A 57671-nucleotide genomic window follows, 5' to 3' on the forward strand; every position below is an offset into this window, starting at 1 on the left:
GTTCATCCTTGGAAGTTCTTGCGACTAACTCAAGGCTAGTCGCCCCTAGATCCACTGGTTTTCGTAGATGGTCCTTCGGAAGACACGGGCAGCAAAGAACGCCATGTGCTCGAGCTCATGCTCCATTTCTTCAGCCTTCTCGATCAAACTCCCGTCACTCCAGGGGGCGTCCACATGTACCCAGCGATTTCAATATTTCCGCAATGTATGGACACAGTTGAAGTGCAGGTAAGACCCAGCTATCGACCCGATCAGATGCTCGGCCGGCATCACCTTGTAAAGCAACTGGCCGACAGCCGGCTGCCGCAGCAGGCCGGCATGCGGCTCGATCACGCCCTCCGGGGCGGGTACAGGCGCTGGCGCCATCGCCTTTATCCATATCATCAGTGTACGCCGACCGTCGACCGCCTGCCCGGTCCCGTGGCGCCGTGCGTCGATGCCGACCGCCTGAGCAGCTTCACGCGTTTGGGCGACCAGCTTTTCGGGCTTGATGCCAAGCGCCTGGGCGAACGAAGATAGCGCGCAGTAAGGCTGGCGACGGAGGGGTGCCGGCTGGCCGCAAAGGTCCGGTCGATGTCCGCCTCAAAGACGAGGTCTTTTTGATTGCGGCGGGACGTGGCCCACGAGCTGCAAAGAACCAACACAAATGCAGCAATGACGGCTTTATCATGCGGATAGTCATTCACGAGTGAATGACAGTCGGCGGGATGTCACTGATGCAGGAAACCGCAGTCCAACTGCTCGATGCCGCCACCGTCAGCAACCCGCAACCACATTGCTGACGCCCATTAGCCGGCCGATGACCCGCCAATTATTGTCGGCTGAGAAGCGTCCGGGCAGCAACCTCCCCCGATGTGTCTCGCGGGCCGCATTCAGAGAATGCGGAGGTTGCGAATTTTCCCGATTCGGGGCGAACGCTTTAGGATCAGCTCGGTGATGTACTCAGGCAAGAGCGCCCGCGGCACATTGGCCGGAATGTCTTCCACGAGTTGCGAGGGAGCGCGAACGATGAATTCCACCGGCGCACTTTTCAGGCTGTGCTCATAGCTGACGCGGTAATCCATGAACGTCGCGCTTCTAGACGGCGAACTTGCCGTGCCGGATTCTATCAGCGCGCACGGTCGGGCTGCACATGGGTATTCGACCTCGGCTGCGGCAGACGCGCAACGCCGTGAGACCCGGCGAGGCATGCACGATTCGCCTCAGCCCCATGCCCGTCCACCGCGAAACACCGGGGGATTCCCGCGATAACAAGCGAATTATCGCGGCTAACGCCGTCGCAAAAAAACCGGCTAACCGAGTTTTGATCCATGTTCGGCCCCAGCAGCAGCCGAGATCCGCGCCGAAAGGCCTGGTAAAGGCATGTCACAAATACCTGGAGGGAATCTGCCGCCCAGTAGTCGACCAGTCGCCTGACACCGCCATACGGATTTTGCGGTTCATTGCAAATGGGCAGCCCTTTCGGCTAAGAATCAGCGGGAGATCAGGAATTAGGCCGCGGTGCCATGTGCGGTCGAGCGTCGCGCCCAGTCCGTAGCTGCCCCGTTATGTCCTCTCTGCATGCTTCCGGACGGCGTCCCGCGTTGAAAGGGGAAGCGCGAGAAACTCGGTCTCCCTCAGTTCTGTCCACTCCTGCGTGAAAGGCAGATAGAGCTGGATGATCCACGACCGACCATCGGCTCGCTCATCCCGCCGCGCGGCGTACGGATGCACGATCTCACCATCGGCGCGCACACGGTCGAACCGCAATAATCGCTTACGCGGGTACGGATCGCTATCCAGCTTCTCGTCCATCATTCGCGTCATTGCTTCGTAGGGAAAGCCAGGATGTGCAGACGTATCCGCCTCATCCATGGACGCATGAATATAGTCGCTTTCTGTCCGATGGCAATCTTCTAGTTCTGCTTCGTCGAGCACCACTTCCTCGATCATGTACTGTGGGCCTTCATACCAGGCTGGGTCGTCTTCGACGAGCCGGATCGCCGTTACGGTCCTCGTGCCTGTGTCCGTACAGTGCTACCAGAATGGACCACACATGAATTCAAGGCCTAAGTGGAAATCAGACGGCTTCATGGGCTATCTCGACCCGCAAGAAATCCGGTTTCAAATCAATGAAGTGAAGTTAAACTCTTTGATGCACATCGGCGTAGCCCGAAAGGTCGGCCTTCTCGGCCTTCGCCAGAAAACTGTCCCCACCTTTTACATAAACTTGTTCCTCGGGGACGACGAAAGTATCAACCAGTATGCTTTCGTTGAGGGCATTTGACACGCCTCGCGACGCCGTGTACAGCCAGCGCAAATAGCAGACCTATCGTGCTGCCCACCGCTACGTTGATCAAACGCTCGCTCGCGAAGGTCCATGACTGCCCGGCAACCACGAACGCCATCGCAGCGCAGCCGCAGCGCGTGCCGAATGCAACGACGTAGGGCCGAATGCAGACGAGCGTCAGCAACGCAGCAAGGACAATCAGGTCCCGCGAGAAGGCGTCATGGGGCACCAGCAAGCCGGCGAAGATACCGGCCGGCACGCCTACAATGGTGCCAGCGATGCGATCACGAAACTTGAGCCGGGCACTCGCCGCACTTCCCGTCACCACGCTCGCCGCAGACCAGATCATCCATTGTCCATGCTCGATATGCCTCCACTCCACGAACGCTGCAGCGACGCCGACGGCGAGCGCTACGGCAATCATTGGCTCGATGTATGGAACACGATCGGCAATATCGGAACGCTTGAACCATTTCGCGAAGTGCGTCAAATGCGAAACTTCCGGACGGCGTTCGCGATAGTGGTCTATTGAAGAAATCAGCAGGACCGGCAAGAAGGCGGTCCAGATGAACGGAAGCGTTTCGAATCCCTGATGAATGAGTGCTGACCGCCTGACTCCTTCGGCGCTCTCGCAGGCGAGGTAAAGCACGGGAATGAACGTAAAGCTTCCGAGCCAACGCAGCGCGCTTCCCCGTGCAGTCACCAGCATCGACCCCATTGCCAGCAGGGTGGTGACTCCGACAAACAGCGGTGGATAGGCGAGCGAGGCCATCAATACCACGAAGCCTGCTCCAATGGCTATTCCCTGAGCGACTACCCCGAGTGGGGCGAGATCCGAGCGATCCACGGCGATCGAGGCCGACATGGTTACTAACGAAACCATCAACCATTCGGTCTTGCCTGAAACCAACGCGAGCACGCTCAATGGGAAGAGAGCGGTCAACGCACGAACCAGTGCCTTGCCATCGATTGCGGCCACAATGCGCGACACGGCCACCACCATCAGTCCGCGAGTGCCCCAATCACGTCCTCGAACTGCCGCACCAGGCCAAGCCTCGGGAAAACGTAATTCATCGACGCCTGGTGATGCTCGGACGCTTCGCAGCTCATCGCATCCTCAACGAGCACGAGTGTGTAGCCGAGTTCATAGCCGGCTCGCGCTGTTGATTCGACGCCGATATTCGTCGAAATTCCACCGAGCACGACGGTCTTGATGCCCCGACGACGCAATTGCAGATCAAGTTCCGTGCCGTGAAATGCGTTCCACTGCCGCTTCGTGATCTTGAGATCTTCTTCGCTTACTTCAAGCACTTCGGGAAAGTCCCACCAAGTCGAGGGTAGTCCGCCAGCAGGCAGCGTTACGGGCTGATCGACGGGCTGCTTCAGGGCATCGTCGAAATCTAGGCTCCAGCCTACGCGCACCAGCACGACTGGCGCGCCGATCTCCCGGAAGCGCTTCGCGAGCTTCGCCGAGGCCGTCAGTACGGACTCGGCGGGTCGGGGGGCCTTTGCGAAGCCGAGGATGCCCTGCTGGAGGTCGATCAGAACGAGTGCGGTGGTCTGGGGGTCGAGTCTTTGCAACATGCTTACCTTCCGTTCAACTTAACGAGTCGATAGTGCGTCGGGAACGGAGTCAGCCTCGCTGGCCCGCCTCAATGGACTATACGTTCTTAACATACCTCTTAACCTGATCACGCACGACCGCGGAACTTCCGGAAGTCTGGCTTCCGCTTTTCCAGAAAAGCAGAAATGCCTTCCATATTCTCCGTATTTCCATATATTGACGCGAGCAATTCCGATGTCGGGAAATACGATCCATAGAATTCTTGATCCGAGCCTGCGTTTAGCGCCAACTTCGCGATACGGAGACTTTGCGGGCTCTTGTCCAAGATCTCCTGGCACAAGGTTTCCACCGCAGCGTCTAGCTCTTCACCTTTCACTACGTCATTGATCAGACCCATATCAAGCGCCTGTTGGGCGGTGTACAACCGACACGTGTAAAGCATTTCGCGTGCCTTACGCTCTCCAACGTAGCGTGCCAGTAGTTGGCATGCTCCCCAGATTGGGACGCTGCCGACGCGTGGCCCGGTTTGCCCAAACTTTGCGTCCTCGCTGGCGATCGTCATATCGCAGAATAGATTGATCTCGTTCCCTCCTCCGACACAAAATCCGCGCACTTTCGCGATCACCGGTTTGTCCATCATCCGCATGACGGATGAAAGTGCGAACAACCTGCGCATATGTTTCCGACCGACTTCTGGAACTCGTTCCTGTTGGTCTCGGATATCGCCACCCGAGCAGAAGGCTTTATCACCAGCACCGGTTAATACGACAACACCCACAGACGGGTCATCCGCTGCGACGTGCATCGCAGCAGTCAGCTCTTCGTAGGTCCGGGGACGCACCGCGTTGCGCACCTCTGGTCGATTGATTGTGACCGTTGCGATCCCTGATTCTGCGGTGTAGAGAATGTCTTGAAATTCCATGGTAATTGGAGTCCAAATAAGTTGAATTAATACGTCCGCCATTCGATGGGATATAGCGTGCTAGTTCCGGAATATCCGCGGACTCAAGGTGTTTTCGTGACGCGCTCGGCGCCTCTTTCCGCATGGCTATCATTGCCTGCAGCCCAAGTCAGGTGCACGCTCGAGGGGTGACCTATCAGCGTACCGAGACGCGCCGGGGTTTTTGACAGACGCATTGGTGAGCCGAAAACCTCCCAGCCTCTGCCTGCGTCATCGTAGCCAACCACGATTAGCTCTCGCGCGATGGTTTGGCGATGCGTGCAAACTTCCGCAATAGTCGCCGCTTGACAGGTATATGCCCGAGGTTCGACCGCCTGATTCCACAAACCTTGAGTCATCCATGCCCCCACGTCCTGCATGGAAATGTCGATTACGCTCCCGCGACCCGTCTTATCGCGGCGTGCCAATCCAGCGATGATTGCGAGCAGTCCGGTTTGCCCTCCTGCTATATCCGCAGCCGAGATGCCGGCTTTAATTGGCCGCCCCTCGACACGAGTGGCATCCATCATCCCTGACATGGCCTGAATTACTGTATCTACAGCAGGGCGTCCGTCGTACACCGAGTGCGCCCCAAAACCAGAGATGCTGCAGTAGATGAGCTTGGAATTAATCTCAAGAAGCCTGCTCGGGCTGAATCCCAATCGGGCGAGCGCACCTGGCTTCATATTTTCGACGAGCACATCTGCCTCAGTGAGCAAGTCAATCAGATAGTCACAGTCCTGCTTCTTACGAAGGTCGAGTTCCACACTGCGTTTCTGTCCATTGCTCGCAACAAAAAAGTGGCTGACACCGTCGCGCATCGGAGACCACGAGCGCGCATTCTCGCCTCCCGGCGCCTCCACTTTGATCACGTCCGCTCCCAAACTCGCAAGATGACGCGCGGTGAGTGGCGCAGTGGTCAACTGTCCGATCTCAATCACACGCAGTCCAGCGAACGGTGCATTGATGGAGTTCTCGCTAGACTTGAACGGTATGGGAGGATTCGCATCGACGAAATGCAGGAAGTCATGCTCTGGGCGACCGAGACGCGCGCTATCAGGAGGGGGAACCATCGCCGTGGGTACCTCCCCCCAGTCATGGCGGATCAACGGCCCGGCCACCCTCACTCGTCTACCACTAACCGGATCATCCACTTCCCTCACTGTGCCGCGCCATGCGAGATTGGGCTCTCTCTCAAGCTGGCTGATCGTAAGAATGCCCCCACAAGGGATTCCCTGTTGTCCAAGCATGTCAGCAAGATCCGACAACGGAAGGCGATTCGTCCACGCTGCGATGGCTGCGTCAATTTCCCCGCGATGCGCTAAGCGTCCTGTGAGCGTGACAAACCGCGCGTCATCAGTCAGATTGGGACCGATCAGTTGAGCAACGCGTTTCCACTGAGTGTCATTGGTCGTACAGATCAAGATCCACCCGTCAGCGGCTGGATACGCGTTCCAGGGTACTGCCATCCCGTGTCCATTACCGAGGCGCTGCGGTTTGAGACCTGCGTAATGCGCCGGCATGAACGTCGTCAAGGAATTTACGCCAACGTCAAACAGTGCCACTTCAACGTTTTGCCCGAAGCCATCCCGCGCAAGGACATGAACGGCCACACCGATCCCACTTGCGGCATAAAGCGCGGCCGACATCTCCAGTACCGGCACTCCGACAGCCACAGCCGGCCGTTCAGTCAAGCCTGTAGTTCCAAGCACACCCGTGAGGGCCTGCAATTCGATTTCGTCCGCATATCTGCCAGCCAGCGGCCCACTCGCCCCAAACGCCGTGATGTCGCAAATAATCGGCCGCTCAGGTATCCTAATCGTCCAAGACGAAGGAAATGCATCATCTGCATCGGAACTGAGGATAACAATATCCGACGCGTCGATAATCGCATTGACAGCCTCAATATCCGCTGGTACATCGGGGTCGACTAGGATGCTGTGCTTCCCAGCGACCGCGCTCACCCGGTCGCGCCATTTTCCCGGACGATCTTTCCGCGGCGAGCGCGGCTCGACGACATATACTTCTGCGCCAAGGTCAGCAATTAGGCGACCGCATGCTCCAACAGCGGTGCGCGAACCCATTTCTACCACACGCAATCCTGAATATGGCATCTCAGACATAGAGGCACCTTGAATTAATAATTTCGTCCCGACTGGACGATATAGCGTCTCGCGACGGCGCATATCGTCCGCTGTCGTAATGTCGCAGGTCACAAGCCGCATAGTTAGCGCCTTCGCCCCTTGAACCTTACTCCGCCGAGGGTTGATGGAAACAGTTCGCCAGCCTAACCATGCTGAGTCGAACGCGTCTGTGGCAATGCCGAGTACTTTCCAGAATCAGCAAGCGCGTCGACCCGAGCTATAGCTCGCGGGTGGAAAGGGGCATCGATCAGCCTTGTCGCATGCTAGTCAGGCTCCCTTGAAGTTCGCCTGGCGCTTTTCAAGAAACGCCGCAATACCTTCTGCCTTGTCCTCGGTGCCATAGACCGTTGTGACGAGCATCGTTTCAAATTCGATCGCAGAGGCAAGATCCATCTGCATCCCCCGATGCACCGCACGCTTCACAAAAGCAAGCGCTATTGGTGCGCGCGTGGCATAGTGATCCGCGAGTTTCAACGCTTCGGTCAAAGCGCTCCCATTTGCGGTGCGTCGATTGATCAACCCGATTCGCAACGCCTCCGCGGAGTCGATCGGTTCAGCCGCGAAAAGCAAATCGAGTGCATTGGCCATGCCCACAACCCTGGGAAGTCGTTGGGTACCACCCGCTCCGGCCACAGTGCCGATACGGGAACTGGTAATAGCGAACGTAGCATTTTCACTTGCGACTCTGAGGTCTGCAGCGAGCGCCAGCTCCAGACCACCGGTCATGCAAAACCCCTCAATTGCGGCAATGACCGGTTTCGGTGACTGCTCGAGAGCATCGTTCAAACGATGCCAGTGCCCAAAGTAGCGACGCCCCTGCAGCGCAGTGCTAACTTGGAATGCTTCGGTTAGGTCAGCACCCGCGGAGAAGTACTCGCTTCCACCAGTCAAGACAATGGCGGAAACGTCTTTATTTTCGGCGGCCTCGCCGCATGCGCCCACGATGTCATCCATCATCTGCTCGCTCACCGCATTGCGACGAGTGGGCCTATTAAGTTGAATTACAAATGCTGACCGCTGAATCTGCGTAGTGATGGTTTCAAAAGACATTGTCGTCTCCCTTAAGATGGAATTGAATCAAGCAACGATTGACAATGTCGCTTGCTTCGTATGGCAGCCAGTGACCAGCGCCCGTGACCGTTTCGATGTGGATTCCGGGAAGCGCTTCTGAAAGCCTGGCCCGGCGCTCGTCGAAGGACGGAAAGATGAGGGGATCGCTAGCGCCCAGCATGACCTGGACAGGTACGCCGACAGATCGGATGTCACCGATGACGGTGTCGAGATGACTGATTCGTCGGCTGTCGTAGCGGGCGTTTGCGACGTTCCACAAGTGAATATCGACCGCCGTTGCGTCGGGAGATGGCGTCTTGTTCAACATCCAACGACCCAAGTTTCGTGCGGTGGCAGCACGAACTTCCTCCTGCGTCGTATCCGGTCCCTTAAATACCTTCTCGAGCTCGATGTCACGGCCCGTCGGCCGGCCAAAGCCGGCCGGACTAACGAGTGTCAGTCGTTGCAAGTTATATCCTCGTCGCCACAAGGCGGCCGCCGTAGCGGCCGCGACGGCCCCGCCAAAGCTGAATCCGGCGATATGAAACGCTGAGTCAGTTTCCAGGACGAGACCAACTGAGTCTGCGACCCAGTCAAGATACTCACTAGTTTCGATTTTTACCGGCGGAGATCCAGACTCGCCAAACCCAGGCAGGTCAATCGTGACCACCAGGAAATGCCTGGATAGTGCCTCGACATTGCGCAACCAATGATTCCGCGAGCCAGAGCCGCCATGAATTAAAAAGAGGACGGGACCGCTGCCGACGCTTCGATAGGCGAGACCGGCGACATAGTCGCGAGCGCCGAAACGGTCAGGTAGCGTTTCCACGGGTCCCAAATCCGGGAAAACGTCTTCAGCGTATGCTTTCGACACGAGGTCTCCTCCAAAACGCGCGTTTGTTTGACTACGATCCATGTAGATACACCAATTGCCCGGAAAGCTACTTTTGACTTGATCGCATACGAAGACTTTCTAAAGCTGGGCAAGGTGCAACTGACGAACGTCGGTCAGTTCATCAATGCTCCACAACCTCGACATCAGGGAACGCGCGCCCCCTTCCCCGATGACGGGCTCCGCCAACTCCATAAACTTGTCATTGATCTGAGCGTCGCTTAGGGGCTCCTCCGGATCACCGGTCCTGTAAGGCTGGTATCGTTCGAGAAGTTCGCCGCTCCTCAGCCTGATTTCCACCTTGGCAGCACGCCTGCCGGGAAATTGCCTGGTGAGCCCTTCGTCGGTCAGCAACGTTATTCTGGACATTAGCTCACGGACCTCGGGATCCCACATTCGCTCTTCATCAAACGCTGACAGGCGTACGGAACCAAACTTTGCGGCATGAGATATCACATACGGTATGCTGAACTTGCACTCAAAGGCCGACTTTGGGTTACGAATCCCCGCAACCTCGATCGCAGCTTGATAGGTCCTTACCGTTAAACCCTCAATATCACTAATGGAAATGTTGTGCTCGGAACACAGACGCAAGAGCGCGTCTATCGCAGCAAATGTATGTCCACAGCAGCCGTGATTCTTGACCGTAACCTTCTCAATGTTGAAGTCCACGCCCAGTCCATCCGTGGCTATCGACCAGTCGGGGTTTTTCGCCATTGCAGCACCGAATCCTGCAGCCCCTTCAAGAATGTCGGGCACGCCCGTCATACCATTTGCGGCGCCCCGTGCAGCGACCACTCCGACCCATGCAGCGTGTCCGGCATGTAGCGCCTTCGTCATCGCGTCGGAACGGAATGCCTGCTGCAAGCCTGATGCGAACGTTGCCGCAGTTGCCATCGCGTGAGCCGTAGTGCCAGCTGCCTCTGAAGCGAGAATCGCCGAGGCAGCTGCCGCTCCGAAGCACCCGACCGTGCCGGTTGTGTGAAAAAACTCGTAATGGGACGGCTGAACAGCCGCGCCGATGCGTGTAGATACCTCGTACCCGATGGTAATGGCTTCGAGCAGACGCTTGCCGGATGCCTGTGTATGCTCCGCGACTGCGAGCGCTGCGGCGATTGTCGGACAGCCGGGATGGTAAACAGCGTCGCGATATATGTCGTCGAACTCCACCGCGTGCGAAACGCTGCCATTTATCCACGCTGCCGTTCCGGGGAAGGAGGTCGTCCGCAAACCCGGAAGGCTCGAATAGCCGAGACCTAGTTCATCAGCGTGTGACTTCATCAAAGTCAACGCGGGCTGCACGCGGGTGCCAGGAAGGAGCGCAGCAAACCAGTCAACCAAGGCTCTTTTCGCAGCGTGGTTTACCGATGATGTCAAGCCCGCCTTGGTTTGTTCGGTTGCGTACCGGGCGAGTTCGTCGATGATCATAAGTTACCGTTTTGAAGAAGCGATTTTCCGTGCTTCACAGAACACTTTGTCCCGTGATCTTGCGCCTTGCTATCAACGTGAGATTCCCTCTCTCGCATCATTTACCAAATCGTATTGGACAACTGACATTGCACTTCCACCCAGATTTTGCGAAGCTGTTGCGCTCGCAAGTCAAAATTCGGCCGAAGCAGAAAGCGCTGGGAGCATGGCGAGCTTTGAAAGCGGCTCCGTCGGCGGATGTCTTTCCATCGACGGCTACAAGCCTCCTCTAGAAAAGTGCATTGCCTCGGCCTCCATCTCGCGTTGTTCGGGTTAAAGATCGAAGTCCATCGTGAGTTACAACATCGTAAAACCGCCGTTGACACTGACCACCTGACCGGTAATCCACGCGGCACCATCACTGAGCAGGAAGGTCACAGTAGGCGCAACGTCGCTCGGCTCCCCAATGCGACGCAGTGGATAGGCCCTTTGGACCGCCTGCTCGCGGCGTGCATATTTTTCTTCCCCCATCTGCTCGCGGAGGGACGCTTCTCTGTCCATCCGCATGGGCGTATTGGTCGCCCCGGGTGACACGATATTTGCGGTAATCCCATCCGGACCTACCTCCTGCGCAATCGATTTAACTAGCGCCGTGACGCCTGCCTTTGCTGCGGCGTAGTAAGAGAGCCTTGCCTGTCCAATCCTTGCCGAATCAGATGAGAAACATACAATGCGACCAAATTTCTGCTTCTTCATTACGGGCAAAACGTCATGCAGACAATACATCGGACCGAGTAAGCAAACATCAAACATACGCTGCCAATCGCGTGGCGAAGACTCTTCAAAAGTCTTATCGTCGAGAATGGCCGCGCAGTTCACGAAGTAGTCGATAGCGCCAAACTCTGCAATCGTCACACCAACGAGGTCGCGCACCGAGTCCTGGTTGGTCAGATCCGTCAATGCAAATTTGGCTGGAGTGGAAGCCGAAAGCTCTTTCGACGCAGCCTCTCCTGCTGCGGCATTCACGTCTGCCAACACGAGATTTACGCCAGCACTTGCCAGCTTACGCGCGACCTCTAGACCGATGCCCTGTACCCCTCCAGTGATAATGGCGGTCCTGCCTTTCATACTCAGATCCACGGTCTTTTCCTTATGAATATCTGCTGACAACCCCGACTACGGGATAAAGTGCAACCCTTCCTGGCGTTCAGAGAGTCAACCGCCTTTGAGCGGCGGTTGTGAGAAGCTCTTCCCGAACACGCTTTTAGCGATACGATTCTTGAGCGTCTCGATTGACGCCACCTGCAATTCACTTAGAGATTTTCGATGTCGGCTATGGGAACGTACACCGTACCATCCATGATTTTCCGTGCGGTACGCGCAAATCCGAGTTTCTCAAATTGCACACCCTCTGGATTGCAGGAAGGCGCGACGGCAACCTGAACATCCATGATCCCGTTCGGATGACCGATGCGCAACGTCTCAGATTTTCGCGATTCTTGAGTTAGTACACCGTGTACCACCGAACCCTCAATCCGCGAGGCCGACGCGATGCACATCGAACCTGTTCCCGCCATGGCTTCGTGCATCCGGTTCATGAAGATCAGCCTCGCGAGAAAGTCGAATTGATCCGCGCTTTTCTGGGCACCCGAATATGTCACGTAGTCAGAAGGTGGTGCTACGAAAACTACGAAGGGAAGGAATGGGCTCTCATCATCGACCGTTCTCCACTCATTTATGAAGCCCAGTCGCACTGCCGCCTTACCGCGAATTTCCCGCGTCAGTTGTACTCGCGATGCGTTCGTGTTGAAGTCGTCCGGCAGCTCGTCACCACGTAATCCCAAGTCGTGTGCTCGTACAAAAACGCATGTGTTGGCGACATCAACGATGGATACCTGAATTGTGCGACCGTCCTCAAGATTCATGGTCTCCGTGCGGAGGCCGGTCGGCAACACCTTACCGGTTTTTGCGCCGACACTATTACTGTAGTCCATGAAGATTTCCGCGCCGGTCCCGGGCACACCGGCAATCGAGAATTCTCCAGCGACCCGGGCTCGGCCGTTTTTGACGGAGACATCCGCGACCACTACCTTGCCGGTGTTAGTGTTGTGAATCCGGACTTTGGTGGTGGGCTCGACGGGAGGTACCAAGCCGGCATCGATTGCAAAAGGTGCAACACCCGCGGAAATATTCCCGCAGTTTCCGCTGTAGTCGATCACATCCCGGTCGATCTCAGCTTGAGCAAAGGTGTAGTCCACGTCAGCATCGTCGCGGGAACTCCGGCCGACAATTGCGATCTTGGACGTGATCAGATGCGTGCCGCCAAGGCCATCGATTTGCATCACGTCGGGCGTGCCCATGGCCCGCTTGAGGATCGCATCGCGCAGCGCGCCGGCGCGGGGCAAGTCGTTTTCGAGGAAATACAGCCCTTTGCTTGAACCGCCGCGCAAGATGGAGACGCGAATCCCCAGTTGTTCGTCGGCAAAATCTAGATTCTTCACGTCGGCTCCTCCATTAAAGTGGCGTTTTGCCCTTGGAAGCCTGACTTTCTCACCCTCTCCCCAACGAATCAATTGCTCATTTAGCAAGCCCCCTTTCTCAAGGATGGGCACCAAAAAGCGCGGCGATACAGTGAGCTTCTTGACAGGCTTGCCTACATCAGGACCACGAGGCGCGATTCCCTCCGCGGCACGAGGAGCATTCCTCACAGCACCGGATAGGTTTGCGCAAGTCACCCACACATTAGCATCGGTTTTACAAAAATAAGGGTTGCTGTAGATTAACCTTGAACGTCATGACAAACGAATCGAGGAGATGGGCCACCGCTGAACCGTCCTATCCGTGTCTACGCGGACCGCGGTTACGACCGGAACCAGCTTTAGTTCAAAAAAGGTTCTGTCAAAGATATCGATCATTCAAAGGGGCAGCCACGGATCAGCCCCTCTAAGAAAAAATCTTCAACCAACAAATCGCACCTGAAGTTGGACTAGGTCAGTTCCAGACCGCAATTGGATTGGGCGGCCGTCACGGTGAAGCGGGAAAGTCTGACTAACGAGTCAGTTTCGTGTCAGCGTGCTGTTCCGGCCACCTTTCTAGACTTTTGCCAGGCATCGAAACAGCGACGCCGCCCGCCCCAATCGCCTAAAAGGATGATGTCATGCAAAAATATTATCTCGTCGCAGCAATCGCTTTCGTCGCCAGCACTTCCGCAGCAATGGCCGCAGACCCTCAGCGCAGTTCCGAAACCCGTAACACGTTCGATCAAGACGCCGTGGTTTCGGTGCCCGCGTCGCCAGCAGTCGATCCCGAAAACGGCAAGACACGTCAGCAAGTCGTGCAGGAACTCGTGGAGGCCCGTCGCGACGGGCAATTGGAGCATCTCGACAGGACGCTGTATTTCGGCAAATAATTCCCGCATCGACGGAAGCGGTGCTTCGTCAGTTGCGAGGGTCACGATTGCCACGTCGTTATCAAGGTACACGGTTTTTCGTCGTATCTTCGACTCCAACCGTTTTCGCAAGAGCCGCATCGTTTCCCGTCATCGCACAATCGATCTCAGCTCTTTCCTTGCGTTTCCTATGCGGCTATGAAAATTCTGATCGTCGAGGATGAACCTAAAGCCATCGAGTATCTGAAAACCGGCTTGACCGAGCAGGGCTGGACGGTCGACGTCGCACCTGACGGCGAAGAAGGTGCGTTCATGGTCCGCGAGTTCACCTACGATGTCATCGTGCTCGACGTAATGCTGCCGAAGATGGACGGCTTCGAACTACTGCGTGTGATTCGCTCGCGCTCGCACACGCCCATCATCATGCTGACGGCTCGCGATCAGGTCGATGACCGCGTGCGTGGATTGCGTGAGGGCGCAGACGATTATCTGACCAAGCCCTTCTCGTTTATCGAGCTTGTCGAGCGCCTGATCGCCTTGACTCGTCGAAGTCGCGCCCAGGAATCGACGATGTTACGAATCGCCGATCTTTCCGTCGATCTCGTTAGCCTTCGCGCGTCGCGCGGCAGCACGCGCCTCGAACTTACCGCCAAGGAGTTCCAACTGCTTAGCCTGCTCGCGCGCAGGAAAGGTCAACTCCTCTCCAAAACCGTCATCGCAGAAATGGTGTGGGACGTGAATTTTGACAGCAGCACAAACGTCATCGAAGCAGTGATCAAGCGTCTGCGCAGCAAGCTCGACGGCCCGTTCGACGTGAAACTCCTGCACACAGTACGCGGCATGGGCTACGTGCTCGAAGCCCGCAACAGCGGAGCGGACATGTGATGCACTCGATTTCACGACGCCTCGCCGTCCGTTTCTCCGCCGCGGCGATTATCGTCTTCACCCTTGTGGGGTTAGGTCTCACTGTTTTTCTGCGCGGGCAACTTGATGCTGGACTACAGGACTCTCTCGAAGCTCGGGCGGGCATAGCTCGCCTGTTAATCTCGCATACTTCGACGGCTACCGAGTGGCCCAGTGTCAAAAAGAAGATTGATAACATCATTCCCGCGGAGCGGAACATTGGCTTCTATGTTCTTACGCCGGATCCGGTATTCAGCTATCAAACGATGCCCGAGCATCCAATTCCCAACGACATGGACCGGTATGAACGGGTCCGCGAAGGCGGACAATCGTTTCTCGCGCGAAAATACCTTCTCCCGGGCGTGGGTGCGCGCCCCGATCTCGTGCTCGTCGGCTATGTCAACTGCCGCCCCGTCGACCGCACCACCTATGCGTTCGTGCTTGCGCTGGCGATCACTTTCCTGATCGCGAGTGTTGTGATCTCCGCATCGGGATATACAGTCTCCCGCATCGGTCTCATGCCGCTCAAACGCTTGTCCGACGAAGCAGCTGTTCTGCAACCCAACCGTCGCGATCAACGCTTGCAGGCAAGCAATCTGCCCGTTGAACTCCTTCTCCTCAAGTCCAGCTTTAACGGCGCGCTGGAACGTATCGACGGAGCCCAGGCCCGGCTCGAGAGATTCAATGCGGACGTTGCGCATGAATTGCGCACGCCCATCGCGAACATCATCGGTCAGGCCCAGGTCGCGCTAACGCGTGACCGAAGTCGCGAAGCACTTCTCAATGTGATCCAGTCTGCTCTCGAAGAGGGTGAGCGCATGCGTATCATGGTCAACGATATGCTCTTCCTCGCGCGCGCGGATCAGGGTGAGCAAGCAACCGAGCTCACTCCGATATCGATCGCGGTGGAAGTTGCGCATACCCTCGAATTCCTCGACGTGCCTTTCGAAGAAGCCGGCGTCCGGGCGACGGTATCGGGCGACGCGCACACCTTGGCCAACAAGTCGCTTCTACGAAGGGCGCTCTTCAATCTGCTGGTCAACGCGTCTCAACACGCGAGTCCCGGTACGCAGGTCAAGGTCATGATCACGCAGAATGCGTCGGCGATCGAGGTGTCGGTTGCCAACGAGGGCATCCCGATTTCCCTAGCCGTACTGGAAAGACTATTTGACCGCTTCTATCGTGGCGTGGCCTCGCGCACGACCATTCACGGAAACCATGGTCTTGGGCTGTCGATCGTAAAGGCAATCGCGGAAATGCACCGGGGCACTGCATTCGCCCGATGCGCGCACGGCTGGAACGAGTTCGGTTTCACGCTTCCCTCCTCATCCTTCTATGAGCAGTAGTTTGTCAAGGTCATCCTCTGCGTCCATGCGAACAGGCATGGACACGTCAAGGGCAGCCGAAGCCTGGCGTCAGCTGACCCTTGACGCGGCGCAGGACGATATGCTGGCACAGGGTGTGCGAGTGCACGTTATTACACCCGCCACCCTGCGGTCGCGTTTCGGCCGATCAGCAGCCGAGCCCGACCAACAATTTGCGCATGCGGCCGCGGTGTCGCAGCATGTCCTTCTGCAGTTCCCAACGATCGCGCATCAGCTCCCGCGACGCTTCGTTTTGCGGTGACGGCACGCGAACCACGTGCATTCAGTCACGCTCGCCACGCACGCACGCGCGCAGGTTGATGACCAGCCTGATCACATCGAACCGGTCCGTCTTCGCGCGCCGCTTGTGGCACTCGACCGGAATACTCGCCGGATCGACGATGTGGAACTCGACGTGTCGGGCCTGTAGCGCGCGGCAGACCTAGCGTGTCCTAACCAGCCTCGTAACTCACCACGACCCGAGTATTCGCCAGCAGCGACCACTTCAGCTTCTGCTGTTCGATCACGTCCAACACGGCCTGCAGGCGGGCAGCGGCGTGCGACCGTGTGCACGGCCGGCTTCTCGCGCCGGCCGTCGCGCAGCGCGACCTTCCATTTGACCGCTCTTAGTTCGAGCGACACCGCCAACACCGGCTCCTCGGTACCCGTGTATGCCTGATCTCTGCGCATGATGCCCTCCTGTGAGCCAAGCTCCGCACGCTGATTTTAGGCGTTGGCCTCTCGGCGGCCTGGGTCTTCATAGGATCTGATCTCGCCAACCTTGCTGACACAGATATCAGCTTTCCGTCAGCGAGGTATCCATCACGCTTCGCTAAGCTTTGCGCACATTGGCAAGTAGTGAGACGGTGATACGCAATGGATCAACTACAAGCGATGCGAGTGTTTGTTCGCGTGGCGGACGCTGGCGGCTTTCGGCTTGCCGCCGACCAGCTTGGTGTGTCGCCCACGCAGGTGACGCGGGCTATCATCACGCTGGAAAAGCGGCTCGAGATGCGTCTGTTAAACCGAACGACGCGCAGCATGTCCGTCACCGACGAAGGAGTCGATTACCTCGACAGTTGCCGCGAAATCATCGCCAAAGTCGACGAGATCGAGTCTCGTATGGGCGAAATGACTCGACAGCCGTACGGCATGCTGCGAGTGGCGTGCGCGGGCTCATTCGCCGGCGCGGAGTTCGCCAGACTGATCGCCGGTTATCGGCTTCGGCAACCTCGGGTCGAACTCGACGTTACGGCCTTCGACTTATGTGTCGATATGGCTGCGGAAAGCTTTGACGTCTGCTTCGTCGACAGCAGAGGGCCAGCACCCTCGACGATGGTGCGCCGGCCGCTAACCCATTTCGGCGAAATCCTGGTTGCATCGGAGCGGTATCTCTCTCAACACGGCGAACCGCACGCGCCTACTGATCTGACAAGGCACCGGCTGCTTACGTTCGCGGGGCGAGACCACCCCACATGGGAAATCTCGGATGCCGCCGCCACTCATCGCATCGCCACCAATGGTGTGTTCCGCACGACGAGCGAAGCGATGCTTCGGGCCGCCGCTTTAAACCATATGGGAATCATCTTGGTATCCCAATCGATGGTCGATGACGACATCGATTCAGGAAGCCTCAAGCGAGTGCTGCCCGATTGCACAATCGACGGGGGATCCTACGAAATCGCGATTCTCTATGCAGGTAGAAGCCATCTTCCTGCGAGAACGCGCAGCTTCGTCGATTTTGTCGTGCAGCATTATCGACCAGCCGACGCGATACCACTCTCACGTTTCCCCGCGTGACCCGTTTTGCTACTCGTTCGCATTGCCTGTCAATGGGATCAATCATTGGCTTAGTTGAGACCGATTGTGTCGTCAACTTCATATACCACTTCCTTACGCCGTACTGATTGGAGCCCTTCCGATGTTAAGAATTGTCCGGCTAGCCTTGGTCAGACCGTACACGTTTATCGTGCTCGCTCTGCTCATATTGGGCTTTGGGTCACTTGCTGCACTTCGCACGCCGACCGACATCTTTCCCGATATTCGCATTCCGGTTGTCAGCGTCGTATGGAGCTACACTGGGCTGGAACCGGACGACATGGCGGGTCGGATCGTCACTTATTACGAGCGCGTTTTGGGCACGACAGTGAACGACATCGCGCATATCGAGTCGCAATCGTTCAACGGTTTTGGCATCGTCAAGATTTTCTTCCAGCCGGACGTGGACGTTCGAACCGCGACCGCACAGGTGACATCCATTTCGCAGACTGTCCTTAAACAGATGCCTCCGGGTACGACGCCGCCCCAGATTCTTAACTACAGCGCGTCAACGGTTCCAGTGCTCGAGATCGCATTGACCAGCGACAAGCTGAACGAACAACAAATTGGCGACTACGCGACGAACTTCGTGCGTCCACAACTCTTAAGTGTCCCGGGCGTGGCCATACCGCTGCCCTATGGTGGGAAGTTGCGCGAAGTTCAGGTTGACCTCGATCCGTTGGCTCTGCAGGAAAAGAAGTTGTCCGCACAAGACGTGGCGAACGCGCTCGCCGCGCAGAATCAGATCATCCCCGCGGGGACGCAAAAGATCGCGAAGTTCGAATACAACATCAAGCTGAACGACAGTCCGCTTGCGATCGAGGAACTCAATACTCTTCCGATCAAGACGGTCAACGGCGCGGTTATCTATATGCGGGACGTCGCTCACGTTCGTGACGGGTATCCTCCGCAAACTAACATCGTGCGAGTGGACGGACACCGGGCGGTCCTGATGAGTGTACTCAAGAGCGGCTCGGCATCCACGCTCGACATCATCGCCGGGACAAAGCAGCAGTTGCAGCGCATCCGTGAGACGCTTCCTCCCGGTATCAAACTGGTCACCATGGGCGACCAGTCCGTCTTCGTCAAGGGCGCGGTCGGCGGCGTAGCCAGTGAGGGCATCATCGCCGCGGTCCTTACGTCATTGATGATCTTGCTTTTTTTGGGGAGTTGGCGCTCAACGCTGATCATCGCTTCATCCATTCCGCTCGCTGTTCTCGCTGCGATTGCAGCACTCTCCGCGGTCGGCGAAACCTTGAACGTCATGACGCTCGGAGGGCTCGCACTGGCTGTGGGGATTCTTGTCGACGATGCCACAGTCACGATCGAGAACATCAACTGGCACCTTGAGCAAGGAAAGGATGTCCGCTCGGCGATCCTGGACGGTGCTGCGCAGATCGTTTCGCCAGCGTTCGTTTCGTTGCTGTGTATCTGTATCGTCTTCGTGCCGATGCTGCTCCTCAATGGGGTAGCTCGTTTTCTGTTTCTGCCAATGGCCGAAGCAGTGATGTTCGCGATGGTTTCGTCGTTCGTTCTGTCACGTACGTTCGTCCCGATGATGGCGCAATATCTGCTGCGGTCGCACGCACACAGCGCTCATATGTCGGGCCACTTGGAAGCCGCAATGCCCCCGGATCAGGCTGGTGAGCATACGTCCCCCTCGCGTAATCCTCTTATACGCTTTCAGCAGGCGTTCGAGCAGCGTTTTGAGGGGATTCGCGGAGGCTACCGCGGGGTCCTGGGCCTCGCGCTGGCCCATCGTCGTGCGTTTGTGCTCTCGTTTCTTGGTTTGGTCGCAGTCTCATTTCTGCTTGCGCCATGGCTTGGGAAAAACTTCTTCCCTAATATCGATGCAGGTGAAATCGCCATTCACGTCCGGGCACCGGTCGGGACTCGCGTCGAAGAGACAGCCGCATTGTTCGACAGGGTTGAGAACGCGGTACGAGCGACAATTCCGCCCGACCAGATTGCGAGCATCGTCGATAACATTGGTCTTCCGGTGAGTGGCATTAACCTCACTTACAACAACAGCGGGACGCTTGGGCCGCAAGACGGTGACATCGCGATATCGCTGAATACTAAGCATGGTCCGACCGCCGACTATGTCAAACGGCTGCGTACGTCGTTGCCGAAAGCGTTTCCTGGAACGGTCTTCGCATTTCTGCCGGCGGATATTGTCAGTCAGATTCTTAACTTCGGTGCGCCGGCGCCGATCGACGTGCAGGTTACCGGGCCGAATCTTGATGAGAATCATAGATATGCTGATGAACTATTGCGAAGACTGCGAAGCATCCCCGGCATTGCCGATACTCGGATTCAGCAAGCTTCCACGTATCCACAGTTCAACGTTTCGGTTGACCGTTCGCGTTCCGACGAATTGGGAATTACGGAGCAGGACGTCACCAACTCGGTCGTAGCGAGCCTGTCAGGTACGAGCCAGGTCGCGCCGACGTACTGGCTGGACCCGGACAACGGCGTTTCATACCCGATCGTGGCACAGGTTCCACAGTACCGGATGACGACGCTCTCCGACCTCCAGAACTTACCGATAACGGGCAAATCAGGGCCGTCGCAGATTTTGGGCGGTGTCGCCACGATTTCGCGGAGCGTAGGCGACGCGGTCGTATCCCACTACAACATCGAACCTCTCTACGACATCTTCGCGACTCCCCAAGGCTTGGATCTGGGCGCCGTCTCCTCCAGCATCGACCGCGTCATTGCCCAGACAAGGAAGGACGTTCCAAAAGGATCGATCGTCACGGTTCGGGGCCAGGTGCAGACGATGAACAGCGCTTTCAAGGGGCTGGTGTTCGGCCTGGCAGGCGCGATTGTGCTGATCTATCTGCTGATTGTCGTCAACTTTCACTCGTGGAGCGATGCGTTCGTCATCATCTGCGCGTTGCCGGCTGCTCTAGCAGGCATCCTGTGGATGCTGTTCACCAGTCATACGCCATTGTCGGTGCCCGCACTCACCGGTGCCATCCTGTGCATGGGTGTCGCAACGGCAAACAGCATTCTCGTTGTGTCCTTCGCACGCGAACGCTTGGCCGTCACAGGCAACGCGCTGGCGGCAGCGCTGGAGGCCGGGTTCACACGGTTCAGACCGGTTTTGATGACCGCCCTGGCCATGATTATCGGCATGACGCCAATGGCGCTCGGGATGGGCGACGGCGGCGAGCAGAACGCGCCGCTCGGACGTGCTGTGATTGGCGGTCTGATATGTGCGACCTTCGCGACCTTGCTATTTGTACCGGTTGTTTTCAGTCTGGTCCATCGCCGCGACACGCTAACCGAAGCCAGCAACGTTAAAGAAAATGGAGAATCGCATGTCCACGCAAACTGAAGTCAACACGGAAGTTGAAGTCAAACCCTCCAAAGGGATTCGCCGCCTGAAACTGGTTGGAATCTGCGCGGCTCTAATCGCGGTCGGCATCGTTACGACTGGAATCCTGAGTCGCGCCCGTGCGAAGCAGCAGCTTGTCACATGGACAAACGAACAGACGATCCCGACGGTCGCCACCATCAAGCCGAAGCCGGTGGGGGCAACGCAGCCTCTCGTTCTGCCCGGGACTCTAGCAGCGGAGGTGAACGCGCCAATCTACGCGCGTGTCTCCGGCTATCTGCATGCCTGGTATGCAGATATCGGGGCCCATGTGAAAGCTGGCCAACTGCTTGGAGAGATCGACACGCCTGATCTTGATCAGGAATTGCAGCAGGCCCAAGCGGATCTGCAGAATTCGATCGCGAATGAGCAGCTGGCTGAGACAACGGCAAAGCGTTGGACAGAGATGCTCGGTCAGCAATCGGTTTCGCAACAGGAGGCGGACGAGAAGACGAGCGATCTTGTCGCGAAAGCGGCGACAGTCGACGCGCGACGTGCGAACGTGAGGCGTCTTCAGGCTCTTGAGTCGTTCAAGAAGCTCATTGCACCTTTCGACGGAATCGTCACGGCCAGAAAGACCGACGTGGGCCAGCTTATTGATGTGGGCAGCGGGAATGGACCAGAACTCTTCACGGTCTCCGACGCAAAAAAGATGCGGGTGTACGTGAGTGTGCCACAGGTGGATGCCGCGGCTATTCAGCCCGAACTAAGCGCAACGCTAACGGTACCGGAGAGGCCGGGCATGACTTTCACGGCGAAGCTGGTTGACACCGACCAGGCTATAGCGCCGGAGTCCGGCACGCTTCTGGTTCAGCTCACTGAAGACAACACTTCCGGATTGCTTTTCCCGGGCGAGTACACCCAGGTGCATTTCGCCTTGCCAGCAGCTAGCCAGGCAGTCGCCATACCTGCAAGCGCGCTGATTTTCCGCGCAGAAGGACTGCAGGTCGCCGTCGTTGATGCAAACAGTCACGCGCGATTGCGTGACGTGAGAGTGGGCACGGACTATGGCTCAACGGTGGAGATCGTTTCGGGTTTGAAGGTAGATGACCGGGTCATTGACAATCCGCCGGACTCTTTGGCGGAAGGTGACGTAGTCAGGCTTGCGCACGATGGGACCGGCCAGACTGATGGTTCGATGGCTCGCGCACAACACACTGCGGAGCCAGGCCATGCGTAAGCGAATGATCTGCTTGTTCGCCGGAAGCATGTTTGCGCTCGCGGCATGTTCATTTGCCCCGGCCTATAAGACACCGCCGACGGCCATTCCGACATCCTTCAAGGAAATCGGGACCTGGATGCAGGCAAAGCCGGCCGATCAGGTTCCGCGAGAGGGTTGGTGGCGCGTATACCAGGATCCGGCACTTGACTCGCTTGAACGCCAGGTTGCTATCGCGAACCCCGATCTTCAGGCTGCGCTCGCGCGACACGATGAGGCGACGGCTTATGTGCAACAGGCGAAGTCAGCGCTCTTCCCTACGATCGGCGTCGGCGCCGAGGTTGATCGGCAGCGTCAGTCCGCGCTCAAACCGCTACGCGGCCCCGACCAACCGAATGTATACAACGCCGACACACTCGATGTTGGGTTCAATTATGACTTTGATCTTTGGGGGCGAATTCGCAATCGGGTGAGCGCGGGAAAGGCTGCGGAAGCCGCGGCGCAATTGGACGTGGAGTCGCTTCGTCTGAGTTTGGAGGCCAACCTCGCGACCGCATATTTCAACCTTGTCGGGCTCGATATCCAGTCGAAGATCCTGACAGATACCATCGAGACGTATCAGCACGCGCTAGCGTTGACGGTGAGCCGTCGCCGAGGGGGGATCGCTTCAGATCTCGACGTATCGCGCGCTCAAACGCAGCTGGATTCTGCGCGCGCGACAGCAACGGACATCACAGCTAGCCGAGCGCTGTACGAACATGCGATCTCGACCTTGATCGGCGTGCCTGCGTCTAGTTTCAGCATGCCCTCCGACCATGAGCTGTCTTATTTACCCAATATCCCCCCGGATATTCCTGCCTCGTTGTTGCAACGCCGACCAGACATCGCGGCGGCGGAGCGGCGCGTAGCTCAGGCGAACGCGAATATCGGTGTCGCGAAAGCGGCTTTTTTCCCGGACGTTTCGCTAGGTCTCGATGGGGGATTTCAGAGTGATACGTTTTCCCCGTGGCTTGCGGCGCCTAACGAAATCTGGTCGATCGGGCCGTCCTTGGCGGAGACGCTGTTCGACGGCGGTCGCAGATCCGCGCTGGTTCACGAGGCCCAGGCGAAACTTGCGGAGAACGGCGCAAAGTACCGAGCTGTGGTGCTAACCGCATTTCAGCAAGTGGAAGACAACCTCGCGCTGCTGAATCACCTCGGTACGGAGTCGGCTCAGGAAGACGAGGCGCTCAGTTCGGCCCAGCGCGCGCTTGACCTCTCGTTCTCTCGCTACCGCGACGGTGTGGTCAGTTATCTTGACGTCGTGACAGCGCAGACTACAGAACTCAGTACCCAACTGATCGACACCCAAGTAAGGACACGCCAACTGGAAGCTAGCGTCGACCTGATTCATGCACTTGGCGGCGGATGGACGATCAGCCCTTCGGACACGAGCGGCCCAGAAACAAAGGCAAGCTCGCCAACAAGCTCGCCGAACTGGAAGGCCGCATCCGTACGATGCATCGAACGAATGCTCCCGGCCAACTCCTGAAAACAATCCCTGGCGTCGGACCACTCACTGCTTCGGCACTGGTAACCACCATCGGTGATACCAGACCTTTTCGCAATGGACAATACTCACGGCATAGCTAGGGTTGGTACCACGCCAGCACTCCTCTGGTGGCAAGCCACAATTTCAGTGTAATCGCCGTAGGCCAGCAGTGGAGCCGATCACAACTACTCCGACAAGTGTTTTGGCCCCCGCTGCCAGCAGCGATCCACGGCACCGGTGGACTGACTGGCCTTGGCGACGAAGCACTGGAAGTACCAAACTACGCTCGGCATCGCAATCGCTATCGACACGGGGAAGATCAATAGATAGATCGTCACAGATGCCGACATTTCGTTCAGACGCGTCGATGAGATGTTGCCTGGCCGGTGGCCTGCAGGCGCGCCAATCACGGCGACATGTATTGAACGAGCTTTGCGTCCCTACTTCATTCTCGATTCGAGATGTCAGTGTTGACGAACGGAAACGCTGGTCGGCCCGTCTCCGACGTAAAGTCGAATACTGGATAACTTAAAGCACGACACGTGAACGATATGATCACCTTGAGCGGCCGAGTCCTCTATCTGTCTGACGATCCGGCCGTGATGAGAGCACAACTTGCCGGAAAAAATCTAACGCGAGAACACGCGACGCCATTGCGCGACAATGTTTCGACAGACGAAATTACGCCCGTTACGGTGATGCTCTGTTACGACGAACGTCTCGGCCACTACCCATATGTCGGCTTCCGCTCTGGCAGCGAGTTGCCCGTCAAGGAAAACGATATCTTGCGTGGTGGCTTCCAGGTCTGTGTCGCGGGCAAGCGTTACGGAAAGGGATCATCGAGGGAGTCAAGTCCGCTTGCTGAGTTGTCCGCGGGCATCCGTGTAATCGTCGCCGAAAGTTTCGAGCGTATCTATCAACAAAACTGCGACAACATTGGCATCCTGACGACTACGGACTTCTCGGTGCTGGACCGTTTAATTGCCGGCGAAGCGGTACCCATTGAAGAATTTCTGCGTGGACGCGACTCGCTCACCCGCGCTGTAATCCGCAGTGGTGGGCTTCTGGCCTATAGCAAATCACAGGTATGGCCGACACCGCAGACTCGCGAGGGTCAGGATCACACGGTCCCTAAAACCCTTGCCGAGAAAATTATTGAACGCCACCTGCATCCCGGCGTCGATCATGTCGCTCACGGCGACGGAGTGTTCCTCGCCGCGGACTGGCGGTTCAGCCATGACTACTTCACCGGCATGTGCGCACACCTTATGCATCGAGCGTTCGGCAAACCTTCTCCCCTGTTCTCGCCAGAAGGAATCATCGCTTTCCAAGATCACCTCGCACTGGCCGCGCAGAGCATACCGCACGTGCGCGGTGGGTTGTTGCCAGGGATTGCGAACCTCCAAGACGCGCACTCCGTCTTCACAAGCGATTATGGTGTGCAGGCGCACGGTGCACTGCCGGACCAGTTAGGCTCCGACGGGATCTGCCACGCGCTGATGGTGGAGAGATATGCGTTGCCGGGGCAAATCGTCGTCGGCACCGATTCGCACACGACGCACTCTGGTGCACTGGGTTGCCTCGCGTTCGGTGCCGGCGCCACTGATATCGCCAACAGTTGGGTAACCGGCTATGTGCGTTGCAGGGTGCCGGACACGCTGCGCATCGAGATCGACGGCTCCTTGCGTCCTGGTGTAACCGCCAAAGACGTTGTCCTGCATCTGTTGAGGACGGAGACAATTCGCACAGGCGGTGCAATCGGTCTTCTGTTCGAGTATGGTGGTCCTGCTGTGCGAGCGATGTCGATCGACGAACGGGCCACGTTGACGAACATGGTCGCCGAACTCGGGGGTTTTGCCGGTATTGTCGAACCAGATGCTCGAACGGTGGCGTTCTTGAAGGAGCGACGCGGAATTGACTTCACGCTGGAAGAATGGATGCACAGCGATGCGGACGCGGAGTATCGGGACGTCATCCACATCGATGGAGCGGCAATCGAGCCAATGCTCGCGCGCCCAGGAGATCCGGGCAACGGAGTTGCAACTGCCGCCCTCGACGAGGTTGTGGCGATCGACATTGCTTACGGTGGGTCCTGCACCGCTGGCAAGCGCGAGGATTTCGACTACTACTTCGAGGTGTTGCGCTGGGGTGTGGAGCACGGTCTCTGCGTGCCCCATAGCACACGCTTGTATCTTCAGTTTGGAACTCTGGATGTGCGGCGCTATTGTGAATTGCGCGGGTACCTCGATGTATTCGAACGTGCCGGCGCAACGCTGCTGATGCCGGGATGCGGTGCCTGCTCAAATTGCGGCCCGGGACAATCGGCCTCAGCTAGCGAAGTGACGATCAGCGCGATCAATCGCAATTTTCCCGGCCGATCGGGTCCGGGCAGTGTGTGGCTCGCCAGCCCGTACACGGTAGCCGCCAGCGCACTCGCAGGCACGATTACCACTTTCGAGCAATTGCAATCGACTGCAAGGTAGTTCCGAAGCGCCAGGTGCCTATATATATGCCCTGGTACCTGCCCGCCTTACTGTGCGTGCAGATGGAACACTGCATCGATCCACCAATTGGTCCATCGATCCATGGAAATTGCAGAGATCGAAAGGTGTGTGGATAAATTGAATCTCACTGAAACCGAGTGCGAAGAACTGCTGTCGATGCGGCGCAACTGTCCAATGACCGTTGGCTAGGTGTGACGGACCGGTGGTCCCGCTGCTCCGCGAGCAGGCCTCGAGCAGAGGTGACCATGCACATATTCGATGCGACTCACGTTTCATCGCGAGATGGCAAGCCTGATTCACCCGTGAGCGTCTAGCCGGCCTGTACGGGCGGCATCCGAGTCTTGTATCTGGGCTACAACCTGAATCTGAGAGACGGACAGAGGAGCGTTAGTCGACCAGTTCGTCTCCATCAACTACTCGTTTGAGCGGCTCATGTCATCGCGCTACGCCACCTCATTGGAACGGCCGCTGACACACATGCACTTCAGATACCCGGTAATAGCAATCGATTCCCCGTTCCAGGAAAGCATGTGGCCCCGCCTACGGCACATCGCTCATGCTTAGAAGCTGACATTGGCACGATCAAGCGGAACAACGAGGCCCTCGTGGCAGATCAGCGGTGTCATTGAAAAAGTCCGAATGTATTAATGGTGCACGATTCAATGTGTCGGTGTGTACTTGAGGCAGGCATCTCACCGCAGCGCGCGGACATCGACGAAATGGCCTGCAATCGCCGCGGCCGCCGCCATCGCTGGGCTTACCAGATGGGTTCGCCCACCCGGCCCTTGGCGGCCCTCGAAATTGCGGTTAGAAGTCGACGCACAACGCTCGCCCGGCTTGAGCCGATCGTCGTTCATCGCCATACACATCGAGCAGCCCGGCTCTCTCCACTCGAATCCCGCATCCATGAATACCTTATCGAGCCCTTCGCGTTCTGCTTGAGCTCTCACCAATCCCGACCCTGGAACGACCATCGCTAGCGTTACGTTTATCGCGCGATGTTTGCCACGCACGACGGCCGCCGCCGACCGCAGATCCTCGATGCGCGAGTTCGTACATGACCCGATGAAGACCTTGTCGATGGAGATTTCGGAAATCGGCGTTCCTGGCGTGAGCTCCATGTAGTCGAGCGCCTTGCGAATGCCGTCACGTCGAACCGGATCTGCTTCCATGAGTGGGTCTGGCACGCAGCCGTCGATCTCAACCACAATTTCAGGCGATGTGCCCCACGTCACGTGCGGCTTGATCCGCGTCGCATCGATTTCCACAATGGCGTCAAATTGAGCACCGGCATCTGTGTGAAGCGTGCGCCAATACTCGACGGCGCTCTCCCATTGTTCGCCCCGCGGGGCGAGTGGTCGGCCGCGTACGTATTCGAGCGTGGTGTCGTCGAATGCAACCATGCCAGCGCGTGCACCCGCCTCGATAGTCATGTTGCAGATTGTCATCCGCCCTTCCATCGACATCGCCCGTATCGTCGAACCGGCATACTCGATCGCGTGGCCGGTGCCGCCAGCTGTACCGATCTTGCCGATTACCGCGAGAATCAGGTCCTTGGGCATAACCCCGGGAGCAAGCATGCCGTCAATTTTGACGAGCATGGTCTTCATTTTCCTGGTCAGGAGCGTCTGTGTGACGAGTACGTGCTCAACCTCCGAGGTGCCGATACCATGCGCTAGGCAGGCAAGCGCACCATGGGTCGACGTGTGAGAGTCGCCACAAACGATCGTCATGCCTGGCAGCGTAATACCTTGCTCCGGTCCGACCACGTGCACGATGCCCTGGCGAGGATCGCGCATGCCGAAGAACGGAATTCGGTGGGTTTTCGCGTTTTGGTCCAGCGTTGAGACTTGAAGACGTGAGATCGGATCTTCGATATGTCCGTCCAAGCGATTTGTCGTCGGAACGTTATGGTCTGCGACAGCGAAGTTCGAGCCAGCACGCCAGGGTGTGCGTCCGGCCATCTCCAGCGCCTCAAACGCCTGAGGACTCGACACTTCGTTGATTAAATGACGATCTACGTAAAGCAGTGTCGTACCGTCTTCCTCAGTGGTGATCGCGTGCGCATCCCACAGCTTGTCGTAGAGGGTCCTTCGCATAGTTCAGCCCTTTGTGTCAATCGGACCATCATAGCGGACGCTCACCATGCCTTTCGTGCCAACTCGTCATGTCAGAATTCTCGATTCGAGAACGCTGCGGATCACCGCTTGCCCGTGAGAAAATTGGCAAGTGCGGCTGCTGGTGCAACTAGGCTCTCGAAGTTACGGCACACAATCGAGAGTGTGCGTAGCGCCCACTTCTCCGCGATCGGCACAAGCCTCACTTCCAGTGTATTGACGTACAGTTCCCCAATTTGTTGCGGAACGACGGCTACGCCGAGCTTCACGTGCACCATGCGGCACAACGCATCAAGACTACCAACGCGGATCTTCACATCGAGCCTGGAATCGAGCTTCTGCGCCTGCTCGGTGAGCAGCTTCATCAATGAGGCGTCGCTGCGCAGGCCGACAAGTTGCTCTGGGACGATCTCGCGCAAGCTCACGGTCGTCACACTACGTAGGCGGTGCCCTGCAGGCACCATAAGTACGAGTCGATCACTCCGATATACGCGCAGATCGAGCCCTTCGGTGTCGGCGATGGCATTGCAGATGCCGAAATCGACATCGCCTTCGCGAACGCTGCGTAACACGTTGTCGCTAGTTTGCTCGTCGATTTCGATATCAACGTCAGGAAACGCACGTTTAAACGACGCGATGTCTTCCGGTAAAAACTGCACCACAGCGGATAGGTTTGCCACCACACGCACGTTGCCCTTTGCGCCACTCGTGTAGCGGGACAGTTCAGCCTCCATGCTCTCGAGGTTTGCTACGACCGCTTGCGCATGACGCATCACCGTGTTACCGACCGGTGTCACAGTAATGCCGCGAGACTCCCTGATTAACACGGGTAGCCCAATCAGCGCTTCAATTTCCGCAATGCGCCGGCTCACAGCCGACGGCGTAATGCACTCACGGTCGGCGGCGCGCGTGATACTCCGTTCCTGACAAACAGCCAGAAACAGGCGCAGCGAGGTCAGGTCGATCTTTCTTAGCAGTTGGGTCATCAGGCTCCGGTGCAAATGAGATCGGCGAATCGGTTAGAGATGTCGGAACAGAACGAACTGATGCCACGCGATGAGCAAGCTGAAGAGTCTGGAGGAGTTGTTCGGCGGAAGCCATTTTGATCGGAAGATCATCATGCTGTGTTCGCTGGTACCTGCGCTACAGGCTCAGCCTCCGCGATCTGGTCGAGATGATGGCCGATCGGGGCTTGTCGCTGGCTCACACAACGATCCTGCGCTGGGTGAGGCGCTATACGCCCGAGTTCGTCAATCGCTGGAACCGCTTTGCTACACCCGCAGGTCGTTCGTGGCGTGTCGATGAGACCTGCCTGGAGATTCGTGGCAGGTGGGTCTACCTCTATCGCGCGGTGGATCGGGCCGGCCAGACCGCGGACTTCATGCTCAGGGCGAGGCGCGACGTGGCTGCCGCCAAAGCCTTCTTCAGCAAGGCTTTCAGGCATCAGGGCCAGTCGCCGGAGACCATCACGCTCGATGGTTATGCTGCCTCGCACCGCGCGGTGCGCGAGATTGAGGCGGATGGTCTGCTTCCCGAAGACACAAAGGTTCGATCGTCCAAATATCTGAACAATGCGATCGAGCAGGATCATCGCCATATCAAATCCAGAACGAATGTGATGCCCGGTTGCAAACGGTTCAGGAGCGCCGCGATACAATTTCAGGCATCGAGTTGACGCATCGAATTCGCAAGGGGCAGTTCGATCTCCCGAAGCTCGGCCTGAAGGATGTCACTGCGTCTGCCGTATGGAATGCTGTCCTGTCCGATCGACAAGGTATCCTGTCTATAAACATGTATCTCGACCGGCATACCTATTTTCACCAGATCAGGGCTGCGGCCTGTTTCAAGATTTACGTCTGTGCTCGAACGACGGCACGTTCATCGCTTAGATTTGCGTTCCCGTCTGGCGCGGGAAGATCAGAACGAATGTTATCGATCAACGTTATTGCAATTGCAGCAGCAAATGACGGAATTCCGATTGCCAGAAAATATTGCTCACGCGAGAGCCCCATATGAACTAACATGCCGATGGCTACTGGCGACAGAATAGCACCCGCGCGCCCAACTCCGAGCACCCAGCCAACACCGGTGGTTCGGATATGGATTGGGTAGAATTGACCCGCATAAGCGTTGATCAAATTTTGCGTACCAATAGTGCAGGCACCAGCAATGGCGATCCATACATATACCAGGATCGTTGGGGCCCTCACCCCCAAAAGGATAATCGACACTGCCGCTAATACGAACATTCCCATAAGGACGCACTTGATACCAAGCCGGTCCGCGAGAACACCTCCGATCAAAACCCCACATACGCCCCCAAGATTCATAACCACCATAAATGTCAGGGCTGAGGCGTTACTATAACCTGCACCGGCCATGAGTTTTATGAGCCATGAGCTCAGACCGTACACGGTAAACAGGCAGATGAAGCACGCCATCCAAAACATCAAGGTACTCAAACCTCGTTCCTGCTGAAACAGTTGACGAACAGGTGCCTCACTAGCAGCTTCTAAGTGGTTTTCGACAAACCGGTCGTCGGAATTGGGTCTATATTGACCGTCGACACGACTAGCAATCTTCTTCAATTCGTCTATTCGTCCGCCTCGAATCAGAAACGGGATAGACTCGGGTGTCGATTTCCAGATCATCGGGATTAGCAGAACCGGCGCGGCGGCCGCAATAAAGACGGACTGCCATCCATAGCTCTCAATCAAACCCTTGCCCAGGCCGGCTGCCAGCAAGCCGCCGAGTGAAAATCCGCTGAAAACCGATGTCACCAATGCATTCCGTATACGCACAGGTGAGTATTCCGTCATGAGCGATACGACATTTGGCATTGCCCCGCCGAGTCCCAGCCCAGCTATGAACCGTGCGGCGGAAAAGGATACAGGTTCCTTGCAGAATCCTGCCGCTGCGGTGAACACGCTACATAGGAGAATGCAAAGTACGATGATTTTTTGCCTCCCTATTTTATCCGCGACAGTCCCAAACACGATATTTCCGACCATCATTCCAACTAGAGCTGAGCTGATGAGGACGCCGGCATAGGTAGCATTTATCGCCATTTCCTTCATAATCCAAGGTAACGCGACACCGCTAACGGTCAGATCGTAACCATCGAAGGCTATGATCAACGCACACACCAATAATATGCGATAGTGAAATGTGCTTAGCTTGGCCTCATTGACCATCGTTTTGATGTTGATCTGACGCATTGTCTCCACCGTTTTGGATATAGAACTTCGGCGCTTTACATTTTTTTTATTAGACTTCGATTGCTGAGCAGGCCACCCAGTCGAAACGTCACCCGACAGGCGCTTTCAAGCACGGGGCGCAGAATATAGAGTGATGCGTGGAACCTCGAGCACCGGCGGTTGCGCTATGGGGGGAAGCTGCTAATTTTTCAACGGTTCACCACTCAGTCACATTTCACATCAGTCGCGGGAATGTATGCCGTTCCGTCCATTATTTTGCGCGCGGTACGAGCAAAACCAAGCTTGTCGAACTTGACAACTTCTGGGTCGGGTGTGCCCATTGCGCGCTTTAAGATTGAATCGCGCATCGCGCCCGCGGGCGGCAAGTCGTGTTCGAGAAAGTACAGCCTTTTGCTTGATCCCCCAAGCAAAATAGAAACCCGGATCTCTACTTGTTCTTCAGCAAAATCTAGAGTGTTCACGTCGGCTCCTCCGTTATAGTGGCGATTCGCTCTTGGAAGCCTGACTTTCTCACCCTCTCCCTAACGAATCAATTGCTCATTCAGCAAGCCCCCTTTCACGTAGGAGAGAAACAAAGATTGCTGCGGAAGTAGTGAGTTCGTCGGTTGGCCTGCAATACATTTGAAGCTTCCTGTTTGCCCAGCCGTCCAACAGTGGGAGATACACGAAGTCCAGAATTTTTTCGAGTTGGACCGCCACACCTAACGGCATGACCCCCACGCCAACCCCGGCACTGACCATTCTCGCCATTGGATCAAAGCTGCTGACAGTCACGGCCGCCGCGAGGCTCTTACCCGCTTCTCTCGCCACTTTTCGGATCTCGGTTTCTATCGATCCGCCGTACTGCAATGTCACGAACTCGAATTCAAGCGCCTGCAGGCAGGTAACACCGTCCAACTGTGAAAGCGCATGGTCTTTCGGAACCGCCAAGACAAGCTGGTCCTCCCAGCATGAAAAAGCAGTCAACCCTTCCGCGGGTGTTGACGACGATGCAATTCCAATGTCGACATATCCGTCTTGAACCGCCTTGACGGCCTCAGCGCTCGTTGTTTCCTTGATGTTGATCTGCACGAGTGGATATTTCGCCTTGAACGACGCCACGCGATCCGGAACGAATTGCATGAGCGACGAGATATTTGCTGCTATCCGAACGAGACCACGCAGCCCATCCCCGTAAGCGCTTATTTCCGTCTCCATCTCTTGCAATTCTCGCAGCACATTCCTGCCTCGCCGGAGCACCGCTTCGCCAGCTGGCGTCGCGATAACCCCGTTGGGTGTGCGATAGAGCAATTTCGCACCTAGTAGATCTTCCAATTCGCTAATGCGGCGGCTCGCGGCGGACAAGGCAATGTGTTCTCTGTCCGCAGCTCGACTTATGCTGGCCTCTTCAACGACTGTGACAAACAGCCGAATCGTGACGGGATCTATACGCACAGGTTTCACTCAGCAATGAGGGCGCAAAAATTCGATCGGGACGTCGGAAATGTGGGACTGTAGCGAAAACATGCCCGTCGCCTTGCCCATCACGAAATGCGCACGGCTCATGCTCTCGCCCCCGCTTGCGATCATCAGACCCGCCTCCCCCGACTTGATCGCCCGCACCGCGACGGCCACAGCATCCATGCCCGAGCCGCACTGACGATTGACCGTTAAGCCCGGCACTTCCTTAGGTAGTCCCGCAAGCAGCAGCGACATGCGCGCGACGTTGCAGCTATCTTCGATCACCTGGTTAGCGCAGCCGAAAATCACCTCATCGATTGCGCTCCAGTCGACGTCCTTGTTGCGCTCAATCAGAGCCTTGGGCGGGACTGCGGCTAGATCCCCGGCACGCACCGACGAGAGCAAACCAGCATTACGGTCAATCGGGGTGCGAATTGCCTCGCACAGGAAAGCCTCGCTCATACACTTCCTGAAATCTCAGAAACTCTCCGGCTCCCTCGCTCGGGCGACAGGCCATCAAAGAATCTGAACTTCCTTTGTGTCGATACCGTCGGTGCGGCCACTTCAGATAGATGCTACCAGTTCCGGGACTGCTGTAAACAGGTCGCTCACGAGGCCGTAGTCCGCGACACTGAAAATTGGCGCCTCGTCATCGTTATTGATCGCGACGATAACCTTCGAGTCCTTCATCCCCGCGAGGTGCTGTATAGCACCCGAAATGCCAACCGCGATGTACAACCGCGGCGCAACAATCTTGCCTGTTTGACCGACCTGATAGTCGTTCGGTGCATAGCCCGCATCGACGGCAGCGCGCGAGGCGCCCATCGCCGCACCGAGCTTGTCAGCCAGAGGTCCCAGCACCGTCGCGTAGTTCTCACCGCTGCCCAGACCCCGTCCGCCCGACACAATGACGTTAGCCGACGTCAGTTCCGGACGATCCAACTTCGTCATCTCACGGCTCACGAACCGCGAAACGCCTGCGTCGGGTGCGGCATCGAACGTCTCGACCGATGCAGTGCCGCCCACCGCGGCAACCGCGCAAAAGCCGGTTGCGCGAACTGTGATGACCTTGATCGGATCAGTCGATTGAACGGTCGCGATCGCGTTTCCCGCGTAGATCGGACGCTCAAAAACGTCGGGGGAATGGACAGCTGTGATTTCGCTGAGCTGCGCGACATCAAGCTTTGCCGCGATGCGCGGCGCAACGCTCTTACCGTAAGCGGTTGCGGACGCGAAAATATGCGAATAGTCCTTCGCGATGTTCAGCACTGTTGCCTCGACGTTTTCCGCGAGGCCTTCAGCCAGATGCGGTGCATCGGCAAACAACACCTTCGACACTCCCGCAACCTTAGCCGCCGAGTCAGCCACCGATTTCGCATTGTGCCCCGCGACCAACACATGAATCTCACCACCGATCTTCTGTGCTGCAGCGACAGTGTTCAGCGTCACCGCCTTCAGTGACGCATTGTCATGTTCAGCAATTACCAAAATCCTCATTTCATTCGCCTCTGCTATTCGTAAATCCGCGCGATCAAAGCACCTTGTCGGTCTTGAGCTTTTCGATGAGCGTGTTCACGTCGGCCACCTTGACGCCTGCGCGACGCTTCGGCGGCTCACTGACTTTTAGCGTCTTTAGACGCGGCGTGACATCGACGCCCAGGTCCTCTGGCTTCACAGTTTCGAGCGGCTTCTTCTTCGCCTTCATGATGTTGGGCAACGTCACGTAGCGCGGCTCATTCAATCGCAGATCGGTCGTCACGACCGCGGGCAGCTTCAGCGACAGTATTTCCGTGCCGCCATCCACTTCGCGCGACACCATTGCTTTACCGCTGGCAATCTCCACCTTCGATGCGAACGTCGCTTGTGGCAGCCCCGCCAGCGCAGCAAGCATCTGGCCCGTCTGGTTGAAGTCGTCGTCGATCGCCTGCTTGCCGAGTACGATGAGTTCAGGCTTTTCCTTGTCGGCCAGCGCCTTCAACAGCTTGGCGACAGCCAGAGGTTGCAGGTCTTCGTTTGACTCGATCAGGATCGCGCGGTCCGCGCCAATCGCTAGAGCAGTGCGCAGGGTCTCCTGACATTGCGCCCCACCCGCTGAAACCGCGATCACTTCAGTCGCTACGCCTGCTTCCTTCAGGCGCACTGCTTCTTCAACAGCAATTTCGTCGAACGGATTCATCGACATCTTCACATTCGCGATGTCTACACTCGTATTGTTCGCCTTTACAGACACTTTCACATTTGCATCGACGACGCGCTTTACTGCAACGAGAATCTTCACTACTTTTCCTCCGCCTACAAAATGGATGCGACCAGATATTCTCGCCGTCCCAATTTATTGTTTTGGGAAGACATAGGTCATGTCACCGCAGATAAAGTCAATTCCTGATGCAAATCTCAGACGCTTCATCATCTGGTGGATCTTTTCCGGGCCATTATGTTGTGCCCAGAATAGCGGGCCGCCGAGATGGCGCGGGAATCCGTAGCCATGGACAAGTACGATGTCAATGTCACTCGTCCGGGATGCCACGCCCTTTTCCATCACCCTCACAGCTTCATTGACGATCGAGGCCAGAGCACGTTCAACAATTTCTTTGCTGTCCAGCGCACGAGCAAATTAATAGTCCTCGTCGGACCTCCACTGAACTGGCATTGACAGGCGGATTGTCGATAACGAGGAATCCAACCAGGCCCTGTTTCTCGCGACGAACTGCCTCGGGCTTCGTCTCAGGATTCGAGCGCGTGTGCATGCCCATGCTATTTCCCGATCTTTACAAGTGCGTCCACGGCCACAACACCGCTGCCTTCCTCAAGGACCATGACAGGATTAACCTCAGCCTCCAGCACCGTGATGTCGGACTGCGTCGCCAAGTTGGAAACGGAAACGATCGCGTCAGCCAATGCCTCGATGTCTCCGCGCGCTTTGCCACGATAACCATCGAGCGCGCGCATGGCCTTGACTTCGGAGATCATCTCAAGGGCCGACTCGCGGGTGACGGGGGCAAGACGCAATGCACGGTCGCGGTAAATTTCAGTGAGGATCCCGCCAGACGCGAGCATCACGATCGGGCCAACCTGTGCGTCCCGGCGATATCCGATAAGAACCTCGCCTAATCCCTTGACCATCTGCTGAACCAACACTCGCTTAAGTTTGAAACCGTCAACATTCTGCGAGACGTTCGCACGGATTTTCTCGATCGCAGCATTGAGTTGGTTCTTGTCGCAAATTCCCAGCTCAACCCCCCCGACGTCTGTCTTGTGCGGCACATCTGCCGACAGCACCTTCACCGCGAGTGGATACTGCAAATCTTCAGGGATCGCAACATCGCCCTCAACATCAATCCCGAGCGCCGGTGCGTGAGGAACACCGACCTTTGTCAGCAGATCGTATGCGGCAAGTTCGTCAAGGAATCCTACTGAACTGCGCTCTTCCTCTTTATCCGCAATATCTGGGATGCCCGACGGCATGCGCCGTGCGAAGGCGGCGGCGATAGAGTCAGCGCAAGATTCGGGCGTGCGAAAGCAGGGAACCCCCCCTGCAGTCAGGCGCGACAATGCTTCAGGGGCATCAGGCACAACAAAGGCCGCCAGCGGCAGGAGTTCTGGTGACAGCGAAGCGCTATCGAGTATCGGACGCACCGCCAATTCCGGCGAAAACCTCGCCGACGACCCCGCGACTGCCACAACCAGATCAAATTCCGGTGCTGAGCGAAGCACGTCGAGCGCAGCAGCCATGACGTTATAGCGCGTGCCAGCGAGCGTCAGGTCCACAATGCGGCCATTGCCGACTTCCACACCGGCAGCGGCGAGTCGCGCGTAGGTCTCAGCGCTCGGATGCTGTACGTCGATATTGCGCACGCCCAGTTGATCGACGACCATGGCTGCGCCGCCGCCAGTTGTGGTCACGACCGCGACTCGTGGCTTCGTTGAGCTCACCACTTGCGGTACCGGGATTCGCGCAAGCAATGCTGAGCTTTCGAGGAAAGCGTCCAGCGTTTCAACGCGTGCGATGCCACAACCCTTGAGAAAGGCATCGGCGACGTCATCTTCGCCGGCGAGTGCTCCCGTGTGCGATACCGCCAGTTCTGCAGCAGCGCTTGATCGCCCGAGCTTATACGCGACAACTGGCTTTCCCTTGCGGGCTGCCTGGACCGCAAACTGGCGCAACTTATCGGAATGTCGCAAGGTTTCGAGAAAAAGCATGTAGCCGGTAACATCAGGATCGTCCAGCGTCGCCGCGCAGATTTCGCCCACGCTCAGATCCACCTCGTTGCCGACTGACACGAGGCCAGCAAAGCCAACCCCGCGCGCCTTGCCTCGTGACACTAGCGCACCAATCATGCTTCCGCTGTGCGAGGCGACGAACAGCCCCCCCACAGGAAGGTCAGGTTCTGCAAACGCGGCATTCGCAGTAAGCGCCAGCCTACGGCGAACATTCACCACCCCGAGTCCGCTCGGGCCGAGAACACGAATACCTGTTCGGCGCACAATTTCCCGCACGCGTGCTTCGCGAGCTTCGCCCTCGGCTCCGCTCTCCGAGAATCCGGCAGCAAGAATCGTCGCGACCGGGACACCAAGCTCCGCGCATTCCTCTAGCGCCTCAATTGCCGCGTCGGTTGGCGTGAGGATGAACGCGTGATCCGGAACGACTGGCAGATCGCCGATACTACGCCATGCTTTTTCGCCAAGAACGGTGTCACGGTTTGGATTAATTGGATACACTTCGCCGTCGAAACCCGCTTGACGGATAAACCGAAGCGGCCGTGCGGCCGTTTTGGATGGATCGTCGGACGCGCCCACGAGGGCGACACTGCGTGGTGCAAGAAGCACCGCCGCCAGCGATTTGTTCGGAGATTCGCCTGTGGGCATGATGCTCTTTTTCATGTCAGAATCTGCCCTCGTTACTTGCGCTGGTCGAAGCGGCGCTGAAAGACATTTTCAGCGATGCGATTCTTAAGAATCTCGATCGAGCCGCCTGCGATCATCCAGCCACGTGTACGACGCACGCAGTATTCGACAAGAGACTCCTGGCTGTAGCCCATGCCCCCCATTACTTGAAGGGCCTCATTCGAGACGTCGAACCCGGTCTGGTTACAGTGAGCCTTAGCGATGGCGGTGTCATACGCCGATGGCAGTTGGCCATTCGAGACATTCGCGGCACGATAGAGCAGGAGCTGCGACGCTTCGAGCTTCAATGCCATATCTGCGAACTTCCACTGGATGCCCTGGAATTCGCAAATGGGCCGCCCAAATTGTTCGCGAATCAACGCGTGCTCACGCGCGGTGTTGAAGGCGTACCGACCCAATGCAAGCGCGCGCGATGCATTACCGACTCGCTCTACGTTGAAGCCTGATATCTGCTTTTTAAATCCACCTGGTCCAAGAAGGACGTTCTCCGCAGGAATCCTGCATTCCTCGAAATACAACTGCGACCACTCCTCACCGCTCATGAAACTGGAAGGCTGACCCACCGTGAATCCGTGAGTGCCCTTCTCGATCAGGACCGAACCGATATTCTCAACACCTGGACCAAACCGGCAATAGATTAGAAACAGGTCGGCATCAGGACTGTGCGTCGAGAATATCTTCGTACCATTGATCACATACTCGTCGCCTTCCTGCCTAGCATAAGTTCTGAGCTCCGTGACTGCCGAACCGGCCCCGGGCTCTGTCATACCGAGCGAAATCACCTTTTGGCCGCCCAGCAGATCACTCAGATAGCGCTTCTTCTGCTCGGGCGTTGCATATTCGGCAAATGTGCGGATGGGGCCAAAGTTGCCGGCTTGGACGATGTCTGCGCTTTTTGGACATACGAGGGCGATCTCCTGAATGGCGATTACCGCGTCCATCAGTGTGCCACCTTGCCCACCGTCCTCTTCCTTCATGGTGATGCCAAGCAACCCCTGCGCCGCTAGTTGCTGCGCGACATCAAGATCGAAGCCTGCCCGATGAGCGCGCTTGAGCGCTCCTTCCGCCAACGTGTCTCGCGCGAATCGCTGCACTGCGTCGGCGAACGCGTTCTGCTCCTCTGTAAGTGCGAAATCCATTTTTCCTCGCTAACCGTAAGACTGCTGTGTGATTGATTATTGCAGTCGGTCAATTGACACGCCATTTCGCATAAGGTACGGTATTGTGACTTTTTGGAACATCCATGCCCCGCGTCGTCCCTCCTCTGAACCCTCTTCACGTCTTCGAATCCGTTGCACGTCAGGGCAGCCTGACGAGTGCCGCCGCGGAACTCTGCGTCACACATTCCGCCGTGAGCAGGCAAATCACAACGCTAGAGCGTTATCTTGGAGTGAGGCTGTTTGAACGCGGACCGAAAGGAGCGAAACTGACAAATGTCGGCGCCTCATATTTCAAGCAGATCGGCCCGGCCTTCTCTGCGATTGCAACGGCCACCGAAGCGATCGTAGGACGTCTGGAAGGTGAACCGCTGCGGCTTTCGGTGTACAACACTTTTGCAGCCAAATGGCTAATGCATCGTCTGCATCGTTTTGAGCGAGCACACCCCACCATACCTGTGGAGCTGAGTACGACCGTCGCTAAGATCAACTTTAACGAGGTGCAAGTTGATGCAGCGATACAGTTTGGTGATAGCAACTGGCCGGGGGTTAACTGTGAGCGTTTATTCCAAGATGTGATCGAACCTGTATGTAGCCCGGTACTGCTTAAATCGGGGCCGCCACTGAAATCGATTGATGATCTAGCACACCATCGCCTATTGCAGTCGCGGTACCGACGGCACGACTGGTTCGACTGGCTGCGCGCCGTAGGACGGAGCGACCTTGATGAACTGGTCAGCCGCCAGCGCGGCGGATTCCAGAATTCGCTCCTGGCCTACCAGGCAGCTGTCGAGGGGATGGGAATCGTGATGGGGCAATTGCAGCTTCTTGCCAATGACCTCGAGACCGGAATCCTGGTGCGTCCGTTCAACATGCCGGTGACCCGGGATCTTGCTTATTATCTCCTCGTCCCGGATAGCCGCAGACATTCACGTAAGGTCGAGGCCTTTCGCGCATGGCTTCGCGCGGAGATCGAAACCATGCCCACTAGCGGTAGCGGGACACCTGGCCAAACAACCGCCCGCATCATCGCTGGTAGATAGCTTATTGCCGGTGGTACAGGTTACGCTTGAGCCCGGGAGGAAGCAGGTCCGCCAGTCGCACATCTGACGTTTGTAACTCTTCCATAAACCACAACTTCGCAAGCAAAGTCGACGCTCCCTGTAAGCCCATGACCGGCGCAGCAAGCTCTTCGAACTTGTCGTCGATATCATCGTCGCTGAGCGGTGCCTCCGGATCACCGCGGCGATGCCGCGCAAATACTTCTACCGTCTTGCCATCAAGCAGTGAGACTTCAACTCGTGCGGCACTCCTCTAGGAAGGCCTGGGTGAGTTCCGGATCCGCGATGAACTCGACCTTCTTCATCCTATCCCGAACTAGATGGTCCCGAAGGCGCTTTTCGGTAAGCACCTCTAGTCGCACCGAACCGCAGGTAGCAGAATGACTCAGCGCATACGGCAAGCTGAATCGCGCCTCGAAGGCTAATCGCGGCTCGCGGTTCCCCGCCACCTCCAGTGCTGGCGCGTAAGTCTTCACTTTTATCTGCGAAATCAGCTCTCAGCGCAGCTCGTTCTGCTTAAGCGCATCGAGTAGCGCGTCGATAGCTGCGAACGTGTGTCCGCAGCCACTCGATTTCTGACGGCGTATGCAACGCGTTGCCAAACCGGCTTTCCCACTGCGGCCAACATCACATCGCGCACGACATCGCCACCGTATCTAGACACGCTGGAGAGCGGCGGCCCCACGGACCTGGCATGAGGAACTCAAGCGCCCACGCCTGCCAGGTTACGTCGGTGCTAGTTAGCTCTCGCTTTTAGCGGAAGTAACTGCTTATCACCGCAATCGCTCAATCACTGGCCTCACCGCACGGACTCAGTCCACCTCGAGGTTTCGCGCGAGCGCCAGCTTTCGCCAGGATCGAGCGATCGAGACAGACCCGCTGCCGCCGGTCGCGCTGTCAGGGATCCAAGGACAGGTAACAGAGTGGTCCGGTCATGGCAAAGTGCAAGAGCGTAGTGATAGCGGCAAGCAGGACGGGGACCGCCGGTCGTCGCGCTCATACAAAGCGGAATTTCCCTTAACGACTGCCAGCGCGGGCATTTTGCAAGGAATTGCTGCTCGACCCGCCAACGGCTGCAAACAAACCGATATTCGGGCCGGACGGCGGCGCCATGAGCAGCTCAAATTCTCCGCAGTCACTGCGCCAAGGGGTTCAGGGCACTTTCGCGGTCGAATGGTGACTGGCAAGACGCGTGTCTTCCGTTGTAGATTGGCGCCGCCCTTTTTACCAGCCTCCGCATATTGCTACCATAGGGAGCATGAAGACACCTTACGTTCCCCATCTCTTCGAAGCCGACGCCTTGGCGAAGGTGCAAGGTCGCGTCGGCTGGCTCACGGTCGGTGTGGTCTCCTCCATCGCTTGGTCGCAGGACGACGTTTGGGTCGAATACGACGGCTTCGAATTCTTGCTTCACGGCGTCAGGCAACAGGGCGCGCACCGCATTGCTCCATGCATCAGTACGCCCTCGGACCAGGACCATGTCAATGAGGCGCTATCGCGGCTGTATCGCTTTACGTCCGTGCTCGGCTTTTTCAAGCAAGGCTACGTTGACATTACGGGACGAACGTGGGGTACACACATAATTCGGCACTCCGACTTTCGGGGCACTTTTACGACCGTGCTGCAGGGTGGGAAACATGGCTTCAACTGCAATCACATGCCGCTTATCGAGGACGATCAGGCGCGCAAAGCGCTGGCGTTCCTGCGGGAGGGACGCCGGCTTGAGCGCGTGCACGAGCCGTACGCGTTCCTGTCATTTTTTAAGGTCATTGAAAGCCAATTTGCGTCCAAGGCCCGGGTTGAGTGGGTCGAGAGGAACCTGGATCTCATCACTGAAGAGCGAGCTTTAAAGCGCCTCAATGAACTGCGTGGTCAGGGCGTGAACGTCAACCAGCATCTCTTCGAATCGGGGCGCTGTGCCGTGGCCCATGCGAGCGTGGGTGGCAGCATCGTCGATCCAGACGTCCCGGCTGACCGCGAGCGCATCGCCGCAGACCTGGACATCATTGCGGCGCTGGCAGACCGCTACATCAAGGTCGACTGTGGAGTGCCCGATGAGATGGACCTCTATAGCACGCGGGACCGTGTAGCGCCGTGGCACGCGCTGATGGCCCCTGAAGCCGTAGCAACGTTGAAAGCTGGCGGGCATGTGGAGAACCTTCAAGAGCTGGGCAAACTCGAAGGAGCGACGGTCTCGGTTCGGTTGTGGCCAGACCCGCCCGCAAAGCAGTTCGAGGCGATGACACTGCTGCCGACGGAATGTGGTGACGGCGTCGTGAAGTTCATCGCATTAAGTGCGCGTGGCACCATCGTGCTGGCGTTCGTCATGGACGTGAAAGAGGGACGCGTGCATACGCTGCTCAACGAGGGCGGCATGCGCGCCGGGGTCGAGATTGTCGAGGAAGATGTCGAGGACTACACGCGCTACTTCCACAGCGTCGTGGGCAATCGCATCGTGGAGTTGGCCATCGATGGTGCTGAGCCGGTTGACTGCGAAGTTATCATTCCGGTGAACATAATCCCGCGGGCGCCTGAAGAGGCCGTGTCTCAGGCCCTGGAACAATTCAGACGGTCCAGGCAGCAGCCGTCAGCCGGAGTGCAGGAAGTAGACGGCGCCTAGCGAATGTCGGCATTGCTGTCTCGTTCTGGTTGTGATTTGTGGCATTCGCCTGAGTCGTTACAGCGGTTTTCGATTCACCGCCGCATGACTGCTCTTCGCCGCGTACAGCCGGTGAACCCGGTGCAAATCCGTAATAGGTTGGTTTATGCCTTTCGCATACCCGCGGCGGTCACGAATCGATTGAGGTCCGCGTCGAACCGTGTTCGGCCATGAACTGGTGTTCGGCTCAGGTTGACGAATGTCCCATCACGAGTCATCACCTGCCTTTGGATCGTCGACAGCGCGACCGTCGGCAGTGGGTCCACGAGTATTCAATCACTCGCATCCGCACCTGACATCAGAGGCTACGATGGCGCAAGCGGCGGCAAAGCACCTATCAGCTGCCTCACAGTGGCCGATGCTCCAACGTCAGCAATGGCCGAATTTTCGACAGCGAGACCGCTAACCGTTCCACATCAGGGACACACTTGGAGGTGATCCAGTTCGCATACTGTGCATTAAACCAGCAGTTTGAGTCGCTCGTCGGTTTGCATTCGCGCGGAGTGCCTCGACACTCGCCAGCATGCGCGTGTCTCTTGTCCGGCAGCGGCGGCATCGGCGAGGTACCCCTCAATCAGTGTAACGAGATCAGTCATCAACTCGTGCGCTCCGTTGCCAGTGCCCTTGTCTGTATAGGCGACCACGCAGCCACGCTTGAGTCCCCGTTCGCCAGCGACCGTAATTGCGCCATAGACTCCGCGCGAACCCGATGACATGGCCGTGACGATGCACGGGTTCGCCCGGTCCAGGCTTGTCGGCACCCGGCGCACATACCCCGATTGTGGAAACGCCAACATCGTCGCAGACACGATTGAATCTCCGCCCTGAAGGATAAAAACGGCACGCTATATTAATTTTTCTCCTGCGAAAAGGCCGAACCATGATTCACGAACACTGCGACGACTACGACGACCCATTTGAGCTCCCCACACCAGATGCATTGCCGCTACTGACGCTTCTCGTCGCAATCGAATACGAGGTTTGCATCGTCGCGTCAATCAATGAAGACTACTCGACTGTCTGGCAGCTACTTACCCCCGACACCGCCTTGGAGTTCGTTCTTCGCCGGCGCCCCTATTTTGATGACGAGGACCATTGGTACATCGACCACGCAGAGTACGAGAACGCCGTATCGACGTTCCTGGCGACGCGTCGCATCGCGGCACGGGCTGTCCAACAACTGGTTGATGCAACACGGGCGGTCCAACACCCATCGGAAACTGCAGAAATTTGGCAGGCCTCTGTCGAGGTGCAGCGTTCCAACCTAAAGGGGAAGATTGGCGCGGAACTCCTGGAAGAATCGCGCCTGGCCTTCGACCGGATGTCGTCTGCTGCGTTCTATGCCTGTCTGGGCAAGCGCGCCGCGCCGGTGGAAGTGCAATGGCGGCGGACAATGGAATCGTCCCCCGCAATCGAGCAGCTTCGTTCCAGTCGTTATAAGGACGATACCCTCTATTTGCTTCAATACGACGATGTACCGCCAAGCTTGCACCGTTTTTTATCGACTTCGCGCTGCCTGGCGCTGTCCGTTACAGATGAGTGGCTCGCTCAAAGCTGGAGCTTTTTGAACCTCGAATCTCCCAGGGTCGCCGCAGTGAACCGCCCGGGCCTTGATTGCTTCCCGATTCTGGAACTCGCGTCGGGCACCATTCGGCTGCCAGCGCATCAGCTCTTACCTCATCTTCTCGAGTTTAATACAGGACTGCCGGTCCTTTTCGTGGGACCCAACCGTTGCTGTCTGACAATCCACAGCTTCAGAAGCCTGGTCGACAGTGCGCATTTCGAAGAAACGCTGCGTGAACTCGATGAGAAGAAAGACGTGGTGCCCGTTAGAAGCAATGCTTTCGTCCGCCTTCCGGACGGAACTATCGTCAGCGTACAGGAGCGCTTTCGCCTTTTCGACGGGTGGAGCGGCTGTCCCCTCACTGCTGACCCCGACGAAACGGACCCAGACAAAGACATTCCATTCTGACCCGGACTATCCCCTTAGCTCGCTTCCTGGAGTGAGTTACCTATACCAGGATGTTCCACCGAACCTTGCGCGACATGGGCAGAAAGCCAAGCGACTAAAAAGAGTTTCTATATAACGAATACACCTTGAATACTTGGCCTTTCCCGGAGAATGACATTGACCTCCCATCGCGTTGCAGCTGATACATCCGATTCTCTGCTTGACCATTCCCTTCGTTGCGCAATCCAGCTTCTGCTTGAATGCGACACAAACCTGGGCTGGGGAACGTTCCATGCGGAACCGGAAGTGGTCGTGTGGATGATTGAGCAGCGTAATCCATGGCTAGCCAACGAGTTGAAAAAGCAGCATCGACTCGCGGAATTCAGAGAAAGCCTTGGTGTCCTTCATCAGCTTCGCATCAGTGCCACCGAACATCATCAGGAGCGGCATGCGATGGCGGAGGATGAAATCGCACGCGATTTGCCTGATGAAGAGTACGGCCGGCCGACGCTTGAAGACTACGAATACGTCCTGCAGCGAGATAGTGACGCATATCGTGGAGAGTTGGCCGCGCGGGCGGCACAACTGTTTTTGGTTTGCCTCGCCGCCGAGGACCTACTCTTGGCCCCCCTCCGCGCATCTGACATAGCGGGCGACGATTCATCCTCCGATGAGTCGCAAGGGCCGATGCCGTTTCGGGTGACATACCAGGCCGGACTGCCCTGCCCTGAAGCGCTCGCCTACGCAACTCACATTATGGCGCGACTAGACGACGGCACCGACACACGCTTCTGGTCAAACGTTGAGCTTGGCGCGCGATATGACCGGATGCCCGCCGAAAGCCGCGAAGAAAGCCAACTCCTCGAAGCGGAGCGGGACGCCTTCTTCTGCGCGGTAACGCGATGTGTTCGCTGGATGAGGAAGGTCGAATATCAATGGGACCGCCTCGGGCAACCTTTGCGAAGTCTTCTGGTTTCCAGCCCGATAACGGCTGGGGAGGCCCTCTTGCTGATTGAGCGCATGTTACGCACCGATGACGCAGTGGATCAAAGCCAACTTCATTCGCTTGCCGACGAAGTTTGGAAAATGATTCAGCGCCGCATCGGAAAGCAGGCGTGGTATCCGCATCCGGCCTTCCAGTAACCAGCTATGACTTTGCTGATTCACTGATGGATAGTGGCGCAGAAGAATCTCATTTCAGCCTGGCAGTTTTCAGGCGAGCGAAATCGAGGCTGTCAGCGCCCGGCCGTCCTACAGACTACAAGAACCAAATAAACAGCATTGACCTTAGCTCCTCGGCTCATACTCGTCGCAACGTGTCACGTCCAATCAGATTTAAGGACTGAGTCTGGCGGAAAGCGATAAAAAGCGGTGCTATACCTGATATAGCGCCCGTTCGGCGCGCAACGATATACTGACATGCAACCCCTCGAAACCACGGCACTTTCCGATTCACAGTTACTCTCGATTGCGGCATCCCGCGCGATGGAGGCGATGCAGGCAACCTGGGAATGTGAATCGCTCTGCTTCTGGCTTGGTACAGACGCAGAGGACCTGTACATCTGGCTCGGTGAAGACCATCCTGAACTCGCATCCGCAATATGGCGACGCGACCTGTATCCTGCCTTCAGGAAGCGAATCCTGGCTGCGGTCCAGCTGATGGGAGACGCTGAAGTGTTTGTCTGGAAAGAGGCTGACAAGAAACGCGATACGATTCTTTCCGCCCCGCAGGAACAGCAGCTTTCGCTCCTTCGCGCCGAGATGAAAAACAGAGGTAACCGGTACCGCGACGAGGTCTGCGTCTATTACAGCGAAAATGAAGACGAAGATGGCGGCAACGCTAACGTCGCCGGCCCGTATATCGACGCCAGCGCTGTCATCAAATCAGAATTTTCCTGGCGAGGCGGCGGCCCAGGTTTCGGCGAATATGCGAGCGACACCGTTGCCCGTGAGGCGCTCAGGATACTGCGAGGTCGGCAAGCGCACCACAGCAACACTGAAAACGCGCCGGTAAAGTCAACGCCATCCTGGGAGACCGACGAATCCACGCCAGTTCTGAGTGAATTTCGCCATGCATTCACGTTACAGTCGACATGCCTTATCGTCGCGAAAGAAGCGCTGCCCCCCGCGCTGCGCGACAAGACCGTTGAACGGCGGTGCGTCGTGGTCCGGGTCGATGATGCATGGCTCAGGTACGGAGCACTTCTGGATAAGCCTGGTTCGCTCGAACATCGGTTGATAGCCACATGCGGGCGGCCCGCGCCGATGTCAGTCTGGACTTTGCCCAACAACGCAGTTTGGTTCGCACGCGACATCGCCATTGAGCCGATTCGCCGCTTTCGTCATGAAATCCCCGTGCTTTATGTCGGTAGCAAGACGAGCCGACTTGTACTTCATCAGTTCGCCCACTGGGCCGACCTATACCGGCTTCACCAAGACTGGAGAGGCGCAAAGGCTTACGGACACCTGAGTGATCCGCAGGATTTAGAGCCGCGCCAAACCGAACTTCCTGATGGCACAATTCTCTTCGCTACCGGGAGGACAAACCTGGTTGATATCTCGTAAGCGGAGCACGACCCGCCGTCGCCGGCCACGATACGAACTGAACCGACAGTGCTCATTGCTGGACGGCGAGCCTTTGCCACGACGAGTCCTGGTTCGCGATCGCCGGGCGACGGCCAAAGTGTCCAATGCACCTCAAATTTCGCGCCCAGCCGCTGAACCAGCTTTTCTGTCGATGCCAGAGCAGTCGCCGTCTGGTCACTCAGGTGACCTGGGTCCCACCGAATTGAAAAGCGCGGGCTGCTGACTCACAGCCGTCGTCGCCCCAATTTCTCACCACAATTTCCGGCTCATCCTTCCGCAAGCACAGTTTCACGCGCGTTGCATGCCCGTGCCGTTATACCGGGGCCGGGGCCATCTTGCGGACCACACTCACTCTGGCGTGGACACCCTTTTCTGATCCATTTCTGCACTTTATTCTCAGTACCTTTCTGCGCGCGCCTGAGATGCCTCGCGATCACGGCGTTGCGAGCTCTCCCCCTTCCGGCAGCCCAGCGGCAAATACCCTGCGTGCGATACTGACGACGTCATTATCCTCATCAATGGGGATGGGCGCGTGCCTCCACTTGGGTATTCCGTTGCGCACAATCGTTGCGACGGCCATTCCGCGTACCACGACGACGTCGCAGCGAAAGCCCGGTGTCTCCGACTCGTGCGTGCGTACAAAGATTGTCAACGCGTTGCACCTGGGATAAGGGCCATCCGGTCGCACCTGCTGCAAGGCAAGGGCCGCACGCTCCCACATAAACTCACCCGGAATTCCCGTGTGGGTTCCCGTGCATATGAGAGGCATGGCTGACAGGAGGTCGTGCGCCAGGTACGTTCCAGCGTGCACCGACACCGTTGTCAGGGTCGGCCGTAGCGGTTGAGGGCTGTCAGCGTCCACGGACCAGAACGTCGAGGATTTTGAGCACAATCGCTGCTTTGTCGTCATCCGGCAAGTAGCGCACGGGCCCCGTGTTGACAGCAGGACCGTCTTCGCGCATAACGCTTGCGCAAGCGAGCCCATTGCGAGCGGTCACGTCAAATCGTGCCAACGGCTCGACTTCGGCGCCTGCGCGACCACTACGTCCAATGAACACCGTCATGCAATCGCTCGGGCATGGTGTGCTCCACTTCTCGACACACATCTCAAGAACCTTCAGCGGCTCTTCAAGCGTGCTGAAGAGCGGCCTGTCGCACGGCAGCGCACTGTTTTCGACGTGACGAAAATGCGTAAGGGTCGTCAGATCGCCGTCGCATTCGACGTCGTACATCGCTATTGTTGGATCGAGAACCCCATTGTGAGCAAGAAAGAGCAAGACCACGCCAGTGTGGTGTGGTGTGGCTTCGGTATCCGCAATCATGAGTAAAATCCTCCCTCCTGTTGCACGCGGGCCATCTCGCGCAGCGCCCTGCGCGCAATTCTTCGGCGTTTGCGGTAGTAGGCCTCGGCTTTCGCGCGTATAACGTACTTGCGGCCGCGCAGTAGCGTAACTGGGCACAAAATGTGTTTGCGCAGCAGTTTTTTACGCACGTAGCGTTTCGACACGAAAAGCAGCCGCGCGAGTTCCGTGACGGATATCAGATCACCTTGACGCTGCCTGTACGCTAGCGCTGTCCGTCGAGAGAATCCTGCCAGTCGCGCGCAGGAGCGCACTCGTGAGCTGAGATTCCTGATCCGTCCAGGTTGTGCATAAAGAATATCGCGGAAGTTCCGGGATTTCGTCGAGCCGCACCTGATGGACGCCATCGTCACGCACGTGCAGCTGTCTTGTCGGCAAGATTGGCGGCGGCGGTGGCTCTTCTGGACCGCCGCTGAGTATGGCGGCGATGCGGCATGCAAAAAGGCTCCAACCGGAACACGATCATCCCGGAAAGCGTTGCGGTGACCTTTGTTCATCTCAAGTTTTCCTTTTGGATGTCGTATGGACAGGATCCGGCCTTGAACTCCAGGATTGTGTCGCCCCTGAAACAGTCGGCCGACCTCATCGTTATGTTTGTCGATGGAGTCAGGTACCTCGAAGCCACCTTTGGCGACGCCGAGACGTCTTGCCGGCAGCACCGTATCCACCGGCACCAGCTTTGCAGCCTGCCGGCTGTTGCGCGCGATGACGATTTCCGGTTCGCGCCCACGCACAATGGCCTCGACAAGGCGGGATAACCAGACCCTGGCGTACGACACAATCACAACGAGCACTACCTTCTTCATTGAATTGAATCTGGCGCGTCTGCCCCTGTACATGACAAAAATCACGTTCGCCGCCTTAGAAGATGGCCGAAGACTTTCCTGGCGACGTCGACCACGCTTCTATTCTTGCCGACAGCGACGGTTTCCGATTGCCGTGACACTCCCTCCTTGTAGACAACGCGTATCCGGATGAGCTCACCATCAACGACTATCCGCACGCAAGCATCCGGTCGTGTCTCGGGGTCACCTACATTCTGATGTTCAACGAAGGCAGTGAAGATCCGGGCTTCGGGATACGGCTCGTGTGGGAACTCGTATCCATACGCCGCGAGCGTTGCCGATGCACGATCCAGGATTGACCTCCTCGGGTCAATCTCTGCCGTGGCGGTATAAAGCGGCGTAATTTTTCGGGGCTCGGTGTCGTGCTCACCATCGTAGAGTTTCACGGTTGTTTGCGACCACTGTGCCGCCCAGGCCGCAGCGTTTGCACGAAGCCGGGTGTAGTCGCAATCGTCATCAAGAAGCTCCAGCGGCCGACGGTCGCCCAGGCTCCCGTGCCTGGATGCAAGGAAATCAAAACGCGCGTCGGGCGGTGCAGGAAAGAGCATCCGACAGATCGTCTGCAGCCGCCTCTGATTGAAGCGTGGGTCGGCGAGGAAAGCAGGATAGTAGGCGCTGCCGTCCACTATCAGAAAGAACACGCCGCCCTCTCTGACAAGTTTTTCAAGACGCCTCTCGTTGATTCGCATACGAGCACACAACTCGCGCGCGGAAACCAGTGTCCCATTTAACACAAGCGAGCGTCGAGTCTCAGCCGCCTGCTGACGCAGCATGTTCCGGAGAGGTATGGGCTGTGTCATGACCGCAGTCCTCCGTATCCGGACATGGATTTTGTATTTCACGGATGCGACCGGGATGCTGTCGCGTTCGCTGCAAGCCACTCACGGAGCGCGTGGCGAACACTGGGCGTACCCAGTGCTGTATCCGAGGGCACACGGAGAAAATGGTCCTCCTTCCCGCTGGGGACGCCGTACAGGTCATCGCCGACAGCAAGCCAGGTTTCGATTCCACAGGCGACAGCGTGCCGGAGAATTGACATGGTGCGACCGATACCGGCGTTGACCTCGCCCATGCGAGCTGGATAGCGCAATGTAGTCCCTGCAACCCGGCCACTGAGTTCAACAGGCAGCAATTCGGCCGTTCGTGCCTCCCCCAGTGTTGATACCCACGCCGTGGTAAGTATCAGCTGCACATCAGGGTAAGGCGCCAGCAGGTCGGCGAGGTACGGCACGAATTCAAACAGTCGGCCGCCCGAATCTAAGCTAATGGTGCCGTCGGTGTCGATCAGTCCTTCGCCCACGTGCAATACCCCCCCATAGCCCAAGTACAGAGTCGGTGCGCGGGGATTGAGTTTCCAGTTTTCGGGTTGATCCTTCATTTGTACTCCTCTATTTACGTCTCGGGCGGGTTCGCAATGAACTACGAGCGAAGCTAGTTGAGATTTCACACCCCCAACGCTCCAGGGCATCAATGGTCGCCATTTCCTCTCGGCGGCCCGGTATAGACTGACGCCTCGTTTGGTCTGTGATGGCTAAATCGACATCGCCTTGCTGATGTCCTTAAATGAGCACACCCGATTGGACATACGCCATTTTTCCCAGACGTACTGAGCATCCTCATTGAAGCCCGGCGAACCCTTAAGCTGATATATCCTTCCGGACCTCGTAACGCCGATCAGTCTTGCACGGTCAAACTGAACAATCGCGGAGCTGACTCTTCCCGTGCGTCTGCCAACTCGCACCCCGACAAAATGACGCGTCGTATTGCATGTTTCGTAAATCCGCCAGTCTTCAAGTGTCACGTCTGGTTCGACAGTCACCGGCGCACATATCCATATTGCCATCTTCCCCATCCTCCTTTGATTAGCTCCTGAAGGGATACATGCGCATCGGGTCATAGCTCCACGACAAGGGCCGGATTGAACAATGGATTTTCGTATGCATTGTGGTCAAGTGAGCCAGTCAAGCGGTGCAATGGATACCCTCTCGGGTTGCAAATTACTCTGCATTTTCCGACGGTGTAGTCGCGGGATTCGTGGACGTGACCATGTATCCAAAGGTCAGCCATCGACACCAGATCAGAGAGGTCGCTCGCAAAAGACGCGGCCAGCACGTGCTCCCGGTATGCTGCGGGAATCGATAACGGATGTGGCGCGTGGTGTGTCACCACTACAGTCTTTCCGCTAAAGGGCTCCGACAGTTTTTGTTCAAGCCAGGTTCTGGATTTTTTGTGCTCGGCCTCGGCATGGTGCGGAAAAAAGAAGTCTACCGGTCCGCCACGCTTGATCATGCGGTGGTCGTTTAACGAAACGATAGCCTTCAACATGGCGTCGCTCTTCAATTCCGGACGAATGCAGTAGTCTGTCCAGAGGCAGGTCCCCAAGAATCGCACGTCACCAATCAGCAGTTCATCGCGCTCCAGGAAATGCACTTCGGCTGCTGGCGACGCGATTCGGAGCATCTGTTCGATGGCCCCAAGGTGACCACCGTACAACTCGTGGTTCCCGTAGACGTAGACCACCGGAACCGGGTACGCGTCGTAAGTGCCGAGCGCATCGGCGTCCCAGTGGACGTCACCGGCAAGGACCAGAACGTCGACATTCCATGCCGGTGACAGTGGCTTTGCCCCTGGCGTGCCAGGACGCGCAAATTCATGATGCAGGTCCGATGCTATTTGTATACGCACGCCCTACTCCCCGCCGTGGCGACCGTCCAACTCACGATAGCAAGTCTCGGCTGTTCGCTGATCGGGGACCAACATCAACATTATGGAGAGCAGTTCCTCACGCCTCCAGTCCGGTTGGGATTCGATAGCGTCAACGCACATTTGACCGACACCCATTTGACCACCTCAGTTCGAGACCCGGACCTAAGAACCTTTACAGGCCCCGTTCAAGTCGTGCTTCGCGCTCACAGCACATCCATCCCCCATGAGCAGATTGTAGTCATTGGAGTTGTAACCGTCAATGTCTACAACTCAAGTGCTGTAGACGTTCTGGTTGTAAATCCAGATAGTTCTGGCTTTACTAATCAAATCCACGTCAATGGAGCATTTGCAAGAGCGATTTGCTTCGGCAGTCAGGCACCGTAGGTTGGTATTGGGGCTGTCACAGGAAGAACTTGGTGCGCTCTGCTGGCCCGTACTCGACCGCACGGGAGTAAGTCGTCTCGAGCGGACTGCGCCGAATATTTCCTTGGACGTCGCCGACTCAATTGCCCGCGCTCTCAAAACAACAGTTCGTGAGTTGCTCGAAGGTACAGACGGCGCCGCCAAAAAGTCCCATCCAACGAAAGCAATATTCGCTCAGAGGGTGCGGTCAGAACGCATTTCGCGGACTATGTCGCAACGAGAACTTGGCGAGAAAGCCGGTGTGGACCGCAACTACGTTAGCGATATCGAACTCGACAAGCGCAACCCCCGCTTAGCCACAGTCGATGCATTTGCACGAGCCTTGGATTTAGATCCGCTCGCACTCATGAGAGCCGAGTAGCACAGCGCGCGACTGATCGTAGATACAGCTGCGGCCAGGGAAGCTCTGAGAGAAAGCGCGGAATTAACTAAACTATCTCATTGAGAGTTGTATGCTCTCCGCGCCGGCGATGGAGTCTTTGCGCCGTTTCCTCCTCCGGTTTTTCCGGCTAGATTTCCGCCCCCACCTCGTGTCAAGACTAGTCTCGCGGGGGCTGACAATCAGAATTCCGAAACCCGCCTGTCCTCTCCGCGACGCTTTCGCAAAAGGACTCGCACACAGATACGTTCTGGCGCTCATTTGCTGCATTGAAAGAAGACCTACCATTGCTGATCGTGATTAATGTGAACGAGGGGCTATCACCTACACAGCCTCTCGCCGCATTACAAAAAATTCGCCCTAAACAAAATAGATTTCCGAAATATCCTTCCTTTACAAATATTTCCTCCAGCAATGGCACTCTATTGCACATATTAAAGAGGCCGCATTTCATTTTATTTCTTAGAACCAGATAAATTCCCTTCGGTTTCGTTGCAGAATGGTTTCTACGAAACGGAATCGGAGGAGATGTTAAAGATGCAAATTTTCACCCTTACGCGAGCCGAGGCTTGAGACTTGCCTTCTCCACCGAGGACTTCGTCTATGCCGGACGGCCCCGCCCCGGATTCCCGTTGATACTGGGTGACGACATGAGGCCCGCGCAGCCATTCCATCTCCACTTGCGGTGGTTGCTGCTGGATCGCGGCAAAGCGCTTGACCTGAAGACATGGGAAAACTACGGACGTTATCTGTGGGATTTTGTCAGCTTTCTTTACGCTAACAAGCTTTCGTGGAACCAGCCTTTCCGTGCCGAGGGTGAGAGCGTTGTCCACATTTATCGGGATTGGCAGGCTGAAGACCTCAAGCTCGATCCTGGTACCATCAACCACCGGCTCAGGATTGCTACGGGCTTCTACCGTTGGGCGCTGGAGCGCGGGATGGTGGACCGCTTGCCATTCACGTTTTCAGACACTACAGCGCACGGCATCGAGCATGATTTAGCTTACCTAACTGGTTGTACTCAAACCATCGCAAAGCCGAACGTGATGCTCGACGAGTGGGATAAGGAGCCGGTGTTTCTCACCGCCGAGCAGGTGAAGCTGGCGAGATCGGATGTTCGGTCAACCTCGCAACGCTTGCTCTTCGACATTATGGTCCGTGTTGGCTTGCGGTCTGTCGAGGCTCGTACCTTCCCACTGTCATACGTCTTCAACCCTGCGGCGCGTCCGTACCTCAAACCGGGCACACTCATCGAAGTTCGGCTTGACCCCCGTGACATGGACATCAAGTTCAACAAGCCTCGTTACGTACACGTCCCCTACAGCCTGATGGAGGATATGTACGCATACGCGCAGTTCGAACGTAACCGTTACATCGTTCCGGGAGCTGCGCCGAGGACTTTGCTGCTGACGATAAACGGCAATACGTACCAGAAAGGGTCGGCGCACAAGGTCATGAAGGACTTGGGACGGAAAGTCGGTTTTTCTATCCGACCGCTGATGCTGCGCCACAGTTATGCGATTCATACGTTGTTGCTGCTCAGGGCAAACCCAAGCATCAAGCTGGAGCCGCTTATGTATGTCCGCGACCGCCTCGGGCACAAGAGCGTGCAGACGACGATGGTGTACCTCGACCAAATTGAGCGGCTCGTGGGCGCAGAGGCGCTCTCGATGATGGAGGAGTTCGACCGTCTCTACGACGTGACCCCGGCGCTGTTCGCACATAGCCGCAGCACTTCGTCGAAGTGATGACCCGGAGACCCGTCAATGGCAAGGAAAAAGAACTATCAAGCCAATCCGCTCCGCCGAGCACAAGCCGCCACGACGCAAACCACTGCGATTCAATCCGTCATAAGCCAACTGGTTAAAAGCGGTAAAGCACGCATTGATATGGAGGCGCTCTTGGGTCCCCATGCAAGATTCGCTTCAAATGAAAGAAGCATCGATTTCACGGACTCGCTCGGACTGGGTATAGACGACTGGGTTTGGTCGGTTCTCGCCTGCTTGCAGTGCATCTTATTATCAGGTACGCGGGAATCTTCCACCGTCGCACAATATGCGAAGAGTTTGCGAGTCTTCTTTTCATACTTGGCCACAGGTCTTGCATCTCCACCTATCACGAAACCAGAAGAGCTTTCTCCTCTTCACATTGATGCGTTCACCGGTTGGTTGCAAGCGCGCGGGCGGCAACGCAAGCAGACAGTGGAAACCAATCGAACCCAATTCAAAAACGTCAAATCCGTCTTGATGGAGATGCTCATGCGGGGATGCATTCCAAGAGTGCCGAGGGGATACTTGAAGAATAAAACTCTGCCGTGGCAGCATGGCGGAAGCCGGCAGACCAGCCTTTCCGAGAAGGAGCAAGAGCATGTGGCCAACGCAATAAAAGCGGACTTGGTCGCCATCCATCACGGACGGCTATTGTTATACCCGGCGGACGTACAAGCGCTAAGGCTGCTGCTCGTCGCGCACCGTCAAGGCAAGAGTCCCACGCCGCTTTTGGAATTGCGACGAGACGCCATGACTCCCGGGCTTTTCCCAGGAACGATTCATATGCGCACCGTGAAGGTCCGTGGTCGGAAAGTACGGAATAGCGTCGGTCGGGCCGCCTCTGCCAACGCTCGGTCCAGACTTGAGTCAGAGGATAGGGAGATAAAGGACGTAGTTTTCGCCTTAGCCGAGGGTGCTGTTTTACAGCAGGCCATCAATAGCACTGAAGACCTGGTGAAGGAGGCCCCGCCGCGGTACAGAAATCGGGTGTGGCTTTACAGGTCCCAAGCGAACAACAAGTCCCGGAATTCTGTCACCTGCCTCACATCCCGCACCTTGGCTAAAGCCGTCAGCGCGTTAATTCAACGACACAATCTGGTTGGCGACAACGGAAAGGTGTTGCGGCTGAATCTCACCCGCATGCGAAAGGCGTTCTTCGACCGCGCGTTTCGAAGCACCGAGGGTGATTCGGTGAAGACTGCGAACCTGATGGGCAACACGCCCAGAGTGGCTGGTGGCAACTATCCCTCAATGAATGAAGCTCGACAGGCCGGAGCAGCGGAATTCTTGGGCGAGGATTACACCGCTATGATGCGTGGAAGTGCACGCGGTGATGGCGACGCGCGTTCCGAGCCGCTCGTCATTAAGATAACGCCGGTTCGGACTGCGTCAGATGGCACACCGACCACGTCGCTGGATCGGACTCCTGTCTCGGGCTGCAAAGACACACTCAATGGCGAGCACGCACCGCACGATGGGCGCAACCACTGCGACCGTTATGTGATGTGTCTCTTTTGCTCCTCGTTTGGCATAGTCGGCCAAGTCGATGAACTCTGGCGGCTGTTCAGCTTTCAAGCCTTCGCGAAGGCAGAATTGGAGTATCTCGATGCAATGCTCGGCGCAGAGCGTACTACCGATGTCGCTCTCGAGGACCTGCGCGACCGATACCGTATTTCAATTCCATATATTGACCAATTCACGAAGCGGCAGTTTCCAGCACGCATCGTCAAGGAGGCACGTGCTAAGACGCGCAACGGTCTGCATCCGTTTTGGGTGCATCAAATGAACATGAGTCGTCGTGCACATGAACGCCAGCCAGGCACCCAGTGAAGTCTCAACTTTGCACATGAGCCTTACTCACGGAGACATCTATGCCTCGTAGCGAAACCAAGCGTCGAGCCGTCGAATCGGAGAACAAGCATGACAGTCGCGCTGCCGGCCCCTCTGAGGAAGGAGCGAGACGACGGAAGAAATCGCCTACCGACGATGATACGTGCCACGGTTACGTCCGGCCCCGTGCGTTTGAACTTCTGGCCGCCCAGCCCGTCACTTTGGCGGCGCTTTCGCGAGCCGAGCGTGATCTCGTCGTTGTTACGGCGGTCGCCGACGAGCAAGGCAACGAATACGTGGTTAGCCGTATCGGGCACCCAGTTTGGCATTTGGCATCAGAGGTGGAAGCCAAGAACGTTAAGGGGTGTACTCTCGATGTCCTGTGGCCAATCTGGCTACCCGAAGCGCTGCTGGACGATGCCCGAGCCGCCCTCTATTGCGCGATGCGACGCGGCCCTAATGGCACACCCTGGTCTGGAAGCACGGTACAACGGGCTGGAAAAGAGGCGCTGTACTTGCTTCGTCATATCACCTCGCTAGGTCTGAGAACTTTTAGCGAGGTGCGGGCCTTACATTTGTCCGACTACATAGAGAGTTTGAAACCTGTGCTCCAACCGGTTTCCATCAGAAGACGGGTTGAACTTGTCGACCTCATTTGGCGATTCTCAACCGAAGTCTTTTTTCCGCTGCGGGAGGATCCGTGGGCGGGCCAGAGTTTTCTCCAGGCGTGCGGGTTAAATGATCACGATGACAGCAGTCCAGTCGGTCGCACCGCCAAGACCCCTGTGATTCCGCTTTCGGTACAGCGCACGCTCTTCGCGTATTGTGAGGCTGTTCTCGATCGGGCAGAAGAATTGTTTCAGGCGCGAGACGCCGGCAGGATTAGCATGAATTCGTATGGCCTGCTCAAGGTACGGGACGCCGTGTTGTATCTGACGCAAGTCACCTC

46 protein-coding genes and 5 pseudogenes (1 of these 51 running past the window's edge) are annotated in these 57671 nt (G+C 57.0%); 19 read left to right on the plus strand and 32 right to left on the minus strand.

From position 1 onward, the window contains the following. Positions 1 to 189: 189 nt before the first annotated feature. The 12 genes from J3489_RS21055 to J3489_RS21110 all read right to left on the minus strand — a co-directional run bounded on the left by J3489_RS21055 (position 190) and on the right by J3489_RS21110 (position 12767). On the minus strand, positions 190 to 366 hold the full coding sequence (locus tag J3489_RS21055; RefSeq protein ID WP_207001264.1) for a hypothetical protein: 177 nt from the start codon (positions 364 to 366) through the stop codon (positions 190 to 192). Positions 367 to 872: 506 nt separating this feature from the next. Beyond that, positions 873 to 1064: a hypothetical protein gene (locus tag J3489_RS21060; RefSeq protein ID WP_207001267.1), complete on the minus strand. Its 192-nt coding sequence runs from the start codon at positions 1062 to 1064 to the stop codon at positions 873 to 875. Positions 1065 to 1545: 481 nt separating this feature from the next. Beyond that, positions 1546 to 1932, minus strand: coding sequence for a hypothetical protein (locus J3489_RS21065; protein WP_242540169.1), 387 nt, complete (start codon positions 1930 to 1932; stop codon positions 1546 to 1548). Positions 1933 to 2234: 302 nt separating this feature from the next. Continuing rightward, on the minus strand, positions 2235 to 3272 hold the full coding sequence (locus tag J3489_RS21070) for an FUSC family protein (protein WP_207001269.1): 1038 nt from the start codon (positions 3270 to 3272) through the stop codon (positions 2235 to 2237). After that, a complete protein-coding gene (locus J3489_RS21075; protein WP_207001272.1) occupies positions 3272 to 3853 on the minus strand; it encodes a hydrolase in 582 nt (193 codons plus the stop codon). The genes J3489_RS21070 and J3489_RS21075 overlap by 1 nt, the downstream gene beginning before the upstream one ends. A gap of 107 nt (positions 3854 to 3960) precedes the next feature. After that, positions 3961 to 4755, minus strand: a complete 795-nt coding sequence (locus tag J3489_RS21080; protein ID WP_207001274.1) for an enoyl-CoA hydratase-related protein — start codon at positions 4753 to 4755, stop codon at positions 3961 to 3963. Positions 4756 to 4838: 83 nt separating this feature from the next. Then, positions 4839 to 6998, minus strand: a complete 2160-nt coding sequence (locus tag J3489_RS21085) for a CaiB/BaiF CoA transferase family protein (protein ID WP_207001275.1) — start codon at positions 6996 to 6998, stop codon at positions 4839 to 4841. 186 nt (positions 6999 to 7184) lie between these two features. Next, a complete protein-coding gene (locus tag J3489_RS21090) occupies positions 7185 to 7967 on the minus strand; it encodes an enoyl-CoA hydratase/isomerase family protein (RefSeq protein WP_207001277.1) in 783 nt (260 codons plus the stop codon). Further along, the gene (locus J3489_RS21095) at positions 7957 to 8841 is read right to left on the minus strand and encodes an alpha/beta fold hydrolase (protein WP_207001279.1); all 885 of its coding nucleotides are present in this window, start codon (positions 8839 to 8841) and stop codon (positions 7957 to 7959) included. The genes J3489_RS21090 and J3489_RS21095 overlap by 11 nt, the downstream gene beginning before the upstream one ends. Before the next feature lie 99 nt (positions 8842 to 8940). Then, on the minus strand, positions 8941 to 10287 hold the full coding sequence (locus J3489_RS21100; RefSeq protein ID WP_207001282.1) for an MmgE/PrpD family protein: 1347 nt from the start codon (positions 10285 to 10287) through the stop codon (positions 8941 to 8943). A gap of 336 nt (positions 10288 to 10623) precedes the next feature. Continuing rightward, positions 10624 to 11406, minus strand: a complete 783-nt coding sequence (locus J3489_RS21105; RefSeq protein ID WP_207001283.1) for an SDR family NAD(P)-dependent oxidoreductase — start codon at positions 11404 to 11406, stop codon at positions 10624 to 10626. A 173-nt stretch (positions 11407 to 11579) separates the two neighbouring features. After that, entirely contained in the window at positions 11580 to 12767 is a 1188-nt protein-coding gene (locus tag J3489_RS21110; RefSeq protein WP_207001285.1) for a 2-methylaconitate cis-trans isomerase PrpF family protein, read from the minus strand. 656 nt (positions 12768 to 13423) lie between these two features. Between J3489_RS21110 and J3489_RS21115 the strand changes: the two genes are divergently transcribed. From J3489_RS21115 to J3489_RS21125, 3 genes are all read left to right on the plus strand, one after another. Beyond that, on the plus strand, positions 13424 to 13675 hold the full coding sequence (locus J3489_RS21115) for a DUF4148 domain-containing protein (RefSeq protein ID WP_207001287.1): 252 nt from the start codon (positions 13424 to 13426) through the stop codon (positions 13673 to 13675). A 177-nt stretch (positions 13676 to 13852) separates the two neighbouring features. Next, complete coding sequence (locus J3489_RS21120; RefSeq protein ID WP_207001289.1) at positions 13853 to 14539, plus strand: heavy metal response regulator transcription factor; 687 nt, start codon at positions 13853 to 13855, stop codon at positions 14537 to 14539. Continuing rightward, the gene (locus J3489_RS21125; protein WP_242540181.1) at positions 14539 to 15903 is read left to right on the plus strand and encodes a heavy metal sensor histidine kinase; all 1365 of its coding nucleotides are present in this window, start codon (positions 14539 to 14541) and stop codon (positions 15901 to 15903) included. Before J3489_RS21120 ends, J3489_RS21125 begins: the two co-directional genes overlap by 1 nt. A 169-nt stretch (positions 15904 to 16072) precedes the next feature. On the opposite strand, the pseudogene J3489_RS38880 reads toward J3489_RS21125, so the two are convergent. Further along, positions 16073 to 16611: pseudogene (locus J3489_RS38880) on the minus strand (IS110 family RNA-guided transposase); the annotation flags it as partial. 186 nt (positions 16612 to 16797) lie between these two features. Between J3489_RS38880 and J3489_RS21135 the strand changes: the two are divergent. The 6 genes and pseudogenes from J3489_RS21135 to J3489_RS21160 all read left to right on the plus strand — a co-directional run bounded on the left by J3489_RS21135 (position 16798) and on the right by J3489_RS21160 (position 26294). Then, positions 16798 to 17721: a LysR family transcriptional regulator gene (locus J3489_RS21135; protein ID WP_207001295.1), complete on the plus strand. Its 924-nt coding sequence runs from the start codon at positions 16798 to 16800 to the stop codon at positions 17719 to 17721. 121 nt (positions 17722 to 17842) lie between these two features. Then, positions 17843 to 21082: an efflux RND transporter permease subunit gene (locus tag J3489_RS21140; RefSeq protein ID WP_207001297.1), complete on the plus strand. Its 3240-nt coding sequence runs from the start codon at positions 17843 to 17845 to the stop codon at positions 21080 to 21082. Further along, positions 21066 to 22301, plus strand: coding sequence for an efflux RND transporter periplasmic adaptor subunit (locus J3489_RS21145; protein WP_207001299.1), 1236 nt, complete (start codon positions 21066 to 21068; stop codon positions 22299 to 22301). The genes J3489_RS21140 and J3489_RS21145 overlap by 17 nt, the downstream gene beginning before the upstream one ends. Continuing rightward, on the plus strand, positions 22294 to 23811 hold the full coding sequence (locus J3489_RS21150; RefSeq protein WP_207001301.1) for an efflux transporter outer membrane subunit: 1518 nt from the start codon (positions 22294 to 22296) through the stop codon (positions 23809 to 23811). The genes J3489_RS21145 and J3489_RS21150 overlap by 8 nt, the downstream gene beginning before the upstream one ends. Further along, a pseudogene (locus tag J3489_RS38885) lies at positions 23808 to 23950 on the plus strand (transposase); the annotation flags it as partial. The gene J3489_RS21150 and the pseudogene J3489_RS38885, both read left to right, overlap by 4 nt. A 403-nt stretch (positions 23951 to 24353) precedes the next feature. Continuing rightward, positions 24354 to 26294, plus strand: a complete 1941-nt coding sequence (locus tag J3489_RS21160; RefSeq protein ID WP_207001305.1) for an aconitase family protein — start codon at positions 24354 to 24356, stop codon at positions 26292 to 26294. Between the two features lie 713 nt (positions 26295 to 27007). Here the strand turns inward: J3489_RS21160 and leuC are convergent. Both leuC and J3489_RS21170 read right to left on the minus strand, forming a co-directional pair. Next, positions 27008 to 28414 carry a 3-isopropylmalate dehydratase large subunit gene (gene leuC / locus J3489_RS21165; protein WP_207001307.1) on the minus strand — a complete coding sequence of 469 codons (1407 nt, stop codon included), beginning with the start codon at positions 28412 to 28414 and terminating at the stop codon, positions 27008 to 27010. A gap of 101 nt (positions 28415 to 28515) precedes the next feature. Then, a complete protein-coding gene (locus J3489_RS21170; RefSeq protein WP_207001309.1) occupies positions 28516 to 29418 on the minus strand; it encodes a LysR family transcriptional regulator in 903 nt (300 codons plus the stop codon). Positions 29419 to 29551: 133 nt separating this feature from the next. Between J3489_RS21170 and J3489_RS21175 the strand changes: the two are divergent. Further along, positions 29552 to 30145 (plus strand): annotated as a pseudogene (locus J3489_RS21175) (IS6 family transposase); the annotation flags it as partial. 137 nt (positions 30146 to 30282) lie between these two features. Here J3489_RS21175 and J3489_RS21180 read toward each other — a convergent pair. The 9 genes and pseudogenes from J3489_RS21180 to J3489_RS21220 all read right to left on the minus strand — a co-directional run bounded on the left by J3489_RS21180 (position 30283) and on the right by J3489_RS21220 (position 39134). Next, complete coding sequence (locus J3489_RS21180; RefSeq protein WP_207001311.1) at positions 30283 to 31650, minus strand: MFS transporter; 1368 nt, start codon at positions 31648 to 31650, stop codon at positions 30283 to 30285. A 203-nt stretch (positions 31651 to 31853) separates the two neighbouring features. Beyond that, entirely contained in the window at positions 31854 to 32111 is a 258-nt protein-coding gene (locus tag J3489_RS21185) for a PrpF domain-containing protein (RefSeq protein WP_207001313.1), read from the minus strand. A 76-nt stretch (positions 32112 to 32187) separates the two neighbouring features. After that, complete coding sequence (locus J3489_RS21190) at positions 32188 to 33084, minus strand: LysR substrate-binding domain-containing protein (protein WP_207001315.1); 897 nt, start codon at positions 33082 to 33084, stop codon at positions 32188 to 32190. 18 nt (positions 33085 to 33102) lie between these two features. Further along, positions 33103 to 33552, minus strand: a pseudogene (locus tag J3489_RS21195) (thiolase family protein); the annotation flags it as partial. Between the two features lie 102 nt (positions 33553 to 33654). Next, on the minus strand, positions 33655 to 34587 hold the full coding sequence (locus J3489_RS21200; RefSeq protein WP_207001320.1) for an electron transfer flavoprotein subunit alpha/FixB family protein: 933 nt from the start codon (positions 34585 to 34587) through the stop codon (positions 33655 to 33657). A 34-nt stretch (positions 34588 to 34621) separates the two neighbouring features. After that, entirely contained in the window at positions 34622 to 35368 is a 747-nt protein-coding gene (locus J3489_RS21205) for an electron transfer flavoprotein subunit beta/FixA family protein (RefSeq protein WP_207001322.1), read from the minus strand. Positions 35369 to 35422: 54 nt separating this feature from the next. Continuing rightward, positions 35423 to 35692: a 3-hydroxyacyl-CoA dehydrogenase family protein gene (locus J3489_RS21210; RefSeq protein WP_207001381.1), complete on the minus strand. Its 270-nt coding sequence runs from the start codon at positions 35690 to 35692 to the stop codon at positions 35423 to 35425. A gap of 152 nt (positions 35693 to 35844) precedes the next feature. Further along, the gene (locus J3489_RS21215; RefSeq protein WP_242540173.1) at positions 35845 to 37971 is read right to left on the minus strand and encodes an acetate--CoA ligase family protein; all 2127 of its coding nucleotides are present in this window, start codon (positions 37969 to 37971) and stop codon (positions 35845 to 35847) included. Between the two features lie 17 nt (positions 37972 to 37988). Then, complete coding sequence (locus tag J3489_RS21220) at positions 37989 to 39134, minus strand: acyl-CoA dehydrogenase family protein (RefSeq protein ID WP_207001324.1); 1146 nt, start codon at positions 39132 to 39134, stop codon at positions 37989 to 37991. A gap of 104 nt (positions 39135 to 39238) precedes the next feature. Here J3489_RS21220 and gcvA point away from each other — a divergent pair, with 104 nt between their 5' ends. Continuing rightward, positions 39239 to 40195: a transcriptional regulator GcvA gene (gcvA, locus tag J3489_RS21225; protein WP_207001326.1), complete on the plus strand. Its 957-nt coding sequence runs from the start codon at positions 39239 to 39241 to the stop codon at positions 40193 to 40195. A 1-nt stretch (position 40196) separates the two neighbouring features. Here gcvA and J3489_RS38890 read toward each other — a convergent pair whose 3' ends face one another. Next, positions 40197 to 40439, minus strand: coding sequence for a hypothetical protein (locus tag J3489_RS38890; protein ID WP_374193470.1), 243 nt, complete (start codon positions 40437 to 40439; stop codon positions 40197 to 40199). A gap of 7 nt (positions 40440 to 40446) precedes the next feature. Beyond that, on the minus strand, positions 40447 to 40689 hold the full coding sequence (locus tag J3489_RS38895; protein ID WP_207001329.1) for an MmgE/PrpD family protein: 243 nt from the start codon (positions 40687 to 40689) through the stop codon (positions 40447 to 40449). A gap of 782 nt (positions 40690 to 41471) precedes the next feature. Here J3489_RS38895 and mauJ point away from each other — a divergent pair. Beyond that, positions 41472 to 42833 (plus strand): methylamine utilization protein MauJ, encoded by a 1362-nt coding sequence (gene mauJ / locus J3489_RS21235; RefSeq protein WP_207001331.1) that lies wholly within the window; start codon positions 41472 to 41474, stop codon positions 42831 to 42833. Between the two features lie 497 nt (positions 42834 to 43330). Here mauJ and J3489_RS21240 read toward each other — a convergent pair. After that, positions 43331 to 43633: pseudogene (locus J3489_RS21240) on the minus strand (3-hydroxybutyrate oligomer hydrolase family protein); the annotation flags it as partial. Between the two features lie 119 nt (positions 43634 to 43752). Here J3489_RS21240 and J3489_RS21245 point away from each other — a divergent pair. The 3 genes from J3489_RS21245 to J3489_RS21255 all read left to right on the plus strand — a co-directional run bounded on the left by J3489_RS21245 (position 43753) and on the right by J3489_RS21255 (position 47388). Next, positions 43753 to 44844, plus strand: a complete 1092-nt coding sequence (locus J3489_RS21245; protein WP_207001333.1) for a hypothetical protein — start codon at positions 43753 to 43755, stop codon at positions 44842 to 44844. A 150-nt stretch (positions 44845 to 44994) separates the two neighbouring features. Then, positions 44995 to 45966 carry a hypothetical protein gene (locus J3489_RS21250; protein ID WP_207001334.1) on the plus strand — a complete coding sequence of 324 codons (972 nt, stop codon included), beginning with the start codon at positions 44995 to 44997 and terminating at the stop codon, positions 45964 to 45966. A gap of 276 nt (positions 45967 to 46242) precedes the next feature. After that, the gene (locus J3489_RS21255) at positions 46243 to 47388 is read left to right on the plus strand and encodes a hypothetical protein (RefSeq protein ID WP_207001337.1); all 1146 of its coding nucleotides are present in this window, start codon (positions 46243 to 46245) and stop codon (positions 47386 to 47388) included. Between the two features lie 872 nt (positions 47389 to 48260). Here J3489_RS21255 and J3489_RS21260 read toward each other — a convergent pair. From J3489_RS21260 to J3489_RS21280, 5 genes are all read right to left on the minus strand, one after another. Then, positions 48261 to 48731, minus strand: coding sequence for a hypothetical protein (locus J3489_RS21260; RefSeq protein ID WP_207001338.1), 471 nt, complete (start codon positions 48729 to 48731; stop codon positions 48261 to 48263). Beyond that, positions 48728 to 49576, minus strand: a complete 849-nt coding sequence (locus tag J3489_RS21265) for a type II toxin-antitoxin system Phd/YefM family antitoxin (protein WP_207001340.1) — start codon at positions 49574 to 49576, stop codon at positions 48728 to 48730. Before J3489_RS21265 ends, J3489_RS21260 begins: the two co-directional genes overlap by 4 nt. 41 nt (positions 49577 to 49617) lie before the next feature. Further along, the gene (locus tag J3489_RS21270) at positions 49618 to 50304 is read right to left on the minus strand and encodes a hypothetical protein (RefSeq protein ID WP_207001342.1); all 687 of its coding nucleotides are present in this window, start codon (positions 50302 to 50304) and stop codon (positions 49618 to 49620) included. Positions 50305 to 50453: 149 nt separating this feature from the next. After that, complete coding sequence (locus J3489_RS21275; RefSeq protein WP_207001344.1) at positions 50454 to 50993, minus strand: HAD domain-containing protein; 540 nt, start codon at positions 50991 to 50993, stop codon at positions 50454 to 50456. 515 nt (positions 50994 to 51508) lie between these two features. Continuing rightward, a complete protein-coding gene (locus tag J3489_RS21280) occupies positions 51509 to 52300 on the minus strand; it encodes a metallophosphoesterase (RefSeq protein WP_207001346.1) in 792 nt (263 codons plus the stop codon). A gap of 358 nt (positions 52301 to 52658) precedes the next feature. On the opposite strand from J3489_RS21280, the gene J3489_RS21285 reads away from it, so the two are divergent. The 4 genes from J3489_RS21285 to J3489_RS21300 all read left to right on the plus strand — a co-directional run. Then, positions 52659 to 53105, plus strand: coding sequence for a helix-turn-helix domain-containing protein (locus tag J3489_RS21285; RefSeq protein ID WP_207001348.1), 447 nt, complete (start codon positions 52659 to 52661; stop codon positions 53103 to 53105). 587 nt (positions 53106 to 53692) lie between these two features. Next, positions 53693 to 54871 carry a tyrosine-type recombinase/integrase gene (locus J3489_RS21290; protein WP_207001350.1) on the plus strand — a complete coding sequence of 393 codons (1179 nt, stop codon included), beginning with the start codon at positions 53693 to 53695 and terminating at the stop codon, positions 54869 to 54871. 18 nt (positions 54872 to 54889) lie between these two features. Further along, positions 54890 to 56722, plus strand: coding sequence for a hypothetical protein (locus J3489_RS21295; RefSeq protein ID WP_207001352.1), 1833 nt, complete (start codon positions 54890 to 54892; stop codon positions 56720 to 56722). A gap of 41 nt (positions 56723 to 56763) precedes the next feature. Then, a protein-coding gene (locus J3489_RS21300; protein ID WP_242540175.1) for a site-specific integrase crosses the window boundary here: on the plus strand, positions 56764 to 57671 show its beginning. Its footprint extends 1093 nt past the window's final position; 908 of the gene's 2001 nt are visible here — the first part of the coding sequence; it begins with the start codon at positions 56764 to 56766; the stop codon falls past the right edge of the window.

It is taken from the genome of Trinickia mobilis (assembly GCF_017315705.1).
GTDB lineage: Bacteria > Pseudomonadota > Gammaproteobacteria > Burkholderiales > Burkholderiaceae > Trinickia_A > Trinickia_A mobilis.

Bases quoted from the DNA above. Each gene is read 5' to 3' on its own strand.
- J3489_RS21215 (WP_242540173.1), bottom strand. From the start codon at position 37,971: ATGAAAAAGAGCATCATGCCCACAGGCGAATCTCCGAACAAATCGCTG.
- J3489_RS21150 (WP_207001301.1), top strand. From the start codon at position 22,294: ATGCGTAAGCGAATGATCTGCTTGTTCGCCGGAAGCATGTTTGCGCTC.
- J3489_RS21125 (WP_242540181.1), top strand. From the start codon at position 14,539: ATGCACTCGATTTCACGACGCCTCGCCGTCCGTTTCTCCGCCGCGGCG.
- gcvA (WP_207001326.1), top strand. From the start codon at position 39,239: ATGCCCCGCGTCGTCCCTCCTCTGAACCCTCTTCACGTCTTCGAATCC.
- J3489_RS21055 (WP_207001264.1), bottom strand. From the start codon at position 366: ATGGCGCCAGCGCCTGTACCCGCCCCGGAGGGCGTGATCGAGCCGCAT.
- J3489_RS21145 (WP_207001299.1), top strand. From the start codon at position 21,066: ATGTCCACGCAAACTGAAGTCAACACGGAAGTTGAAGTCAAACCCTCC.
- J3489_RS21285 (WP_207001348.1), top strand. From the start codon at position 52,659: ATGGAGCATTTGCAAGAGCGATTTGCTTCGGCAGTCAGGCACCGTAGG.
- leuC (WP_207001307.1), bottom strand. From the start codon at position 28,414: ATGCGAAGGACCCTCTACGACAAGCTGTGGGATGCGCACGCGATCACC.
- J3489_RS21060 (WP_207001267.1), bottom strand. From the start codon at position 1,064: ATGGATTACCGCGTCAGCTATGAGCACAGCCTGAAAAGTGCGCCGGTG.
- J3489_RS21245 (WP_207001333.1), top strand. From the start codon at position 43,753: ATGATTCACGAACACTGCGACGACTACGACGACCCATTTGAGCTCCCC.
- J3489_RS21275 (WP_207001344.1), bottom strand. From the start codon at position 50,993: ATGAAGGATCAACCCGAAAACTGGAAACTCAATCCCCGCGCACCGACT.
- J3489_RS21255 (WP_207001337.1), top strand. From the start codon at position 46,243: ATGCAACCCCTCGAAACCACGGCACTTTCCGATTCACAGTTACTCTCG.
- J3489_RS21115 (WP_207001287.1), top strand. From the start codon at position 13,424: ATGCAAAAATATTATCTCGTCGCAGCAATCGCTTTCGTCGCCAGCACT.
- J3489_RS21100 (WP_207001282.1), bottom strand. From the start codon at position 10,287: ATGATCATCGACGAACTCGCCCGGTACGCAACCGAACAAACCAAGGCG.
- J3489_RS21265 (WP_207001340.1), bottom strand. From the start codon at position 49,576: ATGAAGAAGGTAGTGCTCGTTGTGATTGTGTCGTACGCCAGGGTCTGG.
- J3489_RS21170 (WP_207001309.1), bottom strand. From the start codon at position 29,418: ATGACCCAACTGCTAAGAAAGATCGACCTGACCTCGCTGCGCCTGTTT.
- J3489_RS21140 (WP_207001297.1), top strand. From the start codon at position 17,843: ATGTTAAGAATTGTCCGGCTAGCCTTGGTCAGACCGTACACGTTTATC.
- J3489_RS21270 (WP_207001342.1), bottom strand. From the start codon at position 50,304: ATGCGAATCAACGAGAGGCGTCTTGAAAAACTTGTCAGAGAGGGCGGC.
- J3489_RS21085 (WP_207001275.1), bottom strand. From the start codon at position 6,998: ATGCGGCTTGTGACCTGCGACATTACGACAGCGGACGATATGCGCCGT.
- J3489_RS21090 (WP_207001277.1), bottom strand. From the start codon at position 7,967: ATGTCTTTTGAAACCATCACTACGCAGATTCAGCGGTCAGCATTTGTA.
- J3489_RS21260 (WP_207001338.1), bottom strand. From the start codon at position 48,731: ATGATTGCGGATACCGAAGCCACACCACACCACACTGGCGTGGTCTTG.
- J3489_RS21180 (WP_207001311.1), bottom strand. From the start codon at position 31,650: ATGCGTCAGATCAACATCAAAACGATGGTCAATGAGGCCAAGCTAAGC.
- J3489_RS21295 (WP_207001352.1), top strand. From the start codon at position 54,890: ATGGCAAGGAAAAAGAACTATCAAGCCAATCCGCTCCGCCGAGCACAA.
- J3489_RS21075 (WP_207001272.1), bottom strand. From the start codon at position 3,853: ATGTTGCAAAGACTCGACCCCCAGACCACCGCACTCGTTCTGATCGAC.
- J3489_RS21250 (WP_207001334.1), top strand. From the start codon at position 44,995: ATGACATTGACCTCCCATCGCGTTGCAGCTGATACATCCGATTCTCTG.
- J3489_RS21200 (WP_207001320.1), bottom strand. From the start codon at position 34,587: ATGAGGATTTTGGTAATTGCTGAACATGACAATGCGTCACTGAAGGCG.
- J3489_RS21080 (WP_207001274.1), bottom strand. From the start codon at position 4,755: ATGGAATTTCAAGACATTCTCTACACCGCAGAATCAGGGATCGCAACG.
- J3489_RS21065 (WP_242540169.1), bottom strand. From the start codon at position 1,932: ATGATCGAGGAAGTGGTGCTCGACGAAGCAGAACTAGAAGATTGCCAT.
- J3489_RS21220 (WP_207001324.1), bottom strand. From the start codon at position 39,134: ATGGATTTCGCACTTACAGAGGAGCAGAACGCGTTCGCCGACGCAGTG.
- J3489_RS21070 (WP_207001269.1), bottom strand. From the start codon at position 3,272: ATGGTGGTGGCCGTGTCGCGCATTGTGGCCGCAATCGATGGCAAGGCA.
- J3489_RS21120 (WP_207001289.1), top strand. From the start codon at position 13,853: ATGAAAATTCTGATCGTCGAGGATGAACCTAAAGCCATCGAGTATCTG.
- mauJ (WP_207001331.1), top strand. From the start codon at position 41,472: ATGAAGACACCTTACGTTCCCCATCTCTTCGAAGCCGACGCCTTGGCG.
- J3489_RS21135 (WP_207001295.1), top strand. From the start codon at position 16,798: ATGGATCAACTACAAGCGATGCGAGTGTTTGTTCGCGTGGCGGACGCT.